Origin of the sequence: Thioalkalivibrio sp. ALE10, from assembly GCF_000381385.1 — a bacterium.
Taxonomy (GTDB): domain Bacteria; phylum Pseudomonadota; class Gammaproteobacteria; order Ectothiorhodospirales; family Ectothiorhodospiraceae; genus Thioalkalivibrio.
Map to the genome: position 1 here is coordinate 1 of NZ_KB906455.1, position 53,908 is coordinate 53,908.

At 68.7% G+C, this 53,908-nt stretch carries 57 protein-coding genes, 1 other RNA gene, 1 pseudogene and 2 riboswitches (1 of these 61 cut by a window edge); of the genes and pseudogenes, 31 read left to right on the plus strand and 28 right to left on the minus strand.

The window, feature by feature from the left end; all coding sequences use genetic code 11:
* Positions 1-857: 857 nt before the first annotated feature.
* Together F788_RS0110200 and F788_RS0110205 are read left to right on the plus strand one after the other, a co-directional pair.
* Positions 858-2,057, plus strand: a complete 1,200-nt coding sequence (locus F788_RS0110200; protein ID WP_019590090.1) for a porin — start codon at positions 858-860, stop codon at positions 2,055-2,057.
* 218 nt (positions 2,058-2,275) lie between these two features.
* A complete protein-coding gene (locus F788_RS0110205) occupies positions 2,276-2,548 on the plus strand; it encodes a cupin domain-containing protein (protein WP_019590091.1) in 273 nt (90 codons plus the stop codon).
* Positions 2,549-3,011: 463 nt separating this feature from the next.
* Here F788_RS0110205 and F788_RS0110210 read toward each other — a convergent pair whose 3' ends face one another.
* The 9 genes from F788_RS0110210 to zapB form a co-directional block, all read right to left on the minus strand.
* The gene (locus F788_RS0110210) at positions 3,012-3,572 is read right to left on the minus strand and encodes a Uma2 family endonuclease (RefSeq protein WP_019590092.1); all 561 of its coding nucleotides are present in this window, start codon (positions 3,570-3,572) and stop codon (positions 3,012-3,014) included.
* Positions 3,573-3,871: 299 nt separating this feature from the next.
* A complete protein-coding gene (locus F788_RS0110215; protein ID WP_019590093.1) occupies positions 3,872-4,393 on the minus strand; it encodes a DUF3368 domain-containing protein in 522 nt (173 codons plus the stop codon).
* Positions 4,375-4,719 carry a UPF0175 family protein gene (locus F788_RS0110220; RefSeq protein WP_018871279.1) on the minus strand — a complete coding sequence of 115 codons (345 nt, stop codon included), beginning with the start codon at positions 4,717-4,719 and terminating at the stop codon, positions 4,375-4,377. Before F788_RS0110220 ends, F788_RS0110215 begins: the two co-directional genes overlap by 19 nt.
* 153 nt (positions 4,720-4,872) lie before the next feature.
* A complete protein-coding gene (locus F788_RS0110225; RefSeq protein WP_019590094.1) occupies positions 4,873-5,550 on the minus strand; it encodes a glutathione S-transferase N-terminal domain-containing protein in 678 nt (225 codons plus the stop codon).
* A complete protein-coding gene (locus F788_RS0110230; RefSeq protein ID WP_019590095.1) occupies positions 5,550-6,044 on the minus strand; it encodes an EVE domain-containing protein in 495 nt (164 codons plus the stop codon). The genes F788_RS0110225 and F788_RS0110230 overlap by 1 nt, the downstream gene beginning before the upstream one ends.
* A gap of 18 nt (positions 6,045-6,062) precedes the next feature.
* Complete coding sequence (locus F788_RS0110235; RefSeq protein ID WP_019592916.1) at positions 6,063-6,731, minus strand: 5-formyltetrahydrofolate cyclo-ligase; 669 nt, start codon at positions 6,729-6,731, stop codon at positions 6,063-6,065.
* Between the two features lie 39 nt (positions 6,732-6,770).
* Positions 6,771-6,956: non-coding RNA, 6S RNA (gene ssrS, locus F788_RS13750), on the minus strand.
* Between the two features lie 76 nt (positions 6,957-7,032).
* On the minus strand, positions 7,033-7,392 hold the full coding sequence (locus F788_RS0110240; RefSeq protein WP_018871275.1) for a cell division protein ZapA: 360 nt from the start codon (positions 7,390-7,392) through the stop codon (positions 7,033-7,035).
* Positions 7,389-7,625 (minus strand): cell division protein ZapB, encoded by a 237-nt coding sequence (zapB, locus tag F788_RS0110245; protein ID WP_018871274.1) that lies wholly within the window; start codon positions 7,623-7,625, stop codon positions 7,389-7,391. Before zapB ends, F788_RS0110240 begins: the two co-directional genes overlap by 4 nt.
* A 139-nt stretch (positions 7,626-7,764) precedes the next feature.
* Between zapB and F788_RS0110250 the strand changes: the two genes are divergently transcribed.
* The 10 genes from F788_RS0110250 (at position 7,765) to gcvPB (ending at position 18,029) form a co-directional block, all read left to right on the plus strand.
* A complete protein-coding gene (locus tag F788_RS0110250; RefSeq protein ID WP_019021130.1) occupies positions 7,765-8,052 on the plus strand; it encodes a hypothetical protein in 288 nt (95 codons plus the stop codon).
* Complete coding sequence (locus F788_RS0110255; RefSeq protein ID WP_018871272.1) at positions 8,052-8,603, plus strand: UPF0149 family protein; 552 nt, start codon at positions 8,052-8,054, stop codon at positions 8,601-8,603. The genes F788_RS0110250 and F788_RS0110255 overlap by 1 nt, the downstream gene beginning before the upstream one ends.
* Positions 8,600-9,940 (plus strand): Xaa-Pro aminopeptidase, encoded by a 1,341-nt coding sequence (pepP, locus tag F788_RS0110260; protein ID WP_019590097.1) that lies wholly within the window; start codon positions 8,600-8,602, stop codon positions 9,938-9,940. The genes F788_RS0110255 and pepP overlap by 4 nt, the downstream gene beginning before the upstream one ends.
* A gap of 21 nt (positions 9,941-9,961) precedes the next feature.
* Positions 9,962-11,239 carry an FAD-dependent monooxygenase gene (locus F788_RS0110265; protein WP_019590098.1) on the plus strand — a complete coding sequence of 426 codons (1,278 nt, stop codon included), beginning with the start codon at positions 9,962-9,964 and terminating at the stop codon, positions 11,237-11,239.
* Positions 11,236-12,432 carry an FAD-dependent oxidoreductase gene (locus F788_RS0110270; protein WP_019590099.1) on the plus strand — a complete coding sequence of 399 codons (1,197 nt, stop codon included), beginning with the start codon at positions 11,236-11,238 and terminating at the stop codon, positions 12,430-12,432. Before F788_RS0110265 ends, F788_RS0110270 begins: the two co-directional genes overlap by 4 nt.
* A 100-nt stretch (positions 12,433-12,532) precedes the next feature.
* Positions 12,533-12,642, plus strand: a riboswitch (glycine riboswitch).
* A riboswitch (glycine riboswitch) is annotated at positions 12,643-12,755 on the plus strand.
* A gap of 85 nt (positions 12,756-12,840) precedes the next feature.
* Positions 12,841-13,944 (plus strand): glycine cleavage system aminomethyltransferase GcvT, encoded by a 1,104-nt coding sequence (gene gcvT / locus F788_RS0110275; RefSeq protein WP_019590100.1) that lies wholly within the window; start codon positions 12,841-12,843, stop codon positions 13,942-13,944.
* A 72-nt stretch (positions 13,945-14,016) separates the two neighbouring features.
* Positions 14,017-14,409, plus strand: coding sequence for a glycine cleavage system protein GcvH (gene gcvH, locus F788_RS0110280; protein ID WP_018871267.1), 393 nt, complete (start codon positions 14,017-14,019; stop codon positions 14,407-14,409).
* 85 nt (positions 14,410-14,494) lie between these two features.
* On the plus strand, positions 14,495-15,853 hold the full coding sequence (gene gcvPA, locus F788_RS0110285) for an aminomethyl-transferring glycine dehydrogenase subunit GcvPA (RefSeq protein WP_026332763.1): 1,359 nt from the start codon (positions 14,495-14,497) through the stop codon (positions 15,851-15,853).
* A 53-nt stretch (positions 15,854-15,906) separates the two neighbouring features.
* Positions 15,907-16,434, plus strand: a complete 528-nt coding sequence (gene tpx / locus F788_RS0110290; RefSeq protein ID WP_019590102.1) for a thiol peroxidase — start codon at positions 15,907-15,909, stop codon at positions 16,432-16,434.
* An 83-nt stretch (positions 16,435-16,517) separates the two neighbouring features.
* Positions 16,518-18,029: an aminomethyl-transferring glycine dehydrogenase subunit GcvPB gene (gcvPB, locus tag F788_RS0110295; protein ID WP_019590103.1), complete on the plus strand. Its 1,512-nt coding sequence runs from the start codon at positions 16,518-16,520 to the stop codon at positions 18,027-18,029.
* 499 nt (positions 18,030-18,528) lie between these two features.
* Here gcvPB and F788_RS0110300 read toward each other — a convergent pair whose 3' ends face one another.
* A complete protein-coding gene (locus F788_RS0110300; protein ID WP_019590104.1) occupies positions 18,529-19,761 on the minus strand; it encodes a zinc ABC transporter substrate-binding protein in 1,233 nt (410 codons plus the stop codon).
* 25 nt (positions 19,762-19,786) lie between these two features.
* Between F788_RS0110300 and F788_RS0110305 the strand changes: the two genes are divergently transcribed.
* Positions 19,787-20,677, plus strand: coding sequence for an ATP-binding cassette domain-containing protein (locus F788_RS0110305; RefSeq protein WP_019590105.1), 891 nt, complete (start codon positions 19,787-19,789; stop codon positions 20,675-20,677).
* Entirely contained in the window at positions 20,677-21,501 is an 825-nt protein-coding gene (gene znuB, locus F788_RS0110310) for a zinc ABC transporter permease subunit ZnuB (protein WP_018870875.1), read from the plus strand. The genes F788_RS0110305 and znuB overlap by 1 nt, the downstream gene beginning before the upstream one ends.
* Positions 21,502-21,507: 6 nt before the next feature.
* Here the strand turns inward: znuB and F788_RS0110315 are convergent, their stop codons facing one another.
* From F788_RS0110315 to lgt, 4 genes are read right to left on the minus strand one after another with little or no spacing between them, the layout of a single operon-like run.
* Positions 21,508-22,014: a dihydrofolate reductase gene (locus F788_RS0110315; protein WP_019021119.1), complete on the minus strand. Its 507-nt coding sequence runs from the start codon at positions 22,012-22,014 to the stop codon at positions 21,508-21,510.
* Positions 22,004-22,222: a type II toxin-antitoxin system HicB family antitoxin gene (locus F788_RS0110320; protein ID WP_018870877.1), complete on the minus strand. Its 219-nt coding sequence runs from the start codon at positions 22,220-22,222 to the stop codon at positions 22,004-22,006. The genes F788_RS0110315 and F788_RS0110320 overlap by 11 nt, the downstream gene beginning before the upstream one ends.
* A gap of 42 nt (positions 22,223-22,264) precedes the next feature.
* Positions 22,265-23,098, minus strand: a complete 834-nt coding sequence (locus F788_RS0110325; RefSeq protein WP_019590106.1) for a thymidylate synthase — start codon at positions 23,096-23,098, stop codon at positions 22,265-22,267.
* A gap of 9 nt (positions 23,099-23,107) precedes the next feature.
* On the minus strand, positions 23,108-23,926 hold the full coding sequence (gene lgt / locus F788_RS0110330) for a prolipoprotein diacylglyceryl transferase (RefSeq protein ID WP_019590107.1): 819 nt from the start codon (positions 23,924-23,926) through the stop codon (positions 23,108-23,110).
* Between the two features lie 115 nt (positions 23,927-24,041).
* Here lgt and F788_RS0110335 point away from each other — a divergent pair, with 115 nt between their 5' ends.
* The 6 genes and pseudogenes from F788_RS0110335 to F788_RS0110360 all read left to right on the plus strand — a co-directional run bounded on the left by F788_RS0110335 (position 24,042) and on the right by F788_RS0110360 (position 30,301).
* A complete protein-coding gene (locus F788_RS0110335; protein WP_019590108.1) occupies positions 24,042-26,075 on the plus strand; it encodes a thioredoxin domain-containing protein in 2,034 nt (677 codons plus the stop codon).
* Between the two features lie 96 nt (positions 26,076-26,171).
* Positions 26,172-26,585: a rhodanese-like domain-containing protein gene (locus F788_RS0110340; RefSeq protein ID WP_018946260.1), complete on the plus strand. Its 414-nt coding sequence runs from the start codon at positions 26,172-26,174 to the stop codon at positions 26,583-26,585.
* Positions 26,586-26,708: 123 nt separating this feature from the next.
* Positions 26,709-27,542, plus strand: coding sequence for a GNAT family N-acetyltransferase (locus tag F788_RS0110345; protein WP_019590109.1), 834 nt, complete (start codon positions 26,709-26,711; stop codon positions 27,540-27,542).
* Between the two features lie 2 nt (positions 27,543-27,544).
* The gene (locus F788_RS0110350; RefSeq protein WP_019590110.1) at positions 27,545-28,828 is read left to right on the plus strand and encodes a glycosyltransferase family 1 protein; all 1,284 of its coding nucleotides are present in this window, start codon (positions 27,545-27,547) and stop codon (positions 28,826-28,828) included.
* Positions 28,803-29,341: pseudogene (locus F788_RS13415) on the plus strand (phosphatase PAP2 family protein). The gene F788_RS0110350 and the pseudogene F788_RS13415 overlap by 26 nt, the downstream one beginning before the upstream one ends.
* 222 nt (positions 29,342-29,563) lie before the next feature.
* Positions 29,564-30,301 carry a 1-acyl-sn-glycerol-3-phosphate acyltransferase gene (locus F788_RS0110360; protein ID WP_026332765.1) on the plus strand — a complete coding sequence of 246 codons (738 nt, stop codon included), beginning with the start codon at positions 29,564-29,566 and terminating at the stop codon, positions 30,299-30,301.
* Between the two features lie 20 nt (positions 30,302-30,321).
* On the opposite strand, the gene F788_RS0110365 is transcribed toward F788_RS0110360, so the two are convergent.
* The 8 genes from F788_RS0110365 to F788_RS0110400 all read right to left on the minus strand — a co-directional run bounded on the left by F788_RS0110365 (position 30,322) and on the right by F788_RS0110400 (position 38,855).
* Complete coding sequence (locus tag F788_RS0110365) at positions 30,322-31,158, minus strand: symmetrical bis(5'-nucleosyl)-tetraphosphatase (protein ID WP_019590112.1); 837 nt, start codon at positions 31,156-31,158, stop codon at positions 30,322-30,324.
* A gap of 7 nt (positions 31,159-31,165) precedes the next feature.
* Positions 31,166-31,549 carry a Co2+/Mg2+ efflux protein ApaG gene (gene apaG, locus F788_RS0110370; RefSeq protein ID WP_018870887.1) on the minus strand — a complete coding sequence of 128 codons (384 nt, stop codon included), beginning with the start codon at positions 31,547-31,549 and terminating at the stop codon, positions 31,166-31,168.
* Positions 31,546-32,553: a glucokinase gene (locus tag F788_RS0110375; RefSeq protein ID WP_019590113.1), complete on the minus strand. Its 1,008-nt coding sequence runs from the start codon at positions 32,551-32,553 to the stop codon at positions 31,546-31,548. Before F788_RS0110375 ends, apaG begins: the two co-directional genes overlap by 4 nt.
* A 91-nt stretch (positions 32,554-32,644) precedes the next feature.
* Positions 32,645-33,478 (minus strand): 16S rRNA (adenine(1518)-N(6)/adenine(1519)-N(6))-dimethyltransferase RsmA, encoded by an 834-nt coding sequence (rsmA, locus tag F788_RS0110380; protein ID WP_019590114.1) that lies wholly within the window; start codon positions 33,476-33,478, stop codon positions 32,645-32,647.
* Positions 33,475-34,494, minus strand: a complete 1,020-nt coding sequence (gene pdxA / locus F788_RS0110385) for a 4-hydroxythreonine-4-phosphate dehydrogenase PdxA (RefSeq protein WP_019590115.1) — start codon at positions 34,492-34,494, stop codon at positions 33,475-33,477. The genes rsmA and pdxA overlap by 4 nt, the downstream gene beginning before the upstream one ends.
* A 4-nt stretch (positions 34,495-34,498) precedes the next feature.
* The gene (locus F788_RS0110390; RefSeq protein WP_019590116.1) at positions 34,499-36,001 is read right to left on the minus strand and encodes a peptidylprolyl isomerase; all 1,503 of its coding nucleotides are present in this window, start codon (positions 35,999-36,001) and stop codon (positions 34,499-34,501) included.
* On the minus strand, positions 35,979-38,207 hold the full coding sequence (locus tag F788_RS0110395; protein WP_019590117.1) for an LPS-assembly protein LptD: 2,229 nt from the start codon (positions 38,205-38,207) through the stop codon (positions 35,979-35,981). The genes F788_RS0110390 and F788_RS0110395 overlap by 23 nt, the downstream gene beginning before the upstream one ends.
* A 6-nt stretch (positions 38,208-38,213) precedes the next feature.
* Positions 38,214-38,855, minus strand: a complete 642-nt coding sequence (locus F788_RS0110400; protein ID WP_019590118.1) for an adenylate kinase — start codon at positions 38,853-38,855, stop codon at positions 38,214-38,216.
* A gap of 178 nt (positions 38,856-39,033) precedes the next feature.
* Between F788_RS0110400 and ppa the strand changes: the two genes are divergently transcribed.
* The 9 genes from ppa to lipB all read left to right on the plus strand — a co-directional run bounded on the left by ppa (position 39,034) and on the right by lipB (position 47,898).
* Positions 39,034-39,570, plus strand: a complete 537-nt coding sequence (ppa, locus tag F788_RS0110405; RefSeq protein ID WP_018870894.1) for an inorganic diphosphatase — start codon at positions 39,034-39,036, stop codon at positions 39,568-39,570.
* 125 nt (positions 39,571-39,695) lie between these two features.
* Positions 39,696-41,582, plus strand: a complete 1,887-nt coding sequence (gene mrdA / locus F788_RS0110410; RefSeq protein WP_019590119.1) for a penicillin-binding protein 2 — start codon at positions 39,696-39,698, stop codon at positions 41,580-41,582.
* Entirely contained in the window at positions 41,579-42,697 is a 1,119-nt protein-coding gene (rodA, locus tag F788_RS0110415; RefSeq protein ID WP_018946249.1) for a rod shape-determining protein RodA, read from the plus strand. The genes mrdA and rodA overlap by 4 nt, the downstream gene beginning before the upstream one ends.
* Positions 42,694-43,704 (plus strand): lytic murein transglycosylase B, encoded by a 1,011-nt coding sequence (gene mltB / locus F788_RS0110420; RefSeq protein ID WP_019590120.1) that lies wholly within the window; start codon positions 42,694-42,696, stop codon positions 43,702-43,704. The genes rodA and mltB overlap by 4 nt, the downstream gene beginning before the upstream one ends.
* Positions 43,676-44,680, plus strand: coding sequence for a septal ring lytic transglycosylase RlpA family protein (locus F788_RS0110425; RefSeq protein ID WP_019590121.1), 1,005 nt, complete (start codon positions 43,676-43,678; stop codon positions 44,678-44,680). The genes mltB and F788_RS0110425 overlap by 29 nt, the downstream gene beginning before the upstream one ends.
* 106 nt (positions 44,681-44,786) lie before the next feature.
* Positions 44,787-46,022, plus strand: a complete 1,236-nt coding sequence (locus tag F788_RS0110430) for a D-alanyl-D-alanine carboxypeptidase family protein (RefSeq protein ID WP_019570710.1) — start codon at positions 44,787-44,789, stop codon at positions 46,020-46,022.
* A 7-nt stretch (positions 46,023-46,029) separates the two neighbouring features.
* Positions 46,030-46,929 (plus strand): D-amino acid aminotransferase, encoded by a 900-nt coding sequence (locus tag F788_RS0110435; protein ID WP_018870900.1) that lies wholly within the window; start codon positions 46,030-46,032, stop codon positions 46,927-46,929.
* Positions 46,922-47,197: a YbeD family protein gene (locus F788_RS0110440; RefSeq protein WP_018870901.1), complete on the plus strand. Its 276-nt coding sequence runs from the start codon at positions 46,922-46,924 to the stop codon at positions 47,195-47,197. Before F788_RS0110435 ends, F788_RS0110440 begins: the two co-directional genes overlap by 8 nt.
* A complete protein-coding gene (gene lipB / locus F788_RS0110445) occupies positions 47,194-47,898 on the plus strand; it encodes a lipoyl(octanoyl) transferase LipB (RefSeq protein WP_196800569.1) in 705 nt (234 codons plus the stop codon). Before F788_RS0110440 ends, lipB begins: the two co-directional genes overlap by 4 nt.
* A gap of 36 nt (positions 47,899-47,934) precedes the next feature.
* Here lipB and lipA read toward each other — a convergent pair whose 3' ends face one another.
* From lipA to F788_RS0110475, 6 genes are all read right to left on the minus strand, one after another.
* A complete protein-coding gene (lipA, locus tag F788_RS0110450; RefSeq protein WP_018870903.1) occupies positions 47,935-48,903 on the minus strand; it encodes a lipoyl synthase in 969 nt (322 codons plus the stop codon).
* Between the two features lie 25 nt (positions 48,904-48,928).
* Positions 48,929-50,146: an HDOD domain-containing protein gene (locus F788_RS0110455; protein WP_019570712.1), complete on the minus strand. Its 1,218-nt coding sequence runs from the start codon at positions 50,144-50,146 to the stop codon at positions 48,929-48,931.
* Positions 50,139-51,350 (minus strand): HDOD domain-containing protein, encoded by a 1,212-nt coding sequence (locus F788_RS0110460; RefSeq protein ID WP_019590123.1) that lies wholly within the window; start codon positions 51,348-51,350, stop codon positions 50,139-50,141. Before F788_RS0110460 ends, F788_RS0110455 begins: the two co-directional genes overlap by 8 nt.
* A gap of 90 nt (positions 51,351-51,440) precedes the next feature.
* Positions 51,441-51,953 carry a hypothetical protein gene (locus tag F788_RS0110465; RefSeq protein ID WP_019021098.1) on the minus strand — a complete coding sequence of 171 codons (513 nt, stop codon included), beginning with the start codon at positions 51,951-51,953 and terminating at the stop codon, positions 51,441-51,443.
* Positions 51,950-52,354, minus strand: coding sequence for a hypothetical protein (locus F788_RS0110470; RefSeq protein ID WP_019570714.1), 405 nt, complete (start codon positions 52,352-52,354; stop codon positions 51,950-51,952). Before F788_RS0110470 ends, F788_RS0110465 begins: the two co-directional genes overlap by 4 nt.
* A gap of 18 nt (positions 52,355-52,372) precedes the next feature.
* Positions 52,373-52,615: a BolA family protein gene (locus tag F788_RS0110475; RefSeq protein ID WP_018870908.1), complete on the minus strand. Its 243-nt coding sequence runs from the start codon at positions 52,613-52,615 to the stop codon at positions 52,373-52,375.
* A 277-nt stretch (positions 52,616-52,892) separates the two neighbouring features.
* Here F788_RS0110475 and F788_RS0110480 point away from each other — a divergent pair, with 277 nt between their 5' ends.
* The gene (locus tag F788_RS0110480) at positions 52,893-53,645 is read left to right on the plus strand and encodes an MBL fold metallo-hydrolase (RefSeq protein WP_019590124.1); all 753 of its coding nucleotides are present in this window, start codon (positions 52,893-52,895) and stop codon (positions 53,643-53,645) included.
* 205 nt (positions 53,646-53,850) lie between these two features.
* Positions 53,851-53,908 carry the start of a 6,7-dimethyl-8-ribityllumazine synthase gene (ribE, locus tag F788_RS0110485; RefSeq protein WP_018870910.1) on the plus strand. Its footprint extends 428 nt past the window's final position, so 58 of the gene's 486 nt are visible here — the first part of the coding sequence; it begins with the start codon at positions 53,851-53,853; its stop codon lies beyond the right edge, outside the window.

Consider the following 53,908-nt stretch of genomic DNA (forward strand, 5'->3'; position numbering starts at 1 on the left):
CGCTCCACGACCGCACTCGGCCACCGCCACCGCGATCGTCTCCTTGTGCACGTCCAGCCCGATGTAGGCGCCGTACACATCGGCGGCCTGCTCCACCGCCTGCCTCACGCCGGTCAGACCCGACGCCGGCCCTGCATCCTTCATCCCTTCCGCGCTAAACTGGTTCATGACCTGCCCCCTCGATATTGGCTCTGTGTTGAAGGTGGTTGTCCCAACCCCGAGAACATAACCCACGCTCTCGAGGTCGGGCAGGTCAATCCATCATGTCTACAGTGTGACCTTCTGATCCAGCCCCTTCGCCCCTGCCTTGTCTCGCGGCCCGGTGCTCGTTACGAACGCCGGGCCGCTTGCTGATCGGCCCCTGCCGAACCGGGCGCCTTCCCGGTCGCGGTCGCTTGCCATCCGTCGCGGCCGTCTTCTCGAATGCACCGGCCCCTCCGTCCCCGGACGTGCCGAGTGTCGTATCGTGGCAACACTGCCTTGCTGAACGCCGCCATCGGGCGGATTGTTGCAAATTCGCAACGTTCAACGGTCCGCATCCCGACGCGGAAATCCGGCGCAGCCGCAGCGGCCCCGGCCATGTGGAGGGGCGAGAAGACGATCGGTGTCCCGGCGTATTCGGAAGTTCTTAATATTCCTGTTTTCAGTGGTTTGCAGGCGTCGCCCCGCTTTCGCGGCCCCTGTCTCGGGAGATCGCGTGAAGACCGAAGCGTATAAGCGTGATCGAATACGGGTTTTTTTCCGCCACAAGGGTTGAAATACGACACCGTGGCGTATATAAAACACAGGACATCGCGGGGCCGACGGGCTCCGGGGTGCAACAGACAGCAAGAACTCACCTCCTGGGAGAAAGCATCATGCAGAAGAAGATTCTCGCAATGGCCGTCGCCGGCGCCTTCGCCGCCGCTCCGGCCCTCGCCTCCGCCGACGACGCCGTGACCCTGTACGGTCAGGTCAAGTACGAAGTGGGTGCCATCGACGGCGCCTCCGGAACCTGGGTTTTCGATGGCCAGGACACCGGCATTGATCTGGGTAGCGGCAACCGCGACCTGACCCACTCCACCGCAGGCAGCCGCTTCGGGGTCCGCGGTTCCGAAGATCTGGGCGGTGGCATCACCGGTATCTTCCGTATCCAGGGCAACTTCGGTGGTCCGGGCGGCATCTTCGCTGCGGGCAACCTGCAGACCAACGAAGAGACCTGGGTCGGCGTTGACGGCAACTTCGGTCAGGTGCGCCTGGGCCGCTCCGACACCGCCATGAAGAACGCGATGAAGCCGTTCCGTGCCTTCACGGATACGCTCGCTGACCGCGCCACCCGTCCGGGTACGGTGGGCCAAGCAGGTATTGTAGCGGCAGCGGATCTGGGAGTAGATCTCGCTGATGCAGAATTCCTCGAGTTCTCGATTGATGGTCGCCCCTCTGCGGTGAACAGCTGGTCGCGTGCCGACGGCATCCACTACCAGAGCCCGGACTTTGCCGGTTTCACCTTCGGCGCCACCCTGGAGCCGGTGGGTGAGAAGACCGATAGTTACTACTCGGTGAACGCGATCTACGAGATGGGCCCGATGATCTTCTCCGGCGCCTATGAGGGTCAGTCGAGCACCAGTGACGGTTACGGAGCCCTGGATGGTCGGCAGGTCAGCGAAGATACGGACGTCTGGCACGCGGGCTTCAGCTTCGACTTCGGTCAGGGCGACGTCGGCATCAAGTACCATCAGTGGGACTACGACGCCGATAAGCTGGAGCAGGTGCTGGTGCCGGCCAACTTCCGCGTGACCGATAACATCAACCTGCGTGCGGCGGTGCAGTACAACACCTGGGATAACGCGGAGACGCTGGACGGGGAGTCCTCCTGGACCAACGTGGCCGTGGGCGCGCAGTACCACTTCAGCAACCGCACCGAGGCCTTCATCAACGTCTGGCGTGATGGCGTGATGGGCGTGACCAACAACAATGCCGGTGGTGTTTCTGGCACTGAAGAAGAAGGGCTTGATGGCAACCTTGGGCTCTCGGACGACGGCACCCACATCGGTGTGGGCCTGCGTCACAGCTTCTAAGCGCGATTGCGCATGAAGTGATAACAACGGGCGTAAGCCCGTTTTGCGGGGCCCTCCGGGGCCCCGTTTTTTATGGGGGCCGCGCATTCGCTGTGCGGCCCTTTTTCGTGGGTGCATGCGGTTGGGTGGCGCGTCCGGCGGGGCTACGATGGCCGTCATCCGCGTTGCAGCATTCATCCCGACCGATCAGAACGATCGAAACGATCCGAGGAGGCCACATGAAGATCGAAGTGGAACATCGGCCGGAGCGCGACCGGCTGGAGGCACTGGGCGTGTTCGACTGGCCGGTGTGGGAAAAAGAGGCGTCCCGCTTCCCGTGGCATTACGACGAGACGGAGACCTGTTACATCCTCGAGGGGCAGGTGACGGTGACGCCGGAGGATGGCGAGCCGGTCACGGTCGGCGAGGGCGATCTGGTGACCTTCCCGGCAGGCATGGGCTGCACCTGGGAGATCCACCGGGACATCCGCAAGCACTACCGCTTCGGGTAGTCGGCTATCGCTTCGGGTAGTCGGCACGTAGGAGGCCAGCCCCCTGGCCGATCCGGGACGCTGTGGGGGTGTGAAAAAGAGAAAAGACCGAACAACATCCCTGTTGATCGGCCCTTTCGGTTGGAACTTCCCTGTTCCTGATTGGGGATATTATCGGCGCCCCCGGGCTGAAACAATATCGATTATGTGTTTTTGTGATGAAAACCACAAAAAATGGATTGGAATCAGTCTAAATCTTCGGCAGAATCAGAGAGATTGGGTCGAAAAGTGCCGAATAAACAGGTCTTTATGAAGGTTCGTCGGGCCTCTGGTGGGAGTTGTGGGAGTTGTGGGAGTACGGGGTGGGCGGGGAAGAACGCCGGGGTGAGGGAAGCCGATTGTTCGCGTGCGAGCACGCTCCCACCAGGCCCCGGGCCCACCAGGCCCCGGGGCCTCCGGGTCGAGTGAAGTGCGGGTGGGGGCGTCAGTCGGCCCAGAGTCCGCCGAGGGGGATGGTGACGGCATCGAAGGGGGCGACGGACACGGGGTCGTCGTTTTCGAACGCATTGAGCAGGAGCCAGTGGCCTTCGTGGTTGGCATAGGCCTCCAGGGTGCGGAGCACGGGGTCGACGAGCCAGACGTGGCCGACACCGTGGGCAGCGTACACGGGCAGTTTTTCCACCCGGTCGACCCGGGCAGTGGATTCGGAGAGGACTTCGCAGACCCAGTCGGGGGCCAGCTCGAACCAGGCGGTCTCGGGCAGGCCGGGCATCCGTTCGCGGCGCCAGCCGGCCAGGTCGGGGACCAGCACATGGCTGCCCAGGTGCACTTCGGGTTCGTCGAGGATCCACCAGCCGCCAGGGCCGCCATGCCCCTTGTCGTATGGTCCTCCGAGCTCTACGCCCAGCAGGGAGCTGGCGCGGGCATGACGCGGGGCTGGTCGGGGGGTGGTGACAAGCTGCCCATGAATGAGCTCCGCCACCAGGTGGTCCTCGACCTGGAGGAGGTCTTCGTAGGTTGCGTCTCGGGTAGCCGGGTCCGCCATGGGTGTCTGCCTCCTGTTTCCGGGTGACGCCGCGCTTGTTGTTCCATCGTACGGGTTGCGATGCGGGGCGGGAAGACAGGGGTCTTCGCGTGCGAGCACGCTCCCACAGGGGTGGGGTGTCAAGGAGTGGGCGGTCACCGGTGCTGTGGGAGCGGCCCTGGCCGCGAAGAGGGCGGGGCGGGGTGGTTCAACGGGCGAGCCACTGGGCGTCGAGCCGGGTGGCTCAGTCGTTCGGCCAGGCGCGCGCCGCGGTCCCACCGGCGACACAGCGCGCCTCGATGTCCGCGGGGGTGGACCAGTCAGCGACCAGCGCCCCTGCCCTGTTCGCCTTCGCTTTCGCCGACGCGGTCAAGCACCGTGCGTATGACGTCGGCCGCGATGCGGAACTCCGACTGGTGAAGCCGTTCGAAAACCGCGCGTGCGGACGGGATCAGACCCTGGCGGCGCGCCATCCCGATCACGGCGGCGGTCCCCGCCACACGAATACCGGCCTCAAGGGCAAGGGCGCGGCCCATCCGTTCATCCATGAGCACCAGGGCGGATTCATCGTGGCCGAGGGCCATCCGGATACAGGCTGCTTCGCCTTCATCCAGTTCGGGTAACGGTGTCGACGAGCGCGGCCCTTCCCGGAGGCACAGCCAGCCGGCGTCCAGCGCGGCGGCGATGGCGGATTCCCCGGGCCTTCCCTGGCCGGGCAGCACCTCGCGGGCGACTTCCTCCGGAATCCCGACCGTCCCGAACAGACGGGGCAACCATTCCAGCCCATCGACGAACGAAAGCCCGATCAAAGGGCTGGCGTCGCTCAGGACGAGGCGAGCCATTCGTCGAGGGTATCCATGTCGTGGTCCGCTTCCGTGCCATTCAGGTCCACAACGGGAATCCCGAGCCGGGAAAGATGGCGCGCGAAGTCGGCCGTGGCGAACTCGGCGAGACGCGCCGCACGCGCCAGGGAGAGGTGCCCGTCACGGAACAGGGCGGTGGCCAGGGCCACCTTCACACCCGGCGCGTCGAGTTCCCCCGCATCGTTCAATCCCAGGATGAGGGCATCGGGACGGTCCCGGTTCATGACCACCACCGGCGTTTCGTGGGACTTGCGCAGGGCGCCGGTGGGATTGTTCTTGAGGCCGCTAACGTTCACGACTTCCATGGGAATCCTCCATGGGAATGGTAGCCAGGATCAATACTAGTCCTGTCCATGCTTCCCGGCAATCCGCTCAGCTTCTCGCTGTGGTAGCCCTCGATGGCGAGGTTGCGCACCCGGGAGCTGGCGCGGAAATGACGCGGCGCTGGTCGGGGTGGTTCAGCGGGCGAGCCACTGGGCGTCGAGCCGGGTGGCGAAAGTCTCCTCGACCCGGCGCAGGTAGTACATCATGTCCACCGGCAGGTTGATGCCGTCGTGCATCTGCAGGGGGTAGAGGTCGGCGGCGATCACGCAGTCGGCGATGGACGGGTGGCCGAGATAGAAACCATTGGCGGCCAGGTGGCGGGCCAGTTCCGGCAGGCGGCTCAGCCGGGCCAGCTGCTGGTAGCCGTCGTAGCGGTCGTTGGCGAGTTCCTCCACGCTCATGCCGAAGCGGTGTTCCACGTTCGCCTTGAAGTCGGCGAGGGCATCGGCGTCCTGGCCGATGCCGTGGTAGCCGGGGGCGAGCGGGGCGTACAGGCGTTCGAGCACGACGTCCACGCGGGCGCGCCAGTCGAGCAGGGCCTGCCAGGCGTCTTCGGCGATGACGCCCGCGGACAGCTTCTCGCCCGCGGGGAACAGCTCGTCGATCGCGCGCAGGGCCGCCGTGGTGTCGGTGTGCAGGGCGCCGTCGTCGGTGGCGAGCACCGGGGACTGGCGCGCGATGCCCAGCTCGAAGAAGGTCTCGTCGTCGAACCAGTCCACCGCGCGGGTCTCGAGTGCCGCGCCCTTGTAGCCACAGGCCAGGCGGATGCGGTCGGCCTTCGGGTCGTGGGCGAAGTGGTAGAGGGTCGCCATCAGGCGGAGCCCCGGTTTGTTCCGCCCTGAGCCTGCCCGCGCCTGGCGTGGGCGAGGATGAAGTCCCACTGGTCCTCGGTCAGCGGCATCACCGACAGGCGGTTGCCGCGGCGCACCAGCGGGCAGTCGGCCAGCTCCGGCTGCTGCTTGAGCCAGTCGAGGGTGAGGATGTCGTCGAATTTCTCCTCGAAGGCGACGTCCACCCGCAGCCAGCGCGGGTTGTCGGGGTCGCTCTTCGGGTCGTAGTGCTTGTCCTCGGGATCGAAGGCGCAGGAATCCGGGTAGGCCTCTTTCTCGATGCGCATGATGCCGACGATGCCCGGCGGTTTGGCGTTGGAGTGGTAGAAGAAGGCGAGATCGCCCTTCTTCATCTCGTCGCGCATCATGTTGCGCACCTGGTAGTTGCGGATCCCGTCCCAGGGTTCCACGCCCACGCGTTCGAGGTCGTCGATGCCGAACTCGTCGGGTTCGGATTTCATCAGCCAGTAGCCCATGTCGTCGCGTTCCTTGAATCAGTCGTTGTCGGTTGTCCGCAGGGTAGCGGTGGCCTGTCCGTGCCGGGGGAATACATGCCAGCCGGTCTCGGTGACCACGGCATCCAGCGGCACGTCCCAGGGCTGCACCGGCAGGGCCTCGACCTGCTGCAGGCCATGGGCCACGCCGATCAGGCGCGGGCGGTGGATGCCGAAGCGCCGCCGGGCGAAGTAGCGGTCGTAGTAGCCGGCGCCCATGCCCATGCGGTTGCCGTGGCGGTCGAAGGCGACCAGCGGCATCAGCACCACCTGCATCTCGCGGCGCCAGACGCGCGGCGCGCCGGGGCAGGGCTCGGCGATGCCGAAGCCGTTGTGGCACAGGCGGTCTTCGGGGTGCCATTCGTGGAAATGCATGCGGCCGTCGCGGCGGGTGTCCATCACCGGCAGGGCGATGCGGGTGCCGCGCCTGGCCAGGGCGCAGGTCAGCGCGGTCAGGTCGACCTCGCCGCGCAGGCCGCGGTAGGCGCCGATGCAGTGCGGTTGCCAGCGTTCCAGCCATTTCAGCAGGTGACCGCTGATCGCGCGGTTGTGCGAGTCCAGGCGGGTGTCGGACAGCGCGGCACGCCGACGGCGCAGTTCGCGCCGGAGCCGGCGGGCGTCCTCGCGGGCGAGGGCGTCGATATCGGGGGCGTGCGCGGTGGTGGACATGGCCGTGAGGGTCATGGGGATGGGCAGGAAAAAAGAGGACGCGCCCCGCGGGCGCCGTCGTGGCCTTCGACCTTGAACCAGCGGTTCAGGTGGGAGAAGTCTCCGAATCTTTAGGCTTTCCGCTCGGGGGCGGACCTGCACAGCGAAACGGAAGAACTCGGTCCCTGGGTGTTGCATTAAGGCTCAAGGGTACCACCCGGCCACGTTCGAACGCCGCAGCGACGCGTCCGGGATCATTATGGACCAGATGCCCGGGGCGTGCTCAACCCGGCCCCGCGGAAGGGGAATCCGGTGGCGGGAATCAGGGCTCCGAGCGGGTGGTGCCGGTCTCGGCCTGACTGCCGGTGCCGGCGTCCGTGCCACGGTCCAGGTTCTGTTCGATGCGTTCGGCCAGCGCGTGCAGGCGTTCGGGGGCGTCGGCCCCGCCCTTTTTCATCCGTTCCAGCTCTTCCTGGCACTCGAGCTTTTCGTGGGCGAGGTTGAGCGCGACCATCACCGCGATGCGCTCGGCCCCGACCACGCGCCCGCCGTCACGCAGTTCGCGCATGCGCTCGTCGATCAGGGACGCGGAGGCGAACAGGTCGGCGCGCTCCTCGGGCGGGCAGGCGACGTGGTACTCCTTGCCCATGATGGTGATGCGGACCGGCTCGGACTGGCTCATTCGGACTGCTCCATCGCCCGCAGGCGGGCGATCATGGTCTCGACCCGGTGGCGGGCCTGCTCGTTGCGTTCGCGGTAGGTCGCACGTTCGGTACGCAGCTGGCGCACCTGTTCGTGCAGCGCCCGGTTTTCCTCGCGCAGTTCGGCGTTGTCGTCCAGCAGGCGCAGGATCGCGGCCTCGAGACGGTCGAGGGCATCGGGCGCGTGGCTGCCGGAAGAAGCGCTGTCGGACATGGCGGGGCGGGCCTCGGGCTCGAAAAACGGGAGCGAAGTCCCTGAATCCCGGAGTCTAGGAGGGGGTCGGCGGAACCGTCAACCGAAACACCGGCGGGTTGTGTTGCGACCCGCGCAGGGGGTGGCCAGAATATGACCCATGACACAGCCTCCCGAACCCGCACCCGACGCCACGATCATCGAAGGCACGGCCCACAACGGCAAGCCGTGCCGGGTGGTGGACAACACCGGCACGATCCCGCGCGGCGAGCTGGAACAGCTGCTGGAGGACCTGATCCGTGACAAGCGCTTCGGCCTGACGGCGCTGTCCGCGACCGGTTCCAGCGAGATCCGCCTGGGTGAGCCGCAGTTCACCCATCTGCAGCTGGGCGATGATCTTTACCGCTTTCTGCTGTTTCCTTACGAAGCCCGTCTGGAGGCCTTCTGATGGCGCAGTCCTGGGAAGAACGTCTGGCCCACGGCCTGCGCACCATGGGGTTCGCGCAGACCCCGGCCTCGGCCCATGGCCTGATCACCGGCTGCCTGGTGGCGGACCCCGAGGCCGGCAATGACCTCCTGATCAAGTCGCTGGGCGAGGCGCTGCCGCTGACCGAGAACCCCGCCGAGGCATTCGACCGGCTGGTGGACGAGCTGCGCCGGCATCTGCTGGCGCAGCTGTACGACATCGAGCTCGGTTTTGCCCCGCTGGTGCCGGAGGATGCGGAGATCGAGACCCGCGCCCAGGCGCTGTCGGAATGGGCCGACGGTTTCATCAGCGGGCTGGGGCAGACGCCGCGGCTGGGCGGGCTCAAGCCGTCGGCAGAGTCGGCGGAGATCCTGCGGGATCTGGCCGAGATCGCGCGCATGGATCCCGAGCCGGAGGACAGCGAGGCCTCGGAGAAGGACTTCGAGGAGCTGTCCGAATACGTGCGCGTGGGCGTGCTGCTGATCGCCGACGAGCTGGCCCCCGAGAACCCGACCCGGATCCCGATGCAATGAGCCGCGCGCCGCAGATCCCCGCCGGTGAACTGGCCCGTCGCCGCCAGCGCCTGATGCGCGCGGCCGGGCGCGATGCCCTGATCGTGATCCCGGGCGCGGTGGAGACCACTCGCAACCGCGACGTCGAGTACCCGTTCCGGCAGAACTCCGATTTCCTCTATCTGACTGATTTCGAGGAACCGGACGCAATCGCGGTGCTGGCCCCGGGACGCGAGGCCGGCGAATACATCCTGTTCTGCCGCGACCGCGACCCGAAGATGGAGACCTGGACCGGGCGCCGCGCGGGGCCCGACGGGGCGATGGAGCACTTCGGGGCTGACTGCGCCTTCCCGGTGGACGACATCGACGAGATCCTGCCCGGACTGATGGAGAACCGCCGCGAGCTGTGCGCGCCGTTCGGCCGCGACGAAGGCTTCGACCGGCGGCTGTTCGGCTGGCTGCAGCAGGTGCGCCGGCGCGCGGCGCGCAGCGGGGTGCGGGTGCCGCACGAGTTCGCCGCGCTGGAACACCACCTGCACGAGCAGCGCCTGTTCAAGAAGGCCCCGGAGCTGAAGATGATGCGCCACGCCGCGGCGATCTCGGTGGGGGCGCACAAGCGCGCGATGCAGGCCTGCCGCCCGGGCATGACCGAATACCAGGTGGCCGCCGAGATCACCCACGAGTTCCATCGCCACGGCACCGAGGCGGCGTATCCATCCATCGTCGGCGGCGGCGAGAACGGCTGCATCCTGCACTACATCGAGAACCGCGACGTGCTGCGCGACGGCGATCTGTTGCTGATCGACGCCGGTTGCGAGCACCGCGGCTATGCCTCGGACATCACCCGCACCTTCCCGGTGGGCGGGCGCTTCGGCGGGCGCCAGCGCGAGGTCTACGAGATCGTGCTGGACGCGCAGCGCGCGGCCATCGACGCGGTGCGGCCCGGGCATCACTGGAACGATCCGCACGACGTCGCGGTGCGCGAGCTGACCCGCGGGCTGCGGGATCTGGGCGTGCTCGAGGGCGAGCTGGATGCGCTGATCGAGGACGAGGCGTATCGCCCGTTCTTCATGCACCGCACCGGCCACTGGCTGGGGCTGGATGTGCACGATGTGGGCGAGTACCGCGTGGGCGAGGCCTGGCGGCAGCTGGAGCCGGGGATGGTGATGACCGTCGAGCCCGGGCTGTATTTCGGCCCGTACTGCGAGGCCCCGGAGGACCTGCGCGGGATCGGCGTGCGCATCGAGGACGACGTGGCCGTGACCCGCGACGGGCACGAGGTGCTGACCGAGGCCTGCCCGAAGACCGTGGAGGCCATCGAGGCCTGCATGGCCGACGGCGCGCCCGGGCGTCGCTGAAACCGGGGCAGAGGGACGCGCATGGAGGCCACCGTGAATCGCGGAACACAAACGCAAACCGAAACCGACGTCGCCGTGGTCGGCGGCGGGCCGGTGGGCGGGCTGACGGCCTGCACCCTGGCGCGCGCCGGCTACACGGTAAGGTTGTTCGAACGCGGCCCGGCGCCGGATCCGGCCGCCCCGCGCGAGGACACCCGTGGCTATGCCCTCGCGGCCGGCTCGGCCACCCTGCTGGACGATCTCGGCTACTGGGCGGAGCTGGCGACCACCGCCGCGCCCATCCGGCGCATCGTCGTCAGCCGCCGCGGGGGGCTGGGCCGGGTGCGCATGGATGCCGCGCAGATGGGCCGCGAGGCCCTGGGGCAGGTGGTGCCGGCCGCGGCGCTGGATCCCCTGCTGGCGCGGGCCCGGGATGGGGCGGGCGTGGTCAGTCATCACGCCACCACCCTGGCGGGCGCGGAGACGGCCGAGGACGGCGCGCGCCGCCTGCACCTGGAGGGGCCCGACGGGGCGTGGTCCTGTCGCGCGCGGCTGCTGATCGCCGCCGACGGCGTCGGCTCGCCGACCCGCGAGGCGCTGGGCATCCCGGTGCAGCGCCATCGCTACGATGCCGATGCCCTGGTGTTCGACGTGCGGCCCTCGCGTGCGCATGACGGCGAGGCCTTCGAGCGCTTTACCGACGAGGGGCCGCTGGCGCTGCTGCCGCAGGCCGACGGGCGCATGAACGTGGTCTGGGTAGCCCCGCCGGAGGTCTGCGACGCCCGCCTGGAACTGGACGAGCCGGCCCGCATGGCGGCGCTGCAGGAACGTTTCGGCTGGGCGCTGGGGCGGCTGCACCCGGCGGGGGACGTGCTGCGCTTCCCGCTGCAGCGGATGCATGCGCCGCAACCGTTCGCCGAACGCGCGCTGCTGCTGGGCAACGCTGCCCACTCGGTGCATCCGGTGGCGGGGCAGGGGCTGAACCTGGCGCTGCGCGACGTGGCCGATCTGCTGGGCGTGCTGCGCGAGGGTGCGCAGCCCGACGGACGCCCTGCGTTCGTGGCCGATCCCGGTGGCCGGCATGTGCTGGAGGCCTGGGCGCGCCGGCGCGAGGGCGACATCCGCCGCATCGTCGGGGTGACCGATTTCCTCGCCCGCGGGATGCGCCATGTTGACGGGCTGCTGGGCCATGCCCTGGGGCTGGGCATGATGACGGTCGACCGGGTGCCGCCGCTGCGCGATGCCTTCGCGCACGGGGCCATGGGGCTGCGGCCGGTGCCGCGGCATACCCTGTCGCGGCTGCCGGAGACGCGGGCATGACGCGCGCCGGCGAGCCGCTGGACGTGCTGGTGGTGGGCGGTGGCGCCACCGGCCTGGCCACCGCCCTGGGCTGCGCCCGCGCCGGCATGCGGGTGGCGGTGCTGGAGCGCGGACCGGCGCCGGCGTTCGATCCGGCGACCGCGCCGGTGACCCGGGTGGTCACGCTCAACGCCGCGGCCATGGGTCTGCTGGATCGCCTGGGTGTGCAGGAGGCCCTGGCGGCGAACCGCGCCCATGCCTTCTCCGGCATGCAGGTGTGGGACGCGCACGGCCCCGCGCATATTCGCTTCGACGCGGATGATCTGGGCGTGCCCGAACTCGGCTGGACGGTGGAGAACGCGGCGCTGGAGGCGGTGCTGTGGCAGGCCCTGCGCGAGCGCGGCGTGGCGCTGTGGTCGGAGACCGCGTGGCGCAGTGTGGACCTGCGGCCCGATCGGGTGGATGTCTATGCCGAGGGGCATGCGCCGCTGGCCTCGGCGCGCCTGGTGGTGGCGGCCGACGGGGCGCGTTCGGCCCTGCGCGAACGCGCGGGGATCGCCGTGACTGAGCGCCCGTACCACGCGCGCGGGGTGGTGGCCACGGTAGAGACCGCGCAGGGGCATGGCGACACCGCCTGGCAGCGCTTCGACGACGAGCGCATCCTGGCCTTCCTGCCGCTGGGTGACGGGCGCTGTTCCATCGTCTGGTCGCTGCCGGAGCCCGAGGCCGATGACGTGATGGCGATGGATGATGCGACCTTCATCCGCGAGCTGTCGAACGCGATCGATGGCGGTCCCGGCCCGGTGACCGGCACCTCGCCGCGCGCCAGCTTCCCGCTGGTGGCGCGCCATGCGCGCGACTATTTCGCCGGGCGGGTGGTGCTGGCCGGGGACGCGGCGCACACCATCCATCCGCTGGCGGGGCAGGGGCTCAATCTGGGACTGGCCGATGTCGACGCGCTGCTGCGCCAGCTTGCCGGCCCCAACCGGCGCGACCCCGGCGATCCGCGCGGGCTGCGCGCCTACACCCGTGCGCGGCGCCCGGAGAACGCGATGATGCAGCGCGCGATGGACGGCTTTCGCCTGCTGTTCGGTGCCCGCCGCGCCGGTCTGCCGGAACTGCGCGGGGCCGGGGTGCGGCTGGTGGACGGGCTGGTCCCGGTCAAGCGCCAGCTCGCGCTGCGCGCGTTCGGGCTGGACGGCATCCGTCGCTGATCCATGTGCGGGATTTCATGTACCCGGCCCGAACCGGGGCATTGGGTTCCGGCGGCGGATCGCCTATAATCGGACTCACGTCAGCGGAGCCGAATCTCCGCACATCGTCCTGGAAGAGTTCTGCCGCGCTGCGCCTCGGGCGCGCGCCGCAGACGCCGAAGGCGCAACATCCGCCCGGAATCGCTCAGGCTTCAGGACCGGGATGATGAAACGACGAACTCTGGAGAGCGGCCGGCAGACGGCCCACCGAAGGGGGCGATCGCCCGGGTCCATAAGGACCGCGGGGCGCGCAAACTCTCAGGTTTCAGGACAGAGGGGCGGCTGGCAGTTAATCCTGTCGGCCGCCCTTTTTTTATGCGCGGATGACCGCGACGCCATCGACGCCGGAACAACTGCAGGACGAAAAGCATGACGCTGAAGAAAACCCCGCTCCATGCCGCCCACGAACGTGCCGGCGCCAAGCTGGTCGATTTCGCCGGCTGGGAGATGCCGCTGCATTACGGCTCGCAGATGGAAGAGCACAAGAAGGTGCGCGCCGGTGCCGGCATGTTCGATGTTTCGCACATGCGCGTGGTCGACATCCACGGCCCGCAGGCGCAGGCCTTCCTGCGCTATCTGCTGGCCAACGACGTGGCCAAACTGAAGACCGAAGGCCGCGCGCTGTACAGCTGCATGCTGAACGAGCGCGGCGGCGTGATCGACGACCTGATCATCTACTGGCTGGGCGGGGACACCTATCGCGCGGTGGTCAACGCGGGCACCGCCGAGGGCGACATCGCCCACATGCAGTCCGTGGCGCAGGACTTTGACGTCCGCGTGGAGCCGCGCCCGGAATTCGCCCTGATCGCGGTGCAGGGCCCCGAGGCGGTGGCGAAGACGCTGCCGCTGCTGCCGGAAGACCTGCGCGGCGCGGGCGAGCTCAAGCCGTTCTCCGCGCTGTGGAACGACCAGTGGTTCGTCGCGCGCACCGGCTACACCGGCGAAGACGGCTTCGAGGTGATGCTGCCGGCCGCGGAGGCCGAGGGCTTCTGGCAGGCGCTGCTGGATGCCGGGGTCGACCCCATCGGGCTGGGCGCGCGCGACACCCTGCGCCTGGAGGCGGGGATGAATCTCTACGGCACCGACATGGACACCGAGACCAGCCCGCTGACCGCCAACCTCGGCTGGACCGTGGCGCTGAAGGACGCCGAGCGTGATTTCATCGGTCGTGCGGCCATCGAACGCGAGAAGGCCGCGGGCGTGCAGCAGCGCCTGGTGGGCGTGGTGCTGGAAGGCCGCGGCGTGCTGCGCGGCGGGACGCGTATCGTGACCGACGCCGGCGACGGCGAGGTGACCTCGGGCAGCTTCGCGCCCAGCCTGGGCGTGTCCGTCGGCTTCGCCCGGGTCCCGGCCGCCGCGGCCGATGCCGAGCGCCTGGAGGCGGAGATCCGCGGGAAGCGCCTGCCGGTGCGGGTCGTGCGCCCGGTGTTCGTGCGCAACGGCGAGCCGCAGATCGAACTGCCTTCCGCCTGACGCGGACCGTACAATTGCAGTGCGCAGTGGCTACACTGCGTACCCGGGTTTCAACGCTATAAGGATGAAGTCATGAGCGAAGCACCGAAGGACCTGAAATACACCAAGAGCCATGAATGGGTTCGTACCGAAGACGACGGCACCGTGACCATCGGCATCACCGATCACGCGCAGGAGCTGCTGGGTGATCTGGTGTTCGTCGAGGCCCCCGAGGCCGGCAGCAGCCTGGAGGCCGGCGCGGCCTGTGCCACGGTCGAGTCGGTCAAGGCCGCCTCCGACATCTACGCCCCGATCACGGGCGAGGTGACCGAGACCAACGCGGAGCTGGAAGACAGCCCCGAGAAGGTCAACGAGTCGCCCTTCGAGGATGGCTGGCTGTTCCGCATGAAGCCGGCGGATGCCGGCGAGCTGGACGGCCTGATGGACGCGGACGCCTACGCCGCGCACGTCGAAGCCGAATCCTGAAGCCACCGGTGGCGGCCGTACCCCGGTGTCCGACGGGCACCGGGGCGCCGCCGAAGAACTTCGCGTCAGCGAAAGCGAGAAAGTCATGCCGTTTATCCCGCATACCGAAGAAGACATCCGTTCGATGCTCGAGTCCATCGGCGCCGATTCCGTGGAGGATCTGTTCGACGAGATCCCGGCCGGGCTGCGCGCGCCACCGCTGGAGGGCATCCCCGAGGGTCTCAACGAAATGTGGATCTCCCGCCTGATGCAGGAGCGGGCCGCCCGCGACGGCATGCCCTCGAATTTCATTGGCGCCGGGGCGTACGAGCACCACATCCCGGCGGCCGTGTGGCAGATCGCCACCCGCGGCGAGTACTACAGCGCCTACACGCCCTACCAGGCCGAGGCGTCGCAGGGCACGCTGCAGCTGATCTACGAGTACCAGACCATGATGGCCCGTCTGACCGGCATGGAGGCCTCCAACGCCTCGCTGTATGACGGTGCCTCCGCGCTGGCCGAGGCCGTGCTGATGGCGGTGCGTGTGAACCGCCGCTCGAAGAGCAAGCGGGTGCTGGTCCCGGGGGCGCTGAATCCGGTGTACCGCCGCGTGATCGATACGCTGATCGGCAATCAGGGCATCGAGCTGATCGAGGTCCCGTTCGACGAGACCACCGGCCAGACCCCGGTGGAGGCGCTGGCCGCGCACGCCGACGACGACATCACCGCGATGATCATCAGCCAGCCGAACTTCTTCGGCATCCTCGAGGACGTGGACGGCCTGACCGGCTGGGCCGAGGAGCGCGAAGTCCCGGTGATCGGCGTGGTCAATCCGGTCTCGCTGGCGCTGCTGAAGCCCCCGGGCGAGTGGGGCGGCAACGGCGTCGACATCGTGGTGGGCGAGGGCCAGCCGCTGGGCGCGCCGTTGTCCTCCGGCGGGCCGTATTTCGGTTTCATGACCACGCGCAAGAAGCATATCCGGCAGATGCCGGGGCGCATCGTCGGTCGTGCCGAGGATGCCGACGGCAAGCCGGGCTTCGTGCTGACGCTGCAGGCCCGCGAGCAGCACATCCGCCGCTCCAAGGCCACCTCCAACATCTGCACCAACCAGGGGCTGGTCGTGACGGCCGCGACCATCCACATGTCCATGCTGGGTGACGAGGGCCTGACCCGCGTGGCCGAGGCCTGCTACGCCAACACCCATGCCCTGGTGGAAAAGCTCGCCGCCAAGGGCATCAAGCCGCGCTTCACCGGCGAATATTTCCACGAGGTGGCGCTGGACTTCGGTGGCAATGCCGCCACGCAGCTGCAGTCGATGGCCGACGCCGGCGTGCTCGCCGGGCACGACCTCGGCCGGGACTATCCGGCGCTGGACGGCTGCGTGCTGGCCTGCGTGACCGAGACCAAGAACGAGAACGATCTGGAGCAGTACGTGACTGCCTGCGAGCAGGCCCGCGCGGCCTGAGCGGGGAGTCACTCCACGCGACGTGCCATACCCCAACCGCCGAGGAGGCTGACATGGCCGAGACCAAGCTAGAGGGCAACACGATCCACACCAACGGCGACCTGCCCCACGTGGGTTCGCCGGCTCCGGACTTCACGCTGACGGGCAAGGACCTGAACGATGTCTCGCTCGCCGATTTCGGCGACAAGCGCAAGATGATCTACATCGTGCCCAGTCTCGACACGCCGGTGTGTGCCGAGTCGACCAAGAAGATCAACCAGTTCGTCGAACAGCGCCCCGACGTGCATGCACTCATCGTCTCCGCCGATCTGCCCTTCGCGATGGACCGTTTCTGCTCCGTGGAGGGGCTGGAACGCGTCACGGTGCTGTCGATGATGCGCGATCGCAATTTCGCCAAGGACTACGGCGTGCTGATCCAGGACGGACCTCTGGCCGGGATCACCGCCCGCGCGATGCTGGTGCTGGATGCCGACAATCTGGTGATGCATGCCCAGCTGGTCCCCGAGATCGGCGACGAACCCGACTACGACGCGGTCTTCGCCGCGCTGGACGACCGGGCGACGCTGAGCCCCACCCAGTAACGCGACAGGCCTCCGGCGGGCCCCGCGCGGTGCAGATCCGCCGGGGCCCGCCGTCTACCCGAATACCGAAGCGAGAAACCGCCATGAACACCACGGAAACCAAGCTGATCTTCGAACATTCCCACGCCGGTCGCTCCGCCGTGGCCCAGGCGCCGCAGGAACACGCGGCCACGGCCATCCCCGCGAACCTGCGGCGGAAGTCGGCGCCCGGCCTGCCGGCCGCCTCGGAGCTGGACGTGGTGCGTCACTACACGCGGCTGTCGCAGAAGAATTTCTCCATCGACACCGAGTTCTATCCGCTGGGCTCGTGCACGATGAAATACAACCCGCGCGCCTGTAACAGCCTGGCGATGCTGCCCGGGTTCCTGAACCGCCATCCGCTGGCCCCGGCCAGCCACAGCCAGGGCTTCCTGCAGACCATGTACGAGCTGCAGGAGATGCTGCGCGAGGTCACCGGCATGCAGGGCGTGTCGCTGGCGCCGATGGCGGGCGCGCAGGGCGAGTTCACCGGCGTGGCCATGATCCGCGCCTACCACGATGCTCGGGGCGACACCGAGCGCCGCGAGATCATCGTGCCCGACGCCGCGCACGGCACCAACCCGGCCACCGCGATCATGTGCGGCTACGAAGTGCGCGAGATCCCCACCGATGCCAGCGGCGACGTGAATATCGACGCGCTGAAGGAGGCCGTGGGCCCGCAGACCGCCGGGATCATGCTCACCAATCCGTCCACCGTGGGCGTGTTCGAGCGCCGCATCGAGGAGATCGCGAAGATCGTGCACGACGCCGGCGGCCTGCTGTATTACGACGGCGCCAACCTCAACGCCATCCTCGGCAAGGTGCGCCCGGGCGACATGGGCTTCGACGTGATCCACATGAACCTGCACAAGACCTTCTCCACGCCGCACGGCGGGGGCGGTCCGGGCTCCGGCGCGGTGGGCGTGGGCGAGCGGCTGCTGCCGTACATGCCGGTGCCGCACGTGGAAGAGGACGGGCAGGGCGGCTACCGCCTGGCCGACGAGGCCGATCGGCCCGAGACCATCGGCCGGCTGTCGGCGTTCATGGGCAACCCCGGGGTGCTGCTGCGTGCCTATGTGTACATGCGCATGCTGGGTCGCGAGGGCATGGTTCGGGTCGCCGAGTTCGCGACCCTCAACGCCAACTACCTCGCGAGCGAGCTCAGGGCCGCCGGATTTGATCTGGCCTATCCGGAACGCCGCGCGACCCACGAGTTCATCGTCACCCTGAAGAAGCAGGCGAAGGAGACGGGGCTGACCGCCGGCGACGTGGCCAAGCGGCTGCTGGATCACGGCTTCCATGCCCCCACCACCTACTTCCCGCTGCTGGTGCCGGAATGCCTGCTGGTGGAGCCGACCGAAACCGAGGCGAAGGAGACCCTGGACGCCTTCGTCGAGGCGATGGCCTGCATCCTCGCCGAGTCGGCGGACGACATCGACACCATCAAGTCGTCGCCGCACAACCTGCCGAACCGCCGTTTCAACGAAGTGGCGGCGGCCAAGGCGCTCGACCTGGTGTACCAGGAACCGATCGGCGACGCCGCCGGCGCGCAACCGCGCAGCGGCACCCACGGCTGACGCGCCATCCGGGCGGGCCTGCTTTCGGGCCTGCCCGATCCGCCCGCCCAGGGAATTGGTCCGGAGGTTGCCACGTCGCCTTCGGCTCCTCGCAACGACGAGCACGAATTCCCGTCATCGCGAGCAGGCCGGACGAACGAGGACGGCGAGACGGTGATCACCTCGCAACGACGAGCACGAATTCCCGTCATCGCGAGCAGGCCGGACGAACGAGGACGGCGAGACGGTGATCACCTCGCAACGACGAGCACGAATTCCCGTCATCGCGAGTAGGCCGGACGAACGAGGACGGCGAGACGGTGATCACCTCGCAACGACGAGCATGGATTCCTGTCATCGCGAGTCGCGCAGCGACGTGGCGATCTTCGGTCGCAGCCCCTGATCCTGCGTGCAGGCCGCTTCGGCGGATTGCCACGTCGCCTTGCGGCGACTCGCAATGACGGGGGCGATGGCTGCGCGACTCGCGAATGGCTGGGTGAGCGGCCCTGGCGGATGGGGCTTATTCGCGCTTCATGCAGTCGAGGAAGCCGTCGGCCAGGTCGTCCATCAGTTCGAACCAGGCGTCCGGGCCGGGCTGGATGTCGACACCGACCGGGTCCAGTTGACCCAGGCGCGTCGCGTGTCCTTCCACGATGGTCTCGGCCAGCGCCGGGCGGAACTGCGGTTCGGTGAACAGGCAGGTGACATCGTCCGCGGACAGGCGATCACGCAGTTCGCTGATGCGCCGTGCCCCGGGACTGCGGGACGGGTCGACGGTGATGGAGCCGGCTGCGTTCAGGCCGTAATGGGCCTCGAAATACTGGTAGGCGTCGTGGAACACTACGAAGGCCTCGCCGCGCACCGGTTCCAGGCGCTCTTTCAGTTCGGCATCGAACTCGTCGATGCGTTCCAGCATGCGGTCACGGTTGTCTTCCAGGGCGCTGGCCTTGTCGGGGAAATTCTCCCCGAGTCGGTCCGCAAGCTGCGTCACGATCGCCCGGGCGTTGTCGGGCGACAGCCAGATGTGGGCGTCCTGGTGGCCATGCCCGTGCTCCTGGTCATGCCCGTGGTCATGGTCATGGCCGTGGTCGTGGTCATGCCCGTGGTCATGGTCATGGCCGTGGTCGTGGTCATGTCCGTGGTCGTGGTCATGTCCGTGGTCGTGGTCATGTCCGTGGTCGTGGTCATGTCCGTGGTCATGATCATGCCCGTGCTCGTGGTCATGCCCGTGGTCGTGGTCATGTCCGTGGTCGTGGTCATGGCCGTGGTCGTGATCATGCCCGTGCTCATGGTCATGGCCGTGGTCATGCTCTCCGCCATGTCCTTCTTCGCGGGCCTCTTCATGCGCCGCATCATGATCGTGACCGTGGTCGTGCGGTTCCCAGACCCCGCCCGAGCGCGTGGGCAGCAGATCGAGGTCCATGTCCTCCATCAGGGTCACGACCGTGGTACCTTCTCCCCGATTGCGCAGGGGGGATTCGAGGAAGGTCTCCAGGTCGGGCCCGACCCAGACCACCACGTCCGCATTCTGCAGACGCCGGGCTTCGGACGGGCGCATGGAGTAGCCGTGCGGTGAGGCATCCGGCGGCAGCAGGACATCGGCCTCCATTACGTCGTCCACCAGGCCCGCGACCAGGCCGTGGATCGGGAGGATGCTGGAGACCACCCGCGGGTCGTCCGCCTGTGCGGGTACGGCCAGCGTGGCGATGGCAACCAGGGTGCCGGTGAGCAGGGGGAAACGTTTGCGCATCATGACCGGGGCTCCGTCTGGGATCTGGATGTTATACAATACCATCATGTTCGCGAGCGTCCACAACTGGTTACGCGGTCACCGCGCGGGCCGCCATCCGCGGCCGCGCCCGGAGCGGGGTTCCGGGCCGCTGGTGGCGGCCCGCGAGGTGACGGTGGAGCGGGGCGGACGGACGATCCTCGACCGGGTGTCGATGGCGGTGCACGCGGGCGAGGCGGCGATGATCATCGGCCCCAACGGCGCGGGCAAGACCAGCCTGCTGCGTGTGTTGATGGGACTGTGGCAGCCGGACGGCGGCCACGTGGAACGCGCCCCGGATCTGCGGGTCGGTTACATGCCTCAGCGGCTGCAGATCGAACCGGTGCTGCCGCTGTCGGTATATCGTTTTCTGCGCATGCGCCAGCGGCTGCCGCGGCGTGAACTGCTGGCCAAGCTGGAGCGGGTGGGGGTCGGCCACCTCATCGATTCGCCGATCCAGTCGCTGTCCGGCGGCGAGACCCAGCGGGTGCTGCTGGCGCGGGCATTGCTGGGCGAGCCCGATCTGCTGGTGCTGGACGAACCGGCCCAGGGGGTCGACGTGGTGGGGCAGGGCGATGTGTTCGCGATGCTGGACGACATCCGCCGCGAGTCCGGCTGCGGGGTGCTGATCGTCTCGCACGACCTGCATTTCGTGATGGCCGGTGCCGAGACGGTGATCTGCCTGAACCAGCATGTCTGCTGCACCGGAAACCCCGAGGAAGTCTCGCGCCATCCGGAATACCGGCGCCTGTTCCCCAGCGTGGATCTGCGGGGTCTGGCGGTCTACACCCACGATCACAATCACGTGCACGGCCTGCACGGCGAGGTGCGCCCGCTGGATGGAGAGGGCACGGACACCTCCTGCAACGATCCGCAACACGGTCCGGGGTGCCGTCACTGATGGACATCGCCGGCTGGCTGGACGACTTCCTGGTGCGCGCCGTGCTGGCGGGCCTGATGGTGGCGGTGGTCGCGGGGCCGCTGGGCGCCTTCGTGGTGTGGCGGCGCATGGCCTATTTCGGCGACACGGTGTCGCACTCGGCACTGCTGGGGGTGGCCCTGGGCTTTCTGCTGGGGCTGAATCTCAACCTGATGGTGACGCTGGTGTGCATCGCCATCGCGGTGCTCCTGGTGATCCTGCAGCGCTATCAGGAGCTGGGCTCGGACACCCTGCTGGGGATCCTCGCCCACAGCGCGCTGTCGCTGGGGATCGTGGCCGTGGCCTTCGTCGAGGGGCTGCGGGTGGACCTGATGGCCTATCTGTTCGGCGACATCCTCGCGGTGGGGCGTGACGACCTGCTCGCGATCGCCATCGGCGGGCTGATCGCGCTGGTGCTGCTGATCGCGCTCTGGCGGCCTCTGCTGGCGCTGACCGTGCACGAGGAACTGGCGCGGGTGGAGGGCGTGCGGGCCCTGCCGGTGCGCCTGGGCATGATGCTGCTGATCGCGCTGGTGATCGCGGCGGCGATGCAGGTGGTCGGCGTACTGCTGATCACGGCGCTGATGATCATCCCGGCGGCGACCTCGCGACGCTTCGCCCGCACCCCGGAGCAGATGGCGATCCTCGCCGGGGTCCTGGGCATGCTCGCGGTGGGCGCGGGGATCGCGGGGTCGTTCCAGTGGGATACCCCCACCGGGCCGAGCATCGTGGTCGCGGCCCTGCTGGGCTTCATCCTGGTGCAGCTGCTACCCGCGCGGCTGCTGCCGCGCTTCGGCACGCGCTGATCCGGCTCAGCGCCGCTCCAGACGCTCGAAGGTGAACGCGCAGGCGTGCTGCTCGTCGGCCGGGTGGTATTCCGACTCGGTCAGCGTCCATTCTGCGGGATCGATGGCGGGGAAATACGTATCGCCGGGATGGCGTTCGTGCACCCGGGTCAGGTGCAGGACCCCGGTGCGCGGCAGGGCCTCGGCGAACAGCCCGGCCCCGCCGATCACGAACGCCGGACCCGAATCGATATTCGCCAGCGCTTTGTCCAGGTCGGAAAAGACCTCGACGCCCTCGGGCTGCTGCCAGTCGGTCTGCCGGGTCAGGACCAGGTTGCGGCGCTTCGGCAGCGGCCGGCCGATGGATTCGAACGTGCGCCGGCCCATGATCACCGGATGGCCGGCGGTCACCCGCTTGAAGTGCCGCAGGTCGTCCGGCAGCCGCCAAGGCAGGTCGTTGTCGCGCCCGATCACGTGATCCGGGTCCAGCGCCACGATGATATGGATCTCGGGTCCCCGGGCTTCAGGCTGCATCGATTCGCACGGTTTCGCTGGAATGGTGCGGTTCGGGAATCGGCTCGCCTTCGTCATGCAGGGCTTCCAGGTGCATGGTGATCGCCTCGCGAATCGCGGCCATGACTTCCTCGCGGCTGTCACCGGTCGCAATGCAGCCCGGGAGGTCCGGAACATAGGCTCCCCAGCCGCTGTCGCCCTGCTCGATAATGACCGTGTATTGCTTCATGGTCGCCTCCCGGTCCTCAGAACCAATCTAGCGCATGGCGGGCTAGATGGCGATGGGGGCGCGGATGGCGGGGTGGGACTGGTAGTCGCGGACCTCGATGTCCTCGAAGCGGAACGCGAACAGGTCGCGCACCTCCGGGTTCAGGTGCAGCGTGGGCAGCGGCAGCGGCTCGCGTCCCAGCAGGGTGTCGACCTGCTCGGCGTGGTTGGTGTAGAGGTGCGCATCGCCCAGGGTATGGACGAATTCGCCGGGTGCCAGGTCAACCACCTGCGCGATCATGTGGGTCAGCAGGGCATAGCTGGCGATGTTGAAGGGTACGCCGAGGAACACGTCGGCGCTGCGCTGGTACAGCTGGCAGGACAGCCGGCCGTCGGCCACGTAGAACTGGAACAGGGCATGGCAGGGGGCGAGGGCCATAAGGCCGGCGGCCGCGTTCTCTTGCGGGGCACGGGTCTCGTCCGGCAGGTCGGCGACGTTCCATGCGGAGATCACGTGGCGGCGCGAGTGCGGGCGGGTGCGAAGGTTGCCCAGCAGCTCCGTCAGCTGATCGTGGGTGCCTCCGTCGGGCAGCGGCCAGGAACGCCACTGGGCGCCGTAGATCGGGCCCAGTTCACCGCTCTCGGTGGCCCATTCATCCCAGATGGTCACCTTGTTGTCGCGCAGGTAGCCCACGTTGGTGTCCCCCGCGAGGAACCAAAGCAGCTCGTGGATGACCGAGCGCAGATGGGTCTTCTTGGTGGTGACCAGGGGGAAGCCCTGCGCCAGATCGAAGCGCATCTGGTAGCCGAACACCGAGCGCGTGCCGGTGCCGGTGCGGTCCGGGCGGTCGCTGCCGTGGTCGCGGATGTGGCGGACGAGGTCCAGATATTGCCGCATGCTGCGTCCTCAGGGCTTGTCGGAGGTGTCCGGGCGGGGTTCGGGCAGGGGGTTGCGGCGCGACCAGACGATCAGGCCGAGGCCGAACAGGATCACCGGCAGCGACAGGACCTGCCCCATGGTGACCCAGCCGAAGGCGAGATAGCCGATGTGCGCGTCCGGTTCGCGCACGAACTCCACCACGAAGCGGAACGCGCCGTACAGGGTCAGGAACAGGCCCGAGACCAGACCGGTCCGCCGCGGCTGGCGCGACACCAGCCACAGCACCACGAACAGCACCACGCCTTCGAGAAAGGCCTGGTAGAGCTGCGAGGGATGCCGGGGTACGTAGTCGGCCGCGGGGAAGACCATCGCCCACGGCAGGTCGGTGGGCTTGCCCCACAGCTCGCCGTTGATCCAGTTGCCCACGCGCCCGGCGCCCAGACCGATGGGGATCAGCGGGGCGATGAAATCGGTCAGGCGGAAGAACGGCTGGTGCAGATGCCGGGCGTACAGCCAGGCGGTGACCAGCACGCCGATCAGCCCGCCGTGGAAGGACATGCCGCCCTCCCACAGCCGGATCAGGCTCAGCGGGTCGGCCAGCACGCCGTCGAAGTTGTAGAACAGCGCGTAGCCCAGGCGCCCGCCGATGATCACGCCGATCGCGCCCCAGAACAGCAGGTCGCCGACCTGGCGTGGCTCCAGCGGATCCCAGTTGCGCGCGCGCGCGCGCCAGACCCCCAGCCCCCAGAAGGCCAGGAATCCGATGACGTACATCAGCCCGTACCAGTGGATGCTGACCGGGCCCAGGGAGAGTGCGACCGGATCGATAAACGGGTGAACAGGCATGGGCGCTTGCGGTGGCCGAAACAGCCGCACATCCTACCGGTCCTGCAAGGCATTCGCACGCATCGGGACCGTCTTCGTCCCGACTTTCGCCACCCACGTTTCCAGGGAGGTCGCCATGAACCGTCTCGCCGGCGCCAGCAGCCCGTATCTGCAACAGCACGCGGACAATCCGGTCGACTGGTATCCGTGGGGCGAGGAGGCCCTGGAGCGGGCGCGGACCGAGGACAAGCCGATCCTGCTGTCGATCGGGTACTCCGCCTGCCACTGGTGCCACGTGATGGCGCATGAATCCTTCGAGGATCCGGCGACCGCGGAGGTGATGAACCGGCGCTACGTGAACATCAAGGTGGATCGCGAGGAGCGGCCCGATCTCGATCGCATCTACCAGAACGCGCACATGCTGCTGGCGCAGCGCCCGGGCGGCTGGCCGCTGACGGTGTTCCTGACGCCGGACCAGGTGCCGTTCTTCGCCGGGACCTACTTCCCGAGCACCCCGCGGCACGGGCTGCCGTCGTTCGTGGATCTGCTCAACCGCGTGGCCGATTTCCTCTCCGAACATCCGGAGGAGATCCGGCGCCAGAACGATTCCCTGCAGCAGGCGCTCACGCGGATCTACAACCCCGAGGGCGGCAGCATCCCGGCGCTGAGCGTGGTGGACAAGGCCCGCGCGGAACTGGCGCAGAGCTTCGACGCGGAGCATGGCGGTTTCGGCGATGCGCCCAAGTTCCCCCATCCGGCCTCGCTCGACTGGCTGGCCTGGCATGCGGCCCGCCACGGCGACGGCGAGTCCCGCCGCATGCTGGATGCGACCCTGGACGCGATGGCCGCCGGCGGACTGTTCGACCAGGTCGGCGGCGGGTTCTGTCGCTACTCGGTGGACACCCGCTGGATGATCCCGCATTTCGAGAAGATGCTGTACGACAACGGGCCGCTGCTGGGGCTGTACGCCGAACGCGCGGCGCGCGGCGACATCCGTTCGCGCCGGGTCGCGGAGCAGACGGTGGCCTGGCTCGAGCGCGAGATGCGGGATGCCAGCGGCGCCTTCTGTTCCAGCCTGGACGCCGATTCCGAAGGCGAGGAAGGGCGCTTCTACGTCTGGGATCCGGAGACCGTGGAGGCGCTGCTGCCGGCCGAGGAATGGGCGGTTGCCGCACGCGTGTGGGGTCTGCAGGGGCCGCCCAACTTCGAGGGCCGCTGGCACCTGCACGAAGTGGTGCCGCCGGACACCGTCGCGGATGCCCTGGGGATCTCCCCGGAGGAGGCCGCGTCCCGCCTGAACCAGGCGCGCGAGCGGCTGCTGGAGGCGCGTGAACAGCGCGTGCGCCCGCATCGCGACGACAAGCTGCTGGCCGGATGGAACGCGCTGATGATCACCGGCCTGGCGCGCGCCGCCCGCGCGCTGGATCGCCCCGACTGGCTGGTGCTGGCACAGGACGCAATGGCGGCGGTGCGGCGCCTGCACTGGCACGACGGGCGCCTGTACGCCAGCTATCGCGAGGGGGCGACCTCGGCCATGCCGCGCGCCTGCCTCGACGACTATGCCGCGCTGCTGGAGGCGACCCTGGCGCTGCTGGAGACTGAATGGGACAGCGAGCTTCTGGACTGGGCCGTGACCCTGGCCGGGGCCCTGATGGAGGATTTCCACGATGATGCCAGCGGCGGCTTTTTCTACACCGCGCGCGACCACGAGGCCCTGATCCAGCGGCCCAAGGTGTATTCCGACGATGCCATGGCCGCGGGCAACGGGATCGCCGCGCAGTGCCTGATCCGGCTGGGGCACCTGCTGGCCGAACCGCGCTATCTGGAGGCGGCCGAGGGTGTGCTGGCCAACGCCGGGCCGATGATCGAGCAGGCGCCGATGGGCCACATGAGCCTGCTGGTGGCGCTGGACATGCATTATCACGCCCCGCCGCTGGTGATCCTGCGCGGGCAGGGCGAGGTGCTGGCCGACGCGCGCCGGACGATCGCTGCCGCCGATGGCGCGGCGCGGGTCTTCCCCGTGCCCGACGATGCCCGCGATCTGCCCGACGCCCTGGCCGGCAAGGCGCCGCGCGAGGGCGGACCGCGCGCCTGGCTGTGCCGCGGGCTGCACTGCGAACCGCCGGTGGACGACCCCGCGACGCTGGCGGAGCGCCTGGCGGTGGAGTGAGCGGAGCTCGCTTGAAATCGGCCGCAAAGCCCGCAGACTGTCAGGATTGTCCATTTATCCCGAAACCCAAACGAACCCGAAGAAAAGGAATGCCCCATGAGCGAAAAGCTGATGAAGGACTTCGTCGCCGCGGCGCGCGAAAACATCCGCGAGATCTCCCCGGAAGAGCTGCACGAGGCGCGGCAGAAGGGCGAGGACTGGACCCTCGTCGACGTGCGCGAACCTTATGAATACGAACGCGCCCACGTGCCGGATTCGCTGCTGATCCCGCGCGGCCTGCTGGAAGGCGCCGCCGACCCCAATACCCCGCATCGCATCGAGGCGCTGTACTCCGCGCGCGAGAAGCCCGTGGCCATCATCTGCGCCACCGGCGGGCGCGCTGCCCTGTCGGTCCTGCGCCTGCAGGAGATGGGCTTCAGCAACGTGGTCAACGTCGCCGGCGGCATGAAGTCCTGGGAAGGCGAGGACCTGCCGGTCGAATCCGGCGCCTACACCGGTCAGCTGCCGTAGGCCGGGCCCGGCACCGTTTCCGGTATTCCATCGGGAGCGGTCACCAAAGCGTCATGCCCCGTTCAACGGGGTGCAAGAGTGCGGCCGTAATCTCCCCGGGCATGACCCGTGGAGATTGCCGCCATGCCCCACCCGAATCCTCCCGCCCCTCAGTTCGCCGATCGCACGCCGTCATCGTATGAGTGGCGCATTGCCAGCGGCCGCGAGGACCTGCGCGCGGCGCAGCGTCTGCGCTTTCGTGTCGGGGCCGCGCGGCGCGGAGGCTCGCTGTCACCGCGACTGGACGGGCTCGATCGTGACCCGCTGGATGGCCACGCTCACCACCTGCTGGTGTATGCCCGCGGGAGTCGCCTGCCAGTGGCCTGTGCCCGGCTGCTGCCGGAAGAGGGTGCCCTGGCGGGCGGTGGTTTCCCGTCCCTGGAATCGTTCGACCTGGGACCCCTGGTCACCCTGCCCGGACGCGGGGCGGAACTCGACCGCCTGCGCATTCTGCCCGCGCACGCTGGCCAGCCGGCTGCGTTCGAGGCGCTGTGGCGCGGCGTCGTTTATCTGCTTCAACGTCTCGACTGCCGGTATCTGATCGCCCGGGATCGTATCCCGGTGGCGAGTTCGATTCCACCGGCGCTTGCGTGGCTGCGTGCTTTTCGGCGTGTACCCTCCCGGCAGCGTGTGGCTCCGCGCAGTGCGCTGCCCAATGCCCTGACCATCTGGCACGGGATGCCCTCCCCCGACGGGCTGCCGCCGTCCAGCCGTGCCTGGCTGGACCTCGGAGCGCGGGTGGCCGGCGAGCCCGCGCATGACACGCGGCGCAATGCGGCCTGTCTGCTCATGCTGCTGCAGCTTCGCGACGTGCCGGAACGCTATCGGATACGGACCCCGTACATTCCCGACGCGGCGCCCTCCGACGACATGTCATCGGGTGTCGGCAACGGCGGTTCCGCCGCCCGGGAGCTCTGATCATGACCGCGGTCATGACATCCCGCATTCCCGCCGCGGCGTCCTCGGGGGTGCAGGCAGCCCGCGGGGAGCCGCAGTTTCCGAAGGTCGCCGTTGTGACCGAGACCTGGCCCCCGGAGATCAACGGCGTGGCCCTTACGCTGTCGCGACTGGTGAACGGCCTGCGCGAGACGGGATATGCGGTTGAAGTGGTGCGCCCGCGGCAGGCCGGCGACCGCCCGCTCTCAGGGACCTCCGGGCCCGCGGCCGAGGAACACACGGTTCCAGGCGTGCCGCTGCCCGGCTATCCGGGCCTGCGTGCGGGGCTGCCGGTGCGCCGTCGTTTGCTCCGTCACTGGAAACGTGCGCGCCCGGGGGTGGTTCACATTGCTACCGAGGGTCCCCTGGGACACGCGGCGCTCAGCGCTGCGCGCCGACTCGGGATTCCCGTCAGTTCGGCTTTCCATACGCGTTTCGACGGATACATGGGTTATTACGGAATGGCCTGGGCCCGTCCCCTGGCGCTGGCTTTCCTGCGCCGCTTCCACAACCGCTGCGATTGCACCCTGGTACCCACTCGCGCGCTCGCGTCGGAACTGGAGTCATCCGGTTTCCGCGGTATCCGGGTGCTGGAACGGGGCGTCGATACCGGGCTGTTCAGTCCCGCTCGCCGTTCATGGCCCCTGCGCGACGAGTGGGAGGGCGGCGTGGATGTGCCGGTGCTGATCAGTGTCGGGCGGCTGGCCCCGGAAAAGGCGCCCGAAGACGTGATTCGGGCCTGGGAGGCGGTGCGTGCCCGCCTGCCGCGCGCGCGTCTGGTGATGGTGGGGGATGGCCCTTCACGCGCGGCGCTCGAGGCCCGTCATCCGGAAGTGATCTTTACCGGCATGCGGACCGGCGCCGATCTGGCCGCGCATTACGCCAGCGCGGATCTGTTCGTCTTCGCCTCACGTTCGGAAACCTTCGGCAATGTGGTGATCGAGGCCATGGCCAGCGGGCTTCCGGTGCTTGCCTTCGACGAAGCCGCTGCGCGCGAGCACCTGCGCGAGGGTGAAAACGGCGTGCGGGTCCCGCTCAGTGGAAACCCGGCGGACGACAGCGAGGCCTTCGCCGCGGCTGCCCTGGATCTGGCGGAGCGCCGACGCCGCGACCGCCTCGCATGGCGGGTGATGGGGCAGGCCGCGCGGCAGCGGGCCGAAGGCCTGGACTGGGAACGGATCGTCGGCCGCTTTGGCGCTCGCCTGACGGAGCTCGGCCGGATCGGAGGCGGGGAGGGTCAGCATGCGTCTGCTGCAACGGGTCGATAATCTGGATGAAAGGGTTTGCCGGCGTTTCAACCGGATCGCGCGAAAGCCGGCCATCGGGCGTTTGTTCGGGGGGTATCGCGTCTGGGCGACGGGGTCGCCTGGTACGCCATCATGCTCTCGCTTCCGCTGATCCACGGGGCCTGGGCCTGGGTGGTCAGCGTGCACATGATGGCCGTGGGTCTGGTGTCCATGCCCCTTTATCGCGTGCTCAAGCAGGGTGCCGGCCGTCCGCGTCCCTGTCAGCGGCACGGCGACCTGCTGCACAGCATTTCTCCGCTGGATGAGTTCAGTTTTCCTTCCGGACACACCATGCACGCGGTGGGCTTCACTGTCGTGCTGGTGGCCTGGCTTCCGATCTGGGCCTGGCTGGTGGTGCCATTCGCTGCCCTGGTGGCGATGTCGCGGCTGGTTCTTGCCCTCCATTATCCATCCGATGTCGCCGTCGGGGCCCTCATCGGCGCGTTGATTGCCGGCGGCAGCCTTCTGCTTGCCGCACCACTGCTCCCTGCCTGAAACCTTTACTCTGCCCGCCGGGTCGAGAAGCCGGCCGCCTGGGTGCCGCGCTCCCTGCTGCTCCGTTGCCCCTCGCCGGGGGGAGGAACCCATATTAAACCGCAAGGCCTCCGGCTGCATGGGCGGCGGGTCGTTTACCATGGGCGCCCGCGCCGGGGTACACGCCCGGCAGTGACACGGGGGAGGAGCATGACAGGTACGGCAAGAGGGGTGTTCCGGCTGATCCGGATTCTGGGCCATCTGCTGGTCGGGGTCTGGGTCACCTGGCGGCTGCAGCGACAGGGCGCCGGCCCCGAGGCACATTCGCAGGTGCGGCGCGCCTGGTACCGCAGGGCGCTGCAGCTGGCGGGCGTGTACTGCGAGGTCGCGGGGGAACCACCCCGCGAGGCGTCGCTGGTGGTCGCCAATCATGTGTCCTGGCTGGATATCCCGTTGCTGGGCGCGGCGGTGGACCCCTGTTTCCTGTCCAAGGCCGAGATCGCCCGCTGGCCGATCATTGGCTGGCTGGCGCGACGCCACGGTACGCGCTTCATCCGTCGCGGCGGCCACGAGGCCTCGGCGCACGTGGAGGCGATGCGCGAGGGGCTGGACGCGGGGCGGCATTTCGTGGTGTTTCCGGAAGGTACGACGACCCGGGGACACGGGCTGCGCCGCTTTCATCCGCGGCTGTTCGCCGCGGTCACGGGGACCGCGCATCCGGTGCAGCCGGTGGCGCTGGATTACGAAAGCTACAGCGACGGTACCGTGCCGGTGGCTTTCGCCGGGCATGACCGTCTGGTGCCCAACGTGTGGCGGCTGCTGTGCCGCCCGCGCACGCGGGTGAGCGTGCATGTGCTGGAGCCGCTGGAGGGGCATGATCGCCCGCGCCGCGAGCTCGCCGAGGCGGCGCGTTCGCAGATCGTCGAGGCGCTGGGCGTGCCCGCCGAGCCGGTCGACGATCCCCGCCCCGGGCGGGGCTGACGAGGTCCGTCCGGGGCTTCTCAGGTCCCCGGGCAGGGGACCTGTTCCACCGCAGCGGTCTGCGGCGTGGCACCGTCCAGGCGTGCCAGGCTCATCGCGTTCCCCCACACGCAGCCGCTGTCCAGCGCCAGCCAGTCGGGGCCGCGGCGGTGACCCAGCGCGGCCCAGTGGCCGAACACCACCGGGGTTCCGCGGCTGCGGCGTGCGGGGTGGTCGAACCACGGGACCAGCGTCGCCGGGGCCTCTTCGGGCGGGCCGTTGCTGGCGAACTCCAGCGCGCCGCCGGGACCGGTGCCGACCATGCGCATGCGGGTGAAGCCGTTGATCGCGAAGCGCAGGCGATCGTAGCCCTGAAGGGCCGGATCCCATTGCGCCGGCGTGTCGCCGTACATCACCTCCAGCAGGGCACGACGCCGGCGCGGTTCGCCCAGTTCGGCCTCTACTCGCCGCGCCTCGGCGGCGGCGGTGTCGGTGTCCCATACCGGCGGGATGCCGGCGTGGACCAGCGTCCAGTCGTTGTCGGGGTCGCGATGCAGCAGCGGCTGGCTGGCCACCCATTCCAGGAGCTCCGCGGCATCCGGGGCGTTCAGCACCTCCTGCAGGGTGTCGCGCCGGCCGGGTTCGCGCAGGCCCTCGCTGGCGGCCAGCAGATGCAGGTCGTGGTTGCCGAGCACGGTGGTCGCGGCCGCGCCCAGCGAGCGCACCCGCCGCAGGCAGCCGGCCGAGTCCGGCCCGCGGTTGACCAGGTCCCCGACCAGCCACAGGCGATCGCGGGACGGGTCGAAGCGTACGCGTTCCAGCAGGCGCTCCAGCGGATCCAGGCAGCCCTGCAGGTCGCCGACGGCGTACAGTGCCACGCCGGCCTCAGTGCAGCGTGCGGGGAACGGACAGGGTGAACGGCGGGATGGTGGCCTCGAAGGTGTGCCCCTTCTCGTCGCGCATCTCGTAGCTGCCTTCCATCATGCCCACCGGGGTCTCGATCACCGTGCCGCTGGTGTACTCGAAGGAGTCGCCCGGGGCGATATGGGGCTGCTCGCCGACCACGCCCTCGCCGCGCACTTCCTGGGTCTGGTCGCGCCCGTCGCGGATGATCCAGTGGCGGTTGAGCAGCTGCACGCTGCGCTCGCCGGCGTTGCGGATCACCACGTGGTAGGCGAAGACGTAGCGGTCCTCTTCGGGTTCCGACTGGTCTTCGACATAGGCGCTGGAGACCTCGATCTCGACGGGATTTTCCTGCTGCATGGTCATGGGGCGGATGCTCCGTGGGGGCCGGCCCGGGAAGCGGCGACCGCGGCTCCCAGCAGGCCCGGTTCGGGATGAATGATCAGTTCCACTGGCAGGCGTTCCAGCAGGTCTTCCATCGGCGGGCGTGCACGGAAGGCCTCGCGGAAGGCCGGGGCGAGAAAATGGTCGGCCCAGCGCGGGGCGATGCCGCCGCCGATGAAGACGCCACCGCGCGGCAGCGCGGTCAGCGCCATGTCGGCCAGCTGCCCGGCGTACAGGGTCACGAAGCGGCGCACCACCCGCAGTGCGGCCGGGTTACCGGTGTCCGCCAGCGCGCTGATGGCGGCGGCGGGTTCCGCGGCGGCCAGCGCGCGCCCGAGTTCGGGGTCGTCGCGGCGCTGCAGCTCGAAGCGCCCGATGCGCGCGATGCCGCGGCCGCTGAGCAGGTGTTCGCGAGTGCACAGGCCGGCCTCGGCGGTGACGAAAGCGGCCAGTTCGGTCTCGTCGGCGTCGGTCGGGGAAAAACGCGCGTGGCCACCTTCGCCGGGATGGATCGCCGGCGGGGCATCTGTGCCCGCGGGCGGGGTGACCAGGCAGGTGCCCAGCCCGGTGCCGGCCCCGGTGACCAGCCTCGGTCCCGCGGGATCCGCCTCGCCGTCCTGCAGGATCAGGCGGTCTTCCGGGGTCAGGGCCTCGAGACAGGCGCCCACCGCGGCGAAATCGTTGAGCAGGGCGACCGGCACGCCGGCCACCGCGGCCAGTTCGGCGGTCGCGAGTTCGGGCCAGCGCAGGTTGGTGACCCGGGCGCGCCCGGCGTGCACCGGCCCGGCGACGGCCATGCCCGCGCCGCTGAAGCTCATCCCGGACTGTTCCGGGCGCGCCAGCCAGTCCTCGAGGATTGCACCCAGGCCGGCGTACTCGCGGCTCGCATAGCGGGTGGTCGCGTGCAGTTGCCACGTACCCCGGGCGTATTCGGCCTGCGCCAGGCGGGTGTGGGTCCCGCCGACATCGGCGACGATCAGCTGCATGCGGTCCCTGCCAGTCATGTGCCCATGGTAACGCGAGCGGGGCGTGGAGGGAGAAAAACGGACCCGGCGCGGGGCCGTGCCCCTGCCCGGGTCACTCCGCGCCGGCGGATTCGGGGATCCGCCGGGCGAGGGCGTCGAAACCGGCGACGTCGACGGTCTCCGGACGCTGGCCCGGGTCCAGGCCGGCGGCCTCGATATCGGCCGCCTCCAGCAGGCCGGCAAGCCCGCGCCGCAGGGTCTTGCGCCGATTGGAGAACGCGCGGTTGACCAGCGCGGCGAAGGCGGGCAGCCGCGCAGCGGGTACCCGCGGCTCGGCATCCGGGACGATGCGCACCACGGCCGAATGCACCTTCGGCGGCGGGTGAAATGCCCCCGGCGGGACTCCCAGCAGTTCGGTGGCGCGGGCGCGCGCGGCAACCATCACGCTCAGGCGGCCGTAGCGCTTGCTGCCCGGCCCGGCGGTGATGCGTTCCACCACCTCGCGCTGCAGCAGGAAATGCATGTCGCGGATGTGCTCGCTCTGCTCCAGCAGGTGGAACAGCAGCGGGGTGGAGATGTTGTAGGGGAGGTTGCCGACCACGCGCCAGCCGGCGGGCGGGGGCGGGCCGAGCGCGGCCAGATCCAGTTCCAGGGCATCGCCGGTGTGCAGGGTCAGGCGTTCGGGCGGGAAGTGGCTGCGCAGCGCCGCGGCCAGATCACGGTCGATCTCCACTGCGTCCAGTTTCTGCAGGCGGTCCAGCAGCGGGGCCGTCAGGGCGCCGCGCCCCGGGCCGATCTCCAGCATGCGATCGTCCGGCTGCGGGTCGATGGCTCGCACGATGCGATCGAGGATCCCCGGGTCATGGAGGAAATTCTGGCCGAAGCGGCGGCGGACCGGGCCCGGTCCCTCGTCGGCTGCGGCCGGTCGCCGGGTGCGTCGGGTCATGTCGGAGTCCCCGCCGGGGCTGCCCCGCGGTGGCCCGCGAGACGGGCGGCCAGGTTCTCCGCCGCGGCCAGACTGCCGACCTCGGCGCGTCCGCTGCCGGCCAGATCCAGCGCGGTGCCGTGATCCACCGAGGTGCGCACGAAGGGGAGGCCCAGGGTGACGTTTACCGCCTCGCCGAAGCCGGCGTGCTTGAGCACCGGCAGGCCCTGGTCGTGGTACATGGCGAGCACCGCGTCGACCCGGGCGAGGGCACGCGGGGTGAAGGCGGTGTCGGCCGGCAGCGGCCCGGTCAGGTGCATGCCGCGTTCGCGCAGGCGGGCGAGCACCGGTTCGATCACGAGCTCTTCCTCGCGTCCCAGCACGCCGCCCTCGCCGGCGTGCGGGTTGAGCCCGAGCACGGCGATGCGCGGCCGCGCCAGGCCGAAGTCGCGGCGCAGGTCCTGATCCAGGATGTGCAGGGTCCGTTCCAGCACCGGCGGGGTAATCGCGTCGGGGACCTCGCGCAGGGGCAGGTGAGTGGTCACCAGGGCAACGCGCAGATCACCGGCGACCAGCATCATCACCGGTCGGCCGGAGCCGGCGCGCTCGGCCAGCCATTCGGTGTGGCCGGTGAAATCGTGGCCGGCCCGATGGATCACTCCCTTGTGGACCGGGGCGGTCACCATGGCGTCGAAGTGCCCGTCGAGGCAGCCGTCGGCGGCCGCGGCCAGCAGGTTGAGCACGTGCCCGGCATTGGCCGGTTCCAGGGCCCCGGGGGTCACCGGTGCTTCCACCGGGACCTCCAGCAGCTCCAGGGTGCCGGCAGGTGTAGGTTTGCGCGGTGCATCGGGGTCGTGCGCGCGCAGGGTGAGGGCGATGCGCAGATCGCGTGCGCGGCGTTCGAGGACACCCGCATCGCCGATCGCGACGCGCTGGGCCGGACCGGCGTGGCGCGCCAGCATGGCCAGCAGGTCGGGTCCGATTCCGGCGGGTTCGCCGGCGGTCAGCGCCAGACGCGGAACCGGTTCTCCGGCCATCGGCTCAGGGCTCGAGGCCGTCGACGCGGTATTCGACATAGGCGCCCTCGCGCAGGCGGCGCAGCCACAGCTCCATCTCGTCCTGGCGCTTGCGGTTCTGCAGGACTTCGCGGGCGCGGGCGCGGATCTGCTCGCGGGTGGTGTCGACTTCGCGGCGGTCCAGCACCTCGATGATGTGCCAGCCGAACTCGCTCTGCACCGGCTCGCTGATCTCGCCCGGCTCGAGCCGGTTCATGGCCTGTTCGAAGCCGGGCACCAGCTCCCCGGGACTGATCCAGCCCAGGCGGCCGCCCTGCGCGGCGGACCCCGGGTCGTCGGAGTTGCCGCGGGCGAGATCGCCGAAGTCCTCGCCCTCCTGCAGGCGGTTGTACAGGGCGCGGATCTGGCGCTCGGCCTCTTCCTCGCTGCGGACCTCGTCGGGACTCTTGAGGATGTGACGGACTTCGGTCTGTTCGACCAGGGTCTGGTCACCGCCCTCGCGGTCCTCGAGACGGATGATGTGGAAGCCCTGCGGTGAGCGCAGGACGTCGCTGACCGCGCCGGTGCGCATCAGGATGGCCTCGCGGGCCAGCACCGTGGACAGCTCGCCGGGGCTGCGCCAGCCCAGGTCGCCGCCCTGCAGGGCCTGCGGTCCGTCGGATGCTTCCATCGCCACCCGGGCGAATTCCTCGCCTTCCCGCACCCGGGAGCGCAGCTCCGCGGCCTTTTCCCGCGCCTCGCGGATCTCGTCGCTGCCGGCGCCCTGCGGCACCGCGACGAGGATGTGCGAGAGGCGGTAGCGCACGTCGCGGTCGATGGCGCCGCTTTCCGAGGCGATGAGGTCTTCGATCTCCTGATCGGAAACCCGGACCCGGTTGTCGACCTGGCGGCTGCGCAGCTGGTTGATGGTCAGCTCGGTGCGGATCTGTTCACGAAACGCCTCGAAGTCCACGCCGTCCTGCATCAGGGCGCGGCGCAGCTGGGGCAGTGTCATGCGGTTCTCGCGCGCGATCTGCTCCATGGTTCGGTTCAGTGTCATCTCGTCGATGCTGATGCCGATCCTGCGGGCTTCCTGCAGCTGCACGCGTTCGGTAACCAGCTGTTCCATGACCTGGCGGGCGAGGGCATCCTGGCCGGGCGGACGCTGCCCCTGTTCGGCCATCTGCTGAGCCACCAGGTTCATGCGTTCCACCAGCTCGCGCTGGGTGATCACGTCTTCCTCGACGATCGCGAGGATGCGGTCGGTGAACTGGTCTTCCTCCGGCGGAGTGATTGCCGGGGCGGGCGCGCCGGCATCGGTGGCGGCACCCGGGGTGACCGGGGCCTGTACCCCCGTTTCGGCGCCGGGGCCCGCTCCGGCGCCCGCTCCGGCGCCCGCTCCGGTGCCCGTACCTTCGGGCATGGAGAGCGGGTCGTGCTGGGCCTGGGCCAGCGGCGCCAGGGCCAGGGCAAGCCCGGCCAGGAGCAGGGGGCGGGCAAGCATGCCCGCGCGGCGACCGGCGCTTTTAGCGGTCGGGGTGCGCATCATATCCGGCAATACCTTCGCTCAGGAGGCTGTCGACTCCGCCGTCGAAACGGGCCAGTCCGTCCAGCGTGATCTGGAAATGGATCGAGTTGTCGTAGCGCTGGTCGGAATCCAGCGAACGCCGGGCGACCACGCGCAAACCATAGCAGCAACTACGATACTGGAGACCGGCCAGAAGTTCGAGGTCGCGTTCACTGCGCAGGCTGTAGTTCCAGCGTCCGACCAGATCCACGCGGTCGCCGGCCGGCCACAGGACGGACACGTCGGTCTGTTCCAGCCGGTCGGCCCGCTGGCGGTAGCCGAGGTTGATGCGCCGGCGCTCATCCGGGCTCCAGGACACGCCGAGCGCGGCCAGCGAGGTGTCCTCGTGCTCGCGGTTGTAGAGCACCGAGCCGCGGCCGTCCCAGGCGTCGCCGATACGCAGGCGCCCCTCCACGGCGAGGTCCGAATGGCGGTCCTCCAGTGCCGGCGCGGAGGGGCTGCGGCGTACGCGGCGGTCGCGGAAATAGCGGATCTCGCCGACCGACAGCCGCGCGCGTTCCTGTCCGGTGGTCGTATCGAGGAGGCGGCTGGTCAGGGCGGCGGTGAGCTGGTGGGTGTCGCCCACGCGGTCGGCGCCGGTAAAGCGCTGCAGGCTGAACAGGTTGTCGAAGCTGAACTCGCGCTCGCCGGTGTCGAACACCGGGATGTCGTCCTGGTCGCGGTAGGGCACGTAGCCGTAGAACAGCCGGGGCTCCAGGGTCTGCAGCCGTTCGCCGTCGGCCAGGTCGCGTTCGAAGATCAGGCCGCTGTCCACCGCGGCGTGCGGTACGGTGCGGCGGATGGACTCGGGGCCGGGTTCGCCGCGGCGGTCCAGCTCGTAGGCGGTGTAGCGCACCCCGGCACGGGGCTCGACAAAGATCCCGCCGGTGTCGAAACGCCAGGCCAGTTCCGGGTCGAGGTCGAAACGCAGGCCGGTGGGACGGTCCGAGGCGCGTTCCTGACGGGCGAAACGCACCAGTTCGGCGTCCAGGTCCCAGGTGACTCCGCCGCCGGCCCATTGTCCCGCGTATTCGCCGGCTTCCAGGGTGATCTGCGGGAGGCGCTGGTAGGGCTCGCGCCGGTCGGCCAGCTCGGTGTCGACGATCTGATAGTCCTCGACCCGGGTGCGCAGGCGGTAGCGCGGTTGACTCCAGGTCAGGTCGGCCCGGCGACGCAGGTCGCGCACCGAGCTCGAATAGCGGTCGGCGGAGCCGAAATCGCGGAAATATTCACTGTCGGAGACGTCCGCGGCATCGATGTCCAGGCGCAGGCCCGGGGTGATGCGGGTGCGGTGCTGCCAGGCCACAAATTGGCGATCCTCGCCGGTCTCGCGATCGTCCGGCAGGTAGCGAAAATCGACCTGTCCTTCGTGGGCAGGCTGCAGGTAGCGGAATTCGGTGCTCAGCTTGATCCCGCGGTCGGCCATGATGCGCGGCGTGAACGTGGCGTCGTAATTGGGCGCGATGTTCCAGTACCACGGCAGGGACAGATCCGCGCCGGTGCGTCCGCCGGTGCCGAAGCTGGGCAGCAGGAAGCCGGACTTGCGCCGGTCGTCCAGGGGGAAATCGATATACGGGGTGTAGGCCACGGGTACGTTGCGCACGCGCAGCACGGCGTGGCGGGCGACCCCGCGTCCGCTTTCCTGGTCGAGGTCGAGGCGTGCGGCGTCCAGGCGCCAGGAGTCGCGGTTGACCGGGCAGGTGGTGTACTGCGCCCGTTCGAAGCGGTGCCGGTCGGGGTCGAGCTGCGTGCCGGCCCCGGCCTGTCCGCGTGCGGGCACCGAGCGCACCATGTAATCGATGCGGCTCAGCTCCCCGGTATCTTCGTCGAGCTGGAAACGGCCGTCTTCGCCTTGCAGCAGCAGGTCGCCGTCGAACAGCCGGACCGCTCCCTCGGTCCGTGCCAGCCCCCGGGCGCGGTCGTAGTCGAGGACCTCGGCGTCCAGCCGTTGACGGTCTGCGTACAGCCGGACATCGCCCTCGGCGCGCACCTGGTCGCCCTCGCGACGTACATGATCCGCCTCGATCTCGCGCACGTCGGGCGGCAGTTCGCGCAGGGCGGGCCAGACGGCGTCGGGCGCGAATTCGCAGCCGGCGGGACGATCCCCGCCGAAGGCCGTCTCCGTGCCGGCCGCCGGGGCGGTGGCGGCCAGCACGAGGCACACCGCCGCGGCACGCGCCGGCCGCATCGCGGATCAGTCCAGCAGGCCGCGGATCTCGTCGAAGATCCGTTCCATGTCGCGGGTGCCGTCGACGTGCTTGAGCAGACCGCGGGTGTCGTAATACTCGATCAGCGGCTGCGTCTGTTCCTCGTACACCTGCAGGCGGCTGACCACCGTCTCCTCGGTGTCGTCCGCGCGGTGGACCAGGTTGCCGCCGCACTGGTCGCAGATGCCTTCCTTCTGCGGCGGGAAGGTGTGGGTGTTGAACACCGCGCCGCAGCTTTCGCAGGAGACCCGGCCGGTCAGGCGCTGCTTCAGCTCCTCGAACGGCACGTCGATCTGGACCGCGCGGTCCAGCGGACGCTCGATGTCGGTCAGCATGCTGTCCAGGGCCTCGGCCTGGGCGCAGTTGCGCGGGAACCCGTCGAGGATGAAGCCCTTTTCGGCGTCGGGCTCCTGCAGACGGTCGCGGATCAGGCCCAGCACCAGGTCATCGGGGACCAGCTGGCCGGCGTCCATGGCGCTCTTCGCCTTCAGGCCCAGTTCGGTCTCCGCGGCGACGGCCGCGCGCAGCAGGTCGCCGGTGGAGATCTGGGGGATGCCGAAGTGACTGACCATCTTCTTGGCCTGGGTACCCTTGCCGGATCCGGGGGCGCCCATCAGGACGATTCGCATAATTGACTCCTGCCGTGTGCCGTTCGCGCCCGCATCGGCGCCGGCACGTGAATTGGGTATCGAAAGCGCACGCGGTCTTATACCGACTGGCCGGGGGGCTCGCAAGCCGGCCGGGATCGTTCACCTGTCGCGCAGTCCCGTTATAATGCCGCGCCAACCAATCAAGCGGAAAGAGACGATGGATCTGAATCAGATTGAAGCCGGGAAGGATCTGCCCGATGACATGAACGTGGTCATCGAGATCCCTGCCCACGGTCAGCCGGTCAAGTACGAGGTCGACAAGGACAGCGGGGCGCTGGTGGTCGACCGTTTCATGACGGTCGCCATGTTCTACCCCTGCAACTACGGGTTCGTGCCGCAGACCCTGTCGGAAGACGGCGATCCGGTGGACGTGCTGGTGATCACGCCGGTGCCGCTGATGCCGGGTTCGGTGGTGCGCGCGCGGCCGGTGGGCGTGCTGCAGATGTCCGACGAGGCCGGGCAGGATGCGAAGATCCTGGCGGTGCCGGTCACCAAGCTGCATCCGGGGTACGAGAGCGTGAAGGGTCCGGAAGACGTGTCGCAGGAGCTGCTCGACAGCATCAAGCACTTCTTCGAGCACTACAAGGAGCTCGAAGCCGGCAAGTGGGTCAAGGTGGAAGGCTGGGCGGACGCCGAGGCCGCCAGGACGGAGATCCTTGCCAGCTACAAGCGTTTCCAGAAGAGCAAGATCTGAAGCCTTTCGCGCAGCCATGGGCGTGCCGTGCGGGCCCCGGGGGAGCCGGTCTCCCGGGCGTGCCGGTGCGCGTGCCCGTCCGCGACCCGATGGAGCGGTCCTGATGGCCGCGGGCGGGCGGTCCCATGGATGAGCGCGACGCCTATGGACAGGAACAGCACGATCACCGGCGTTTTGTCGCGCGGGTGGTGCTGTCCCTGGTGCTGCTGGCGGGGGTGCTGGGCCTGATCGGCTGGCACACCGCCAGTCTGCAGGTGGGTGCGCACGAGCACTACACCACGCTTTCCGAGAACAACCGGCTGCGCATCGAGCCCATCGCCCCCAGCCGGGGCGTGATCCGGGATCGCAACGGCGTGCTGCTGGCCGGCAACCGGGCTTCCTATCAGCTCGAGGTCACGGTGGAACAGGCCGACGACCTCGACCGGCTGCTGGAGCGGCTCGAGGACTTCGTGGAACTCTCCGATGCCGACCTCGAGCGTTTCCGCCGCGGGGTGGAGCAGCGGCGCCCGTTTCAGCCGGTGTTGCTGAAGGCGGGGCTGGACGACGAGACCGTCGCACATCTGGCCGTTTCCCGGCATGAGCTCCCCGGGGTCGAGATCGAAGCGCGTCCGATGCGCTATTACCCGGCCGGCGAGGCGTTCACGCATGTGGTGGGCTACGTGGGCCGGATCACGCGCGAGGACCTGCAGCGCGTGGACCGGCGTGCCTATGCCGGGGTATCCCACATTGGCAAGACCGGTATCGAGCAGCATTACGAGGAGCTGCTGCACGGCCGCCCGGGCCACCGTCAGGTGGAGGTGAACGCCCAGGGCCGGACGATCCGCGAGCTGGAGGTCAGCCCGCCGACGGCCGGGACCGACATCCATCTGACCCTGGACTACAACCTGCAGCTGGCAGCCCGCCGCGCACTGGGGGACCAGCGCGGGGCGATCGTGGCCATCGAGCCCGCCAGCGGAGACGTCCTGGCCATGGTCAGTGCCCCGGGATTCGATGCCGAGCCGTTCGTGAAGGGGCAGTCGCAGGAAGAGTTCTCGGCACTGCGCGACCATCCGGGGCGGCCGCTGTTCAACCGGGTGCTGCATGGCCAGTATCCGCCGGGGTCCACCATCAAGCCGATCGTGGCCCTGGCCGGCCTGCACGAGGAGGCGACCACCGCCGACCGCGAGATGTTCGCCCGCGGCTACTACCAGATTCCCGGGCACGAACGCCGCTATCGTGACTGGCGCCGGGAGGGCCATGGACTGGTCGACATGTCGCGCGCGATTGCGGTGTCGTCGGACGTGTATTTCTATGATCTCGCTCACGACATGGGGATCGACCGGATTACGCCGATGCTGGAAGCCTTCGGTATCGGCGAGCCCACCGGCATCGATCTCAGCGGCGAACGCACCGGCATCCGGCCGGGACGCGACTGGAAACGTGCCACCCACGGCACCGTCTGGTATCCCGGCGAGACCCTGATCACGGCCATCGGGCAGGGCTACATGCTCAGCACCCCGCTGCAGATGGCCGACTTCACCACCACGCTGGCGAATCGGGGCGAGCGCGTGCGCCCGCGCCTGCTGCGGGCGATGGGGGATGGCCGGGAACGGGAAATCGGCGAGACCCTGCTGCCCGATTACCGCCAGCCGGTGGCGCTGGACGAAGCCCACTGGGACGTGATCCACGAATCCCTCGTCGAAGCGGTGCACGAACCGCATGGCACCGCCTGGGGCAGTATCGGGAGCACCCGTCCGGAGTACACCATCGCGGGCAAGACCGGGACCTCGCAGGTCTTCAGCCTGGGCGAGGACGAGGAGTACGACGAGGACGAGCTGGCCCGGCATCTCTGGGATCACGCCCTGTTCACCGGCTATGCCCCGGCGGATGACCCGCAGATCGCGGTTGCGGTGCTGGTGGAGCACGGCGGCAGTGGTGGCCGCGTAGCGGCGCCCAAGGCGCGCGAGGTCATGGATGCCTGGCTGCTGGGCGGTGGCGGCATGAGATTGCCCGTCGAGGAGGCCGGGGAATGATCAGCGTGACCGGACGTGAGCTCTCCGCCGGCCAGTGGGCCCTGCGCAGCCTGCGGATGGATGGCACGCTGCTGATCCTGCTGTCGCTGCTGCTGATGCTCGGTCTGGTGGTGCTGTTCAGCGCGACCGGCGAGAGTCTGGTCGCGCTGGAGAACCAGGTGTTGCGGATCGGTTTCGGGGTCGCGGCGATGCTGGTGATCGCGCAGATCCCGGTGCGTGTACTGCGGGTCATGGCCCCCTGGCTTTTCGTCGCCGGCCTGGTGCTGCTGGTCGCGGTGCTGTTCTTCGGCGAGATCGGCAAGGGGGCCCGGCGCTGGCTGGACACGGGGCTGGTGCGTTTCCAGCCTTCGGAGATCATGAAACTGGCCGTGCCGATGATGACCGCGTGGTACCTGTCGCTGCGCCAGGGTGCGCCGCGGGCGCGCGATCTGGCCGTGGTGCTGCCGATCATCCTGGTGCCGGTGTGGCTGATCATGGAGCAGCCCGATCTGGGCACCGCGATGCTGGTGGGCGTGGCCGGGCTGCTGGTGGTCTTCCTCGCCGGGCTGTCCTGGCGCTGGTTCACCGGGCTCGGGGCCCTGGTGGCCGCGGCGGCGCCGGTGCTCTGGCTGCAGATGCATGACTACCAGCGCCAGCGCGTGCTGACGCTGTTCAATCCCGAGTCCGATCCCCTGGGTACCGGTTATCACATCATCCAGTCGCAGATCGCCATCGGCTCGGGCGGGTTCTACGGCAAGGGCTGGCTCAACGGGACCCAGTCGCAGCTGGACTTTCTGCCGGAACGGTCGACCGATTTCATCTTCGCGGTGTATGCCGAGGAATTCGGCTTCATGGGGGTGGTGCTGCTGCTGGCGCTGTATTTCGCCATCGTCGCGCGCGGGCTGTGGCTGGCATCCCTGGCGCAGGACCGCTTCGCCCGTCTGCTGGGTGGCAGCATCAGCCTGACCTTTGCGGTGTACATGGTGGTCAATATCGGCATGGTGACCGGGCTGCTGCCGGTGGTGGGAGTTCCGTTGCCTCTTGTGAGCTATGGCGGAACTTCGCTGGTGACGCTCATGGTGGCCTTCGGTATTCTCATGAGCATTGCCTCCGAAAAACGCCTGGTGAATCGATGAACCCCGTAAATCCGTGTCGCTTCGCGACGACTGTTGCCGTCTCCTGCCTGTTTCTGGCCGCCACCGCCACGGCGTCCAACTCCGAATACCGGGCGGGCGAGACGCCCTATCTCGAACGCGAGGAGGTGCAGGAATTCATCGACGAACGCGCGGAGGCGGGATTCGATCGCGAATGGCTGAAAGAACTGTTCGAGGAGGCGCAGCCGCGCCAGGACATCATCGACAGCATCTCCAGCCCCGCCGAAGCCCTGCCGTGGAAGGACTACCGGCCGATCTTCGTGAACGAACGCCGGGTGCGGCGCGGGCGCGAGTTCATGGAAGAGCAGGCCGAGTGGCTGGAACGCGCCGAGGAACGCTTCGGTGTCGAGCCGGAAATGATCACCGCGATCATCGGCATCGAGACCGATTACGGACGCAACACCGGCAGCACCCGCGTGCTGGATGCGCTGGTGACCCTCGGATTCGACTACCCGCCACGGGCGGCATTCTTCCGCAGCGAGCTGGGCCATCTGCTGGAGCTGGCGGAGGAGGAGGATCTGGAGATCCTTGATCTGCATGGCTCCTACGCCGGAGCGATGGGTTACGGCCAGTTCATCTCCTCCAGCTACCGTCATTACGCGGTGGATTTCGATGACTCCGGGCGGCGCGATCTGCTGAATTCCTGGCCCGACGCGATCGGCAGCGTGGCGAACTACTTCGCCGAGCATGACTGGCGCTGGGGGCAGCCGGTGGTGGCCCGCGCCGAGGTCGACGACCATCCGGAAGAACTGGTCGAGCAGGGCTATACCGCGCGCTTCGACCTGGACGAGCTGGCCGAGCACGGCGTGCGTCCGGCCGAAGGCGAAACGGTCGACCCGGACGGTGATTATTCGCTGGTGTATCTGGAGGCCGACGAGGGCGATGTCTATTATCTGGGGTATCCGAATTTCTACGTGATCACGCGATACAACCGGAGTCCGCTGTATGCGATGGCCGCCCATGAGCTGGCGCAGGCGCTGTACGACTGACGGGCGTGCGATCGGCGGGGCCGCCCTGCCGGTTGCGCTGCTGGCCGGTATGATCCTTGCCGGTTGCTCGGGTACGCCCGAGCGCGACCGCCCGCTGGGGGACGCCGCCCATGACAGCTATCCCGATCCCGACGAAGTACCGCGGGATCTGGCACTCCTGCCGGATGCCGAACCCACCGACGAGCCGCCCAGTCGTTACGGCAATCCGGCCGAGTACGAGGTGTTCGGTCAGCGCTACGTGACGCTGTCTTCTTCCGAAGGTTTCGAGGAGGAGGGGATGGCGTCATGGTACGGAACGAAGTTTCACGGCCGCCGGACCTCCAGTGGCGAGCCCTATGACATGTACGCCATGACCGCGGCGCACAAGAAGCTGCCGCTGCCCAGCTTCGTCGAGGTGACCCATCTGGAGAACGGGAAGCAGGTGGTGGTCCGGGTGAACGACCGAGGCCCGTTCGTGGATGACCGTATCATCGATCTGTCCTATGCCGCGGCCCATCGTCTGGGCATGACCGACGCGGGCGTGGCGCCGGTGCGTATCCGCGCGGTCGGCCCCGGGGACGTGAACGGCGAGGTGCGTACGGCCGAACGCGATCGCAAGGGTGCCGACACCCTCGCGGAGCCGGAGCCGCTGGCGGCGGACGCGAACGACCCGGACGCAACGCGGGAGATGGCCGGGACGGTCGACGGCGACGGGGCATACAACGGTGACCCGGGGTCCGGACAGGGGGACAGCCAGGAGCCCGCGCGCTATATCCAGGTGGGCGCCTTCGGTGAACGGATGACGGCCGAGCGCCTGCGCGAAAGCCTGCAGGCGGACGGATTCCGGGTGGCCGAACTCGGTCGCGTGGAGACCGCCGGCGGCGAGGAGCTGCACCGCGTGCGGGTGGGCCCGCTGCACGGCGAGGACAACGTGCGCGATACGGCCCGTCGGCTGGAAGCGGTGGCGCCCGGGGATTTCCGTATCGTGACCGATTGAGAACCCGGACGGCGTGCCGGTCTGGTATCTTTGGCATCCTTCGGTGTCCGGCCGCCGTGTGCGCCCGCAAGCCCCCGGTCCTCATTCATGGAGACTCCTTCGGTTCATGAAGTCATTACTTCGCAATTCCCTGATCACCGTCAGTTTTCTGCTGTTCCTGCCCGTGGCGGCCAGCGCCGTGGAACTGGAACTGCCACGTGCCGGAACCGGCCCTTCGGCTCCCGGAAGCATCCCCTCGCCGCCATCGGACATCACCGCGGCCAGCTATGTGCTGAAGGACTTCGAATCCGGTGTGGCCCTGGCGGAGCGCGATCCGTCCGCGCGGCGCGAGCCGGCGAGCCTGACCAAGCTGATGACGGCCTACGTGGTGTTCGGCGAGATCCGGGACGGCCGACTGTCACTGGAGGAAGAAGTCACCATCAGCGAGCGGGCCTGGCGTACCGGGATGGAGGGCGCTTCGCGGATGTTCATCGAGGTCGGCGAGGAAGTCCGGGTCGAGGATCTGCTGCGCGGCATGATCATCCAGTCCGGTAACGACGCCTCGACCGCGCTGGCGGAGCGCGTGGCCGGCTCGCAGGGTGCCTTCGTGGACATGATGAACAACCAGGCCCGGCGCCTGGGCATGCAGGATTCCTACTTTGCCAACCCCCACGGGTTGCCGGAAGAGGAGTCGCAGTACACCACGGCGGCCGACATGGCGACCCTGGCGCGGGCCCTGATCCGCGAATTCCCGGATCTGTACAACCTGTATTCCGAGCGCTCGTTCGAATACGCCGGCATCGAACAGAACAACCGCAACCTCCTGCTTTGGCGCGATGCCGGTTTCGACGGCCTGAAGACCGGCTGGACTTCGGCGGCGGGGTACAACCTGGTGTCGTCCGCCGAACGCAACGACCGTCGCCTGGTGGCGGTGGTGATGGGCATCGACGCCCCCGACCACTCGACCGGAGGCACGCGCCGCGCGAACGAATCCCAGGCACTGGTGAACTGGGGCATGCGCTTTACCGAAACCCGGCGCTTGTTCGGTGCCGGCGAGGCCCTGGGCATGCCGCGGGTCTACAAGGGGAGCGAACAGGAGGCACCGGTCGGCCTGGCGGAGGATTTCTGGGTGGTAATTCCGCCCGGCGAGGGGGATGACCTGTCGGCTTCCATGGAGATCGACCATCCGCTGGAGGCGCCGCTGCGCGAAGGGGCCCGGGTCGGGCGCGTGGTTGCGACCCTCGACGGCGAAGCCGTCCACGAACAGCCCCTGGTCGTGTTGCAGGAGATCGAGACCGGCGGGTTCATCCGCCGTGGCTGGGACAGCGCGGCGTTGTGGGTGCAGTCGGTGTGGCCGTTCTGAGGCGGACATGAGCATTGCCCTGTTCAATGGCGAATTCCTGCCGCTGGAGGAAGTCCGGATCTCCCCGCTGGATCGCGGCTTCCTGTTCGGCGATTCGGTGTATGAGGTCATCCCCAGTTACGCGGGCCGGTTCTTCCTGCTGGACGCGCATCTGGACCGTCTCGCGCGGTCGCTGGCGGCCATTCGTCTGCCGAACCCCTTCGGCCGCGAACAATGGGAACGTCATCTGGGCGATCTGCTCCGCCACAACGGCGCGGAACCGGCGGACGGGTCGACGCCGCCGGATCTGGGACTCTATCTGCAGGTGACCCGCGGGGTGGCCCCGCGGGATCACGCCTTCCCGGATGTCTCCGAACCCACGGTACTGGGGATGGTCAGCCCCATCCGTCCGCTGGGCCCGGCGGTGCGCGAGGCGGGCGTGAGCGCGGTGACCCGCACCGACGAGCGCTGGGGTCGCTGCGACATCAAGGCCACCACCCTGCTGGCCAACGTGCTCGCGCGTCAGGAGGCCGTGGAATCCGACGCGGTGGAGGCGCTGCTGTTGCGCAATGGTCGGCTGACCGAGGGAGCCGCCAGCAACGCGTTCGTGGTGCGCGACGGGACGCTGGTGACACCGCCACTGGACAGCGGGATGCTGGCAGGGGTGACCCGCGATTTCGTGCTCGGGCTCGCCCGGGGCGAGGGTGTGCCCGTGGAGGAGCGGGGCGTGACCGCCGCGGAACTGCGGGCGGCCGACGAGGTCTGGCTCAGCAGTTCCACCCGCGAATTGCTGCCGGTGACCCGTATCGACGGTGAACTGGTGGGTTCCGGCCGGCCGGGTCCTCTGTGGGCGCGGCTGCACGCCGCCTACCAGGCCGCCAAACCCGGTGCCGCGCGTCGACAGTCGGAGGCCATGAATAATGAGTGACGAAGAAGAACGCGAGACCCTGATCGAATTCCCCTGCCGCTTCCCGATCAAGATCATGGGGGACTCTCACCCCGAATTGATGGAAGCGGTGGAATCCTGCGTGAACGACCACGTGGACGAGCCCGGGGATGCGGTGATCCAGCAGCGGGCATCCAGTGGCGGGCGCTTTGTCGGGATTACGGTGACCATCACCGCCACCAGTCAGCTGCAGCTGGACAACCTCTACCGGGCCCTGGGGCAGTGCAACCGGGTACGGATGATCCTCTGAATACGCTGCGGGTTCACCGTCTGGGCGAACGGCCCTACCTGCCGGTGTGGCGGGCGATGCGCCTGCATGCGGCGGAGCGCGGGCCGCACACGCCCGATCAGCTGTGGTGTGTGCAGCACCCGCCGGTCTATACCCAGGGGCGCAACGGTCGTGCCGAACACCTGCTCGATCCCGGCGCGGTGCCGGTGATCGCGATCGACCGCGGCGGACAGGTGACCTGGCACGGGCCGGGGCAGCTGGTGGTGTATACCCTGCTGGATCTGCGGCGCCGCGGGCTGGGGGTGCGGGCGCTGGTGGAGCGCCTGGAACAGGCAGTGATCAATGCCCTGGGAGAATGGGGCATCGTCGCGGGCCGCCGCGAGGGCGCGCCCGGGGTCTACACGGGCGATGCGAAGATCGCTGCACTGGGCCTGCGCGTGCGCCACGGGGTCAGCATCCACGGGCTGGCGCTCAACGTGGATCCGGCCCTGTCGGCCTTTGGCCGTATTCATCCCTGTGGTTATGCCGGACTGGCGACGACTTCGGTGGCCGCGGAAGGGGGACCCGCGAACCCCGAGCGGGTGCGGCGCGTGCTCCTGCGGGCGCTGGCCGTGCAGCTGGCCAGCGGGGGGCAGGAAACGCCGTCGGCCTGCGAGGAGGTGCCGACGCTGCCGCCGGAACTGCTGCGCTGCCTGGCGCGGCCGCAGGCCCCGGCGGCCTGAACGCCCCGCCGGGTGGGCGGCGACTGAGCGGCGCGTTCAGACGGCTTCGGTCTCTCCGGCGACGCCCTGTGCCTGCAGGTCCGCGTGGTAGGAGGAGCGCACCATCGGGCCGCTGGCGACCTGGCGGAAGCCCATCTCGCGGGCGCGTTCGCCCAGCTCGTCGAACTCCTCCGGTGTGAGGAAGCGGGTGACTGGCAGGTGGTGGCGCGAGGGCTGCAGGTACTGCCCGAGGGTCAGCATGTCGCAGCCATGGTCGCGCAGGTCCTGCAGGACCTGCAGCAGTTCCTCGCGTTCCTCGCCCAGACCCAGCATCAGCCCGGACTTGGTGGGGACGCCCGGATGCTGCTCCCGGAAACGCCGAAGCAGGTCCAGCGACCACTGGTAATCGGCGCCCGGGCGCGCCTCACGGTACAGCCGCGGCACGGTCTCGAGGTTGTGGTTGAAGACGTCCGGCGGGGCCTGGCGCATGATCTCCAGCGCCCGGTCCATGCGCCCGCGGAAGTCGGGCACCAGGACCTCGATCTTCGTGTTCGGGGTGCGTTCGCGGATCTCGCGGATGCAGTCGACGAAATGCCCGGCACCGCCGTCGCGCAGGTCGTCGCGGTCCACCGAGGTGATGACGACGTATTTGAGGCCGAGGGCCTCGATGGTCTCGGCCAGGTGCCGGGGTTCCTCGGGGTCCAGGGGCTCGGGACGGCCGTGGGCCACGTCGCAGAACGGGCAGCGCCGGGTGCAGACCTCGCCCATGATCATGAACGTGGCCGTTCCGTGGTTGAAGCACTCGCCGAGGTTGGGGCAGCTGGCCTCTTCGCACACGGTGACCAGCTTCTGCTCGCGCAGGATGCCCTTGATGCGCTGGACCTCGGGGCGCGCCTGGCTCTGCGCGCGGATCCATGAGGGCTTGCGCTGCGGTTTCGTGGTCGGATTGATCTTCACCGGGATGCGCGAGACCTTGTCGGCGGCGCGCTGTTTCTCCCCGGGTTGCGGACGGTTCGTTGCGGTCATGGTTCGGTTCCTGCCGGTTGACGCCTCAGGCGAGTTCCTGCATGAGGGCTTCGATCTTCGGCCGTGCCTTCTCCACCGCGGCCAGTTCACCGTTTTCGTCCAGCGTGAAGCCGAGCCGCCGGATGGCCTGGAGGTTTTCCAGCGGGATGGCCCGGGCGCGTTCCACCTCGGAGGCGTCGCGCAGACAGGCGTTGCGCGCGATGCGCACGATGTCGGTCAGGGGCGCAGCATCGGGCTGTTCCGGCCCGCCGGAGTCACGGATGGCCGCCATGATATCGGAGGCGAGTCCCCATTGCTGGGCAACCAGCTCGCCGGTCATGGATTCCAGGCGCTGAATGACGTGTTCCACCTCGACGGCATCCGGCCGCTCTTCGCGCGAGGCGATCTCGCCGAGGATCGGGAGGGCGCCGACCCGGTGCAGCAGGCCGGCGAGCAGCGCACGGTGACGATCGGCTGCACCGGATTCATCCGCCAGTACGAAGGCGATGGCGGAGATGCGCGTGGACTGACGCCACAGTTGCTCCATCAGGGTCCGGTACGGGCTCTGCCGGTCGATGAACACCTGCTGGGCGGCCAGTGCGAGCACCAGCTGGCGCGTGCGTTCGAGGCCCAGACGCGCGATCGCATCGCCGAGGCGCGTGATCTCGCGCCGTGAACCCATGGCCGGGCTGTTCGCGACCGAAAGCAGGCGGGCCGCGGTGCTGGGGTCGCGTTCGACGATCTCGGTGACCCGGCGGAACTCGATATCGGGGTCGTCGATGGCTTCCTGCAGGTGCAGGGCCACGTCCGGAAGCTGCGGCAGGGCCAGTTCGCCGGTCTGGGCCTTGTGGAAAAGGGTGGCCAGCAGTTCGCCTTCCTGCGCCGTGAGGTCGACTTCACCGACCTCCATGGCGTCGCCGACGCAATTGAGCTGGGTTTCGTAGACGTTGCGGTCGAAGCGGACCAGCGTGCTTGGGCGGGCGGCAACGGCGTGGGTACGGTAGTCGTGGGGGGCGAACAGGGGCTCCAGCGCGGCCGGTTCGTCATCCTCTACGGTGTGCGCCTTGTCGCCATGCGCCAGGACCATGCGGCCCTTCAACAGGAACAGCAGGTGGCGGTATTCCTCGCGCGCATACACCTTCTGCCCGGGCTTGAGTTCGACCATCCGGGCATGGCGGATCAGTTCGCGGCGGCCGCTTTCGCCGAGGTCGGCGAACGGCTTCAGCCGCGGGACGACGGGGTCGAGGGTCAGGGCTTCATGCATTGAACAGGAGCTTCAGTTCGTTCAGGTCGTCGTTGCGTTCCTCGAGGAACGGGATGGGATCGCCCGGCGCGGGCGGGTCGATGCCCAGGACCTCGAACGCCGCGACCTCGCGGGCATCCGGGTGGGGCTTGCCGCTGTAATGCAGGGCGGCCCATTCGGCGACGATGCCGACGCTGGCGTAGTCCGGCTGTTCGGCGCGGTAGGACCAGTCGTACGCGTGTTCGGCCACCGCCACCAGGTCCTGGCCCAGATCCCAGTAGTTGATGACCAGGACCCCGGCGAGGTTGCGCAGGCGCTCGATCAGCAGTCTGAGGCGCTCGGCGCCCGGGTTCTCCTCGCGCATCTCGGCGAACTGGATGATGGGCACCGCGCCGATCCCGGCCACCAGTCCGCCCAGCAGGGCCCGCTCCCGGTCGAGCAGGCGCAGCGAGTCGGCGATCAGGTAGGCGAACGCGGAGTTCAGCACGCCTTCGCTCCATACCTCGGCCATGGCCTCGCGGGTGGCCGCGTGCTTCGCCTTGAAGGTCTGGCGCAGGGCCATGTTCATCGCCAGCATGCGGGTGTTGCGAAAGCCCAGACGGGTGACCGCCTCGCGCACTGACTGGATCTGCTGGGCGCCGCGGAACAGCGGACTGTTGGTGGCGTGCAGCAGGGCGCCGGCAATGGTGCCGTCTCGCTGGATGACCTCGGTGAGGTCGTCCATGCTGGCTTCGGGGTCGTTGGTCAGTTCCTGGATGCGCAGCGCGACCTCCGGCATGGTCGGCAGCTCCAGGCGATTGCTGGTGATCAGATCGTAGAGTTCGCTGAAAAACGCGCCCTCGGTGTCGTCCAGCTCGGTGTCGCTGACCACCACGGAAGATGAATACGCCCTTTCCAGGGCGGCCTTGGGCACCGCGAGGATGCGGCAGGGCTGTTCGGTGAGGACGAAGTCCTGATGCCCGGGGCTGCCCTCGAACAGTTCGACCGGGACGTCGCCATCCTCGCCATCGAGGCGGATGCGCTCGGGGGTACCGCCGACCACGCGCACCAGCTGGCCGCTCAGCAGGAACAGGTGGTGTTCGCTGGCCGCATCGGGTCGCAGGCGCTTGCCGGCGGCTTCATCGAGGATTTCGCACTGGGCTGCGACTTCGTCACGGGCGCCTTGCGACAGTCCGGAGGTCGGGTCCAGTTGCTCGAGCAGCGGGCTGATCGTCGGGGTGTCCATGGGCAGGCCTGAAATCCGTGCGGTTTCCGAACAAATCCGGAGTGTACCATCGTTTTTTACGTCTGCCGTGAGATGAGCGTTAGTCGCGGGTCAGGTGCCGCGCGCTCGTCCGGTCAGGCGGCCACCGGCGTCGATCAGGCCGTGCTGCTGCAGGAACCGGCGCGCATCGTCCGCGTCCTCGCGGAACCAGGCCGCGGTGCTCCCGAGACGGAAGCTGTAACCCCAGGCGTCCATGTCGCGCATCAGCCGCTCGCGGCCGACACCGGGCAGGGCGTCGGCCAGCAGGATCTGCAGATAGCAGACGCCGCATTCCTCGAGGTCGTCGCCGCCGGCGTTGGTGTCGAGGGTGGCGCGGCGCGCAGGGTCCATGCACAGGGTATGTCCGGCCTCGTGCAGGGCCGAATGGACCGGCGTGTCCGGGCGGACGTGCACCTGCAGGCCGACGATGCCGGCTTCCGGTTCGCCCCACCAGGAGCCGGGCAGCGCGGCCCCCGCCGGATGCAGAATCAGCTCGAGGCCGTAGCCCTCGAGCAGGGCGGCGAGTGCCCCGGCCTGCTGCGGGTCGCCGCAATACAGGATCTCGTCTTCGGACGCGGTGTTCATGTATCGGCGTCGTGGTCCAGCCCGCGCTGGTGGCGTGCGGCCCGCCGCGGGCACTCTTCGGGGTGGTCGCGGCACCAGCGGTCGACCCGCTCGGTCAGGTCATCCTGAAAGCACAGCAGGTAGAAGCGCGCCTGTTCCCGGTTGACGATCTCCGGACGCCCGAGGGCATCGACCACGCCGGTGCGCAGCGCGGCGATGATCGCGTTCGCGGCCTTTTTCTGCGGCCAGGAAGTGATCTCCCGCCAGGCCTGCGGTTCGAAGTACAGGCGCAGCAGATCGGGCCGGGTGGTCAGCAGCATGCGCGTGACATTGCGCAGCGTGGTTTCCGCCTCGGCCCAGTCTTCCACCAGGCCGCCCTCCAGCAGGCGCTGGATCTCCTCGCGACCCTTGGGTGACAGCATCACGGCGACGGTGGCCGTTCAGCCTTCCGCCTCGGCTTCCTCCGGCGTCAGGGCCACGATCGACAGGGCGTGCAGTTCGCCGCTGTCGATCTGCTCGCGCACCGTGGCGTAGACGGTCTGGTGTTTCTTCACGCGGGACATGCCTTCGAACTGCGGGCTGATGACGCGCGCCTCGAACTTGCCTTCACCCCCGGTCACTTCGACCGACCGGGCATCGGGCAGGCCCGCGCGGATGAGTTCGGCGACCTGACTGGCTTCCATGGGGATTCTCCTGATTGAATGCACTGTCGGCACGGGATTCGGGTCCGCGATGATAGCGGTCGCCCGCGGACGACAGAAGAGCCCCCGCATGCGGGGGGAGACCGGGGACCCGGAGCGGTGGAACTTGTGCCCGCCCGCAGGGCTCCACCGGACATGAAAACGTTGCGTGGCGCCGGCCGGCGGGAAAAGCCAGCACTCGGGGTGTCGGTGGTTGGTCACGCGCTCATGATACGGGCTAGTATTTCAGCAAGTCCTAATACACGTCGGAGGACACGACATGATCTTCAAGCAGCTGTTCGAACCTGAATCCTCGACCTACACCTATCTCCTGTCCTGCCCGGATACTGGCAAGACGGCCCTGATTGACCCGGTCCTGGAGACCGTGGATCGCGATCTGGAGGTCCTGCAGCACATGGGCCTGAGCCTGGACTATGCGATCGAGACCCATATCCATGCGGACCACATCACCGGCGGCAAGATGCTGCGCGAGAAGGCCGGCTGTCAGCTGGCCGGCCCGGCGCTGGACGAGCTGCCCTGCCGCGACATCGGTATCCGCGAAGGCGAGCCCTTCCGCGTGGGCAACCTCGTGGTGAACCCGCTGTTCACTCCGGGACATACCGATACCCACCACGCGTATCTGCTGGATCACGTGGGGCTGAAGATGCTGTTCTCCGGGGATGCGCTGCTGATCGAGGCCTGCGGCCGTACCGACTTCCAGTCGGGGGATCCGCATACCCTGTATCAGTCGATCCACGACAAGTTCTTCACCCTGCCGGACGAGACCCTGGTCTACCCCGGGCACGACTACGAGGAACGCCAGATCACGACCATTGGGCAGGAAAAGATGCGCAACCCGCGTCTGGGCAAGGACAAGCCCGAGGAAGAGTTCGTGAAGATCATGAACGAGATGGATCTGCCCTATCCGAAGAAGATCGACTGGGCGCTGCCCGGCAACGAGGGCTGCGGCATCTGCCCGGACAACATGCCGGAGGACAAGAAGCACCTGTGCGATCCGGACGCCCAGGGCTGAGCCCCTGAGCTACGGCAGACCGCGTCCGCGGTGATGATCCGCGGGCGCCGCCGCCGGCCGGAGCCGTTTTCCGACCCGGCCGTGGGGGCTGCGCGCTCCGACGGCCGGGTTTTTCTTTCGGTGGCAGCGGCGCGACAGTGCTACACTGTGCGTTTTCGCTGTGACCTTCGCGATCGCCGCATCGCGACGCAAAAGGGAAGACCCCATGCACGAGATCGAGACCCTGGAAGGGAAGTTTACCGACGCCGGCGGGCGCCGCTTCG

What these genes read in the sequence shown, in the direction of transcription:
- F788_RS0110200 (WP_019590090.1), top strand. Translation starts at nt 858, where the DNA reads ATGCAGAAGAAGATTCTCGCAATGGCCGTCGCCGGCGCCTTCGCCGCC.
- F788_RS0110205 (WP_019590091.1), top strand. Translation starts at nt 2,276, where the DNA reads ATGAAGATCGAAGTGGAACATCGGCCGGAGCGCGACCGGCTGGAGGCA.
- F788_RS0110210 (WP_019590092.1), bottom strand. Translation starts at nt 3,572, where the DNA reads ATGGCGGACCCGGCTACCCGAGACGCAACCTACGAAGACCTCCTCCAG.
- F788_RS0110215 (WP_019590093.1), bottom strand. Translation starts at nt 4,393, where the DNA reads ATGGCTCGCCTCGTCCTGAGCGACGCCAGCCCTTTGATCGGGCTTTCG.
- F788_RS0110220 (WP_018871279.1), bottom strand. Translation starts at nt 4,719, where the DNA reads ATGGAAGTCGTGAACGTTAGCGGCCTCAAGAACAATCCCACCGGCGCC.
- F788_RS0110225 (WP_019590094.1), bottom strand. Translation starts at nt 5,550, where the DNA reads ATGGCGACCCTCTACCACTTCGCCCACGACCCGAAGGCCGACCGCATC.
- F788_RS0110230 (WP_019590095.1), bottom strand. Translation starts at nt 6,044, where the DNA reads ATGGGCTACTGGCTGATGAAATCCGAACCCGACGAGTTCGGCATCGAC.
- F788_RS0110235 (WP_019592916.1), bottom strand. Translation starts at nt 6,731, where the DNA reads ATGTCCACCACCGCGCACGCCCCCGATATCGACGCCCTCGCCCGCGAG.
- F788_RS0110240 (WP_018871275.1), bottom strand. Translation starts at nt 7,392, where the DNA reads ATGAGCCAGTCCGAGCCGGTCCGCATCACCATCATGGGCAAGGAGTAC.
- zapB (WP_018871274.1), bottom strand. Translation starts at nt 7,625, where the DNA reads ATGTCCGACAGCGCTTCTTCCGGCAGCCACGCGCCCGATGCCCTCGAC.
- F788_RS0110250 (WP_019021130.1), top strand. Translation starts at nt 7,765, where the DNA reads ATGACACAGCCTCCCGAACCCGCACCCGACGCCACGATCATCGAAGGC.
- F788_RS0110255 (WP_018871272.1), top strand. Translation starts at nt 8,052, where the DNA reads ATGGCGCAGTCCTGGGAAGAACGTCTGGCCCACGGCCTGCGCACCATG.
- pepP (WP_019590097.1), top strand. Translation starts at nt 8,600, where the DNA reads ATGAGCCGCGCGCCGCAGATCCCCGCCGGTGAACTGGCCCGTCGCCGC.
- F788_RS0110265 (WP_019590098.1), top strand. Translation starts at nt 9,962, where the DNA reads ATGGAGGCCACCGTGAATCGCGGAACACAAACGCAAACCGAAACCGAC.
- F788_RS0110270 (WP_019590099.1), top strand. Translation starts at nt 11,236, where the DNA reads ATGACGCGCGCCGGCGAGCCGCTGGACGTGCTGGTGGTGGGCGGTGGC.
- gcvT (WP_019590100.1), top strand. Translation starts at nt 12,841, where the DNA reads ATGACGCTGAAGAAAACCCCGCTCCATGCCGCCCACGAACGTGCCGGC.
- gcvH (WP_018871267.1), top strand. Translation starts at nt 14,017, where the DNA reads ATGAGCGAAGCACCGAAGGACCTGAAATACACCAAGAGCCATGAATGG.
- gcvPA (WP_026332763.1), top strand. Translation starts at nt 14,495, where the DNA reads ATGCCGTTTATCCCGCATACCGAAGAAGACATCCGTTCGATGCTCGAG.
- tpx (WP_019590102.1), top strand. Translation starts at nt 15,907, where the DNA reads ATGGCCGAGACCAAGCTAGAGGGCAACACGATCCACACCAACGGCGAC.
- gcvPB (WP_019590103.1), top strand. Translation starts at nt 16,518, where the DNA reads ATGAACACCACGGAAACCAAGCTGATCTTCGAACATTCCCACGCCGGT.
- F788_RS0110300 (WP_019590104.1), bottom strand. Translation starts at nt 19,761, where the DNA reads ATGATGCGCAAACGTTTCCCCCTGCTCACCGGCACCCTGGTTGCCATC.
- F788_RS0110305 (WP_019590105.1), top strand. Translation starts at nt 19,787, where the DNA reads ATGTTATACAATACCATCATGTTCGCGAGCGTCCACAACTGGTTACGC.
- znuB (WP_018870875.1), top strand. Translation starts at nt 20,677, where the DNA reads ATGGACATCGCCGGCTGGCTGGACGACTTCCTGGTGCGCGCCGTGCTG.
- F788_RS0110315 (WP_019021119.1), bottom strand. Translation starts at nt 22,014, where the DNA reads ATGCAGCCTGAAGCCCGGGGACCCGAGATCCATATCATCGTGGCGCTG.
- F788_RS0110320 (WP_018870877.1), bottom strand. Translation starts at nt 22,222, where the DNA reads ATGAAGCAATACACGGTCATTATCGAGCAGGGCGACAGCGGCTGGGGA.
- F788_RS0110325 (WP_019590106.1), bottom strand. Translation starts at nt 23,098, where the DNA reads ATGCGGCAATATCTGGACCTCGTCCGCCACATCCGCGACCACGGCAGC.
- lgt (WP_019590107.1), bottom strand. Translation starts at nt 23,926, where the DNA reads ATGCCTGTTCACCCGTTTATCGATCCGGTCGCACTCTCCCTGGGCCCG.
- F788_RS0110335 (WP_019590108.1), top strand. Translation starts at nt 24,042, where the DNA reads ATGAACCGTCTCGCCGGCGCCAGCAGCCCGTATCTGCAACAGCACGCG.
- F788_RS0110340 (WP_018946260.1), top strand. Translation starts at nt 26,172, where the DNA reads ATGAGCGAAAAGCTGATGAAGGACTTCGTCGCCGCGGCGCGCGAAAAC.
- F788_RS0110345 (WP_019590109.1), top strand. Translation starts at nt 26,709, where the DNA reads ATGCCCCACCCGAATCCTCCCGCCCCTCAGTTCGCCGATCGCACGCCG.
- F788_RS0110350 (WP_019590110.1), top strand. Translation starts at nt 27,545, where the DNA reads ATGACCGCGGTCATGACATCCCGCATTCCCGCCGCGGCGTCCTCGGGG.
- apaG (WP_018870887.1), bottom strand. Translation starts at nt 31,549, where the DNA reads ATGACCATGCAGCAGGAAAATCCCGTCGAGATCGAGGTCTCCAGCGCC.
- F788_RS0110375 (WP_019590113.1), bottom strand. Translation starts at nt 32,553, where the DNA reads ATGCAGCTGATCGTCGCCGATGTCGGCGGGACCCACACCCGCCTGGCG.
- rsmA (WP_019590114.1), bottom strand. Translation starts at nt 33,478, where the DNA reads ATGACCCGACGCACCCGGCGACCGGCCGCAGCCGACGAGGGACCGGGC.
- pdxA (WP_019590115.1), bottom strand. Translation starts at nt 34,494, where the DNA reads ATGGCCGGAGAACCGGTTCCGCGTCTGGCGCTGACCGCCGGCGAACCC.
- F788_RS0110390 (WP_019590116.1), bottom strand. Translation starts at nt 36,001, where the DNA reads ATGATGCGCACCCCGACCGCTAAAAGCGCCGGTCGCCGCGCGGGCATG.
- F788_RS0110395 (WP_019590117.1), bottom strand. Translation starts at nt 38,207, where the DNA reads ATGCGGCCGGCGCGTGCCGCGGCGGTGTGCCTCGTGCTGGCCGCCACC.
- F788_RS0110400 (WP_019590118.1), bottom strand. Translation starts at nt 38,855, where the DNA reads ATGCGAATCGTCCTGATGGGCGCCCCCGGATCCGGCAAGGGTACCCAG.
- ppa (WP_018870894.1), top strand. Translation starts at nt 39,034, where the DNA reads ATGGATCTGAATCAGATTGAAGCCGGGAAGGATCTGCCCGATGACATG.
- mrdA (WP_019590119.1), top strand. Translation starts at nt 39,696, where the DNA reads ATGGATGAGCGCGACGCCTATGGACAGGAACAGCACGATCACCGGCGT.
- rodA (WP_018946249.1), top strand. Translation starts at nt 41,579, where the DNA reads ATGATCAGCGTGACCGGACGTGAGCTCTCCGCCGGCCAGTGGGCCCTG.
- mltB (WP_019590120.1), top strand. Translation starts at nt 42,694, where the DNA reads ATGAACCCCGTAAATCCGTGTCGCTTCGCGACGACTGTTGCCGTCTCC.
- F788_RS0110425 (WP_019590121.1), top strand. Translation starts at nt 43,676, where the DNA reads ATGAGCTGGCGCAGGCGCTGTACGACTGACGGGCGTGCGATCGGCGGG.
- F788_RS0110430 (WP_019570710.1), top strand. Translation starts at nt 44,787, where the DNA reads ATGAAGTCATTACTTCGCAATTCCCTGATCACCGTCAGTTTTCTGCTG.
- F788_RS0110435 (WP_018870900.1), top strand. Translation starts at nt 46,030, where the DNA reads ATGAGCATTGCCCTGTTCAATGGCGAATTCCTGCCGCTGGAGGAAGTC.
- F788_RS0110440 (WP_018870901.1), top strand. Translation starts at nt 46,922, where the DNA reads ATGAGTGACGAAGAAGAACGCGAGACCCTGATCGAATTCCCCTGCCGC.
- lipA (WP_018870903.1), bottom strand. Translation starts at nt 48,903, where the DNA reads ATGACCGCAACGAACCGTCCGCAACCCGGGGAGAAACAGCGCGCCGCC.
- F788_RS0110455 (WP_019570712.1), bottom strand. Translation starts at nt 50,146, where the DNA reads ATGCATGAAGCCCTGACCCTCGACCCCGTCGTCCCGCGGCTGAAGCCG.
- F788_RS0110460 (WP_019590123.1), bottom strand. Translation starts at nt 51,350, where the DNA reads ATGGACACCCCGACGATCAGCCCGCTGCTCGAGCAACTGGACCCGACC.
- F788_RS0110465 (WP_019021098.1), bottom strand. Translation starts at nt 51,953, where the DNA reads ATGAACACCGCGTCCGAAGACGAGATCCTGTATTGCGGCGACCCGCAG.
- F788_RS0110470 (WP_019570714.1), bottom strand. Translation starts at nt 52,354, where the DNA reads ATGCTGTCACCCAAGGGTCGCGAGGAGATCCAGCGCCTGCTGGAGGGC.
- F788_RS0110475 (WP_018870908.1), bottom strand. Translation starts at nt 52,615, where the DNA reads ATGGAAGCCAGTCAGGTCGCCGAACTCATCCGCGCGGGCCTGCCCGAT.
- F788_RS0110480 (WP_019590124.1), top strand. Translation starts at nt 52,893, where the DNA reads ATGATCTTCAAGCAGCTGTTCGAACCTGAATCCTCGACCTACACCTAT.